Genomic DNA, 56,442 nt, shown 5'->3' on the forward strand with positions numbered 1-56,442 from the left:
GAAACCAGGGGTGAAACGGCCGCCGTCATGGTCGGAGGCAAGGTTTTTCGCGTCATCGATTCCCGAAGCTGGGACGCGGCGCGCCGTATCGACGACATGGCGGAGGACGACGTCAACGTCCAGGTCGTCTCGCCGATGCCGGAGCTGCTGTCGCACTGGTTTCCGCCTTCCGATGCGGATGCGCTGTGCCGCCACGTGAACGAGGGGATCGCGGCGCTATGTGCCGGTCATCCTGAAAAGTTCATCGGAATCGGCATGGTTCCAATGCAGGATGTCGCGCTCGCGGTGCGACGCGTGCAGGAGATCAGATCGCTCGGCCTACGTGGCATCGAGATCGGGACGCATATCAACGGCGTCGCGCTTGGCGAGTCGCGCTTGAACGAGATTTATGCAGCCGTAGAACAAGCCGGATTGATGGTGATGGTGCATCCATTGCATCCGCTCGGACTTGATCGGATTGCCGGCCGCAGCGAGCTCGCGGCGGTGGCCGCATTCCCGTTGGAGACGGCCTTTGCGGCGGTGTCACTGATGACGCACGGTGTGCTTGAGCGTTTTCCGAACCTGCGAATATTGCTCAGCCACGGCGGCGGTGCGCTCTCGTGGATCCTGCCTCGCCTCCAGCACGCCTTTGGACTTGGTGCGCCGCTAAGTGAGCTTTTTGCGAGAGATCCGCAGGAGATCGCTCGCCGGTTCTGCTACGACACGGTTCTCTATGACCCATCTGCGCTGCAATACCTCGTCAGCAAGGTCGGAACGGATCGGCTTGTCGTCGGATCCGACTATCCCTTTACGATCAAGCAGGGCCGGCCTGCGCAATTCGCCGAACGGGCCTTGCCCATCGCGCGCGAGGTTCTCACCGCCAACGCAAGACGGCTCTTTGGTTTCCAATAGGGCAGGAGGAGGGCACGTTGGGAAGCTGCTATTCCTACCGACAGTTCTGTTCGCTCGGGCCCTTGCCGCCGCGAACGCCTGTTAGATCGGACCCTCAGGTGCCAAAGGACTACGGGCTCGGTCGATGCATGCATGGAAAGATCGGCGCGTTCTATTTCTATGCCGAGGGCTCCAGCGATGATCCGGCCTTTGGGTTTTGCGAGATCGAGCTGTCCGTTCAGCAGTTGGCCGGTAACACGGCGCGGCTCGAGCTCTACTGCATCGCCGATGGCTATCAGAGTGCGCGTGGCGTCGGAGCTAGGTACCCGCTCGAGGTCGCCGTGCTTGCTGGGGAGAAAGTGCTGGGACGAGCGAGCTGGCATTTCCCCGATGTTATCTGCGGTCACGCCGATCCCATGCACTTCGCAGTGGATATCGAGATCAGCGACGGCCTCTTTGCGCGCATTGATCGCGTTGAGCTGGCAGCGGCGCGCGGCGAGGCGGTGCCGTGCCGATAGACGAGGCAGGTCCCGGCCGATCACGGTACGAGAGGCCCGGAAAAACAGACACTTAGTCTGTAAACGTTCTCCTAGATAGTAAAGTAGAGTACTATTAGAACGAATGGGGACTGTGGTGCGGTGAGGCGAACCGGCTCGGGTCTTGAGGAGAAATCGATGCGATTTCGTGTTGCAATCGTGCTGTGTGTTGCGGTCGCGTTGGCCGGTGCGATGGGCTGGCGGCAAGCTTCGGCCGAAGCCTATCCGTCGCGGCGCATCAATCTCATCGTGCCGTTTCCGGCGGGCAGTGCGACCGACGCAGTAACGAGGCGTCTGGCCGAGAGCATGCGAGTCGATACAGGCGTAACGGTGCTGGTCGAGAACAAGCCCGGCGCCGACGGCAATCTTGCCGCACTCTCCGTTCTGAAGGCAGAAGCGGACGGTTATACCGTGTTCGTCACGACGAACTCAACGCAGGCGGCCAATGTCAGCCTGTTCAACGAAATGCCCTATGATCCCAAGGCGGATTTCGCGCCTGTGGCGGGGATCATGACCATTCCAATGATGCTTGCGGTGAAGCCCGAGTTCGCGGCCAAGACCGTCGCCGAGTTCATCGCCTTTGCCAAGTCGCGTCCGAAGCCGCTCTCTTTCGGCAGCGGCAACACGTCGAGCCGTGGCGCAGCCGAGCTATTCCGCTACAGGGCCGGAATCGAAATGCAGCACGTTCCATATCGGGGAATGCCGCAGGCCTTGACTGACGTTCTGAGCGGAGAGATCGATTGTGTTTTCGCCGATCCCGCCAGCGCGCAGGGCCTGATCCAGGATGGCCGATTGCGCGTGCTGGCGGTGACGAGTGCCGAGCGGTTGGAGAGCATGCCTGAGGTCCCGACGCTGGCGCAGGCCGGATTGTCCGGGGCCGAGCTCACGGCCTGGGTCGGGGTTTTCGTGCGGACCGGCACTCCTCCGGATATCGTCGCAAAGCTCGGCCAAGTCGTGCTCGGCTTCGTTAAGAGCAAGGACACGGGGGCTTATCTTCAATCCGTCGGGGCCAAGCCGTTTCCAGCCGGTCCGGACGAATTGAAGGCGTTCGAGGAGGCCGACACTCGCCGCTGGGCCGAAATCGTCGACGTCGCGAAGATTGAAAAGAAGTAGCTCAATTCCGCAGAGCCACCATTCCGCGGTCCAGCACGACGACGTCCCGCTCGATCGCTCGCGAGCGGAAGCGGATTTGACCGACCGTGTTGAAGAATTCCGTACGGATCGTCTCGCCGGGAAACACCGGTCGGCTGAAGCGCGCTGACAGCAACTTGAGACGATCAGGCTCCCCGTCTGCAAGGCTTGCAAGGACAGCGCGGGTTGCTATTCCCAATGTGCACAGGCCATGCAGGATCGGGCGCTCGAACCCCGCCCTTGTGGCGGCCGCGGGATCTGCGTGGATCGGATTGTAGTCGCCGCTCAACCGGTAGATCAGGGCGCCTTGCGGCAGCGTGGCGATGTCCTGGATCTCCGAGGGAGGCTGTTCGGAAAGAGGACTGGCTTCGCTCGGGACGATGCCGAAGCTGCCACAGCCGCCGTCGCCACGCAGGAACAGCACGCTCCGGACCGTCGCCAGCTTCTTTCCGCCCGCGTCGTTCAGCGTCTTGACCAGGTGCAGAACGGCACCTTTGCCGGTGCCCTTGTCGGCAACCGCCGAGATCTCGTAGCCGGCATTGACCGTGCCTTCCGGTGGAACAGGACAGTGGATCTCAAAGCTCTGCTCGCCGTGGAGCAGTCTGACCCAATCGATCTCAAGTTCTGGCCGTTTCGCCCAGAAGCCCGGATGGGCGAGCACGCAGCAGATGGAGGGCACGGCGCGAAGATCGGCTTCGTACACGAAATTGAGCTGCGAGGTGTCGAGAGGATCGGAACCGTAACCAAGGCCGAGTGCGTAGAGCATGGTGTCCCGGCGCGTGTAGGTGTGCGAGACCGGTTCAAAGCGGAAGTTTCGGACGGCTTTGAGGTTCAAGATATCCTCCATGCGCTAGAGACTGGATGCGACACCCGACGGTGAGATTGTTCGCTACCGCTGAAAAGCAGTTGCAATGGTGTCATATCATATAGTACACAAGTGTACTAATTAACAATTTGCTGGCGCGGGATGTGCCGGGCAGGGAGTGACGCAGTGATCTGGAGCGCTGGGCGGTCGAACCGTTGGGGCCGCGTCGAGAGACGGTCCAGATGGGCTGTGCCGCGAGAGGGTGGCTGCGGAGCTGCAAGAGCCGTGCTGCTGATCCTGGCCGGCATGCTCGCCAGTCAGGCAATTGCCGGTGAGAAGATATATGGCCCCGGCGTCAGCGACACCGAGATTAGGATTGGCAACACGTCTCCCTATAGCGGTCCCGCGTCAGCCTTCAGCATGGTCGCGAAGACCGAGGAGGCGTACTTCCGCAAGGTCAATGCGGAGGGGGGTATCAACGGGCGCCGCATCGTTTTCCTGTCCTATGATGACGCCTATTCACCACCGAAGACGGTCGAACAGACGAGGCGCCTAGTCGAGAGCGACGAGGTTCTGCTGGTCTTCAATGCGCTCGGCACTGCGGCGAACTCGGCCGTACAAAAATACCTGAATGCCAGGAAGGTGCCTCAGCTCTTTGTGTCGAGCGGCGCCGCCAAGTGGAACGATCCGAAGAACTTCCCATGGACGATGGGTTTCACCCCAAGCTACGAGACGGAAGGCTACATCTACGCGAAATATGTGCTGCAAAAGCAGCCCGCTGCCAAGGTGGCGATCCTCTTCCAGAACGATGACTTCGGGAAGGACTATCTCAAGGGGATAAAGCAGGGCCTTGGCGACAGGGCTGCTTCCATGATCGTCGCGGAAGAGGCTTTCGACGTGTCGGAGCCGACCATCGATTCCCATCTCGTCAAGCTGAGATCGACCGGCGCCGACGTGCTGTTCGACATTGCGACCCCAAAATTTGCGGCGCAGGCGATCAAGAAGGTATCGGAACTCGGCTGGAAGCCGCTGCACCTTCTCAGCTATGTGTCGGCGTCGATCGGCAGCGTGATCAAGCCGGCAGGTTTCGAGAATGCGCAAGGGCTGATCTCGGCGGCGTATTTCAAGGATCCGAATGATCCTGCCTGGAAGGACGACGCCGGCCTCAAGGAGCTCAACGAATTTCTCGATGGCTATTTTCCAGGCGCCGACCGCAGCGATACGTTGATCGTGAATGGCTACAACACGGCGCAGGCGCTCGTTTACCTGCTGAAGCAATGCGGAGACGATCTCACACGCGAGAACGTCATGCGGCTTGCCTCCAATCTGAAGCAGGTCGAACTGGGAATGTTGCTGCCCGGGATCCGCTTGAACACCTCGCCGGTCGATTTTGCGCCGGTCAAGCAATGGCAGTTGATGCGCTTCGAGGGGACGAACTGGCATCTGTTTGGCGACGTCATGAGCGGCGCTGCCGGAAACTAGAGGGAGGCGACGAATGGGACAGCTATGCGCCGGACGGGTTGCGATTGTGACGGGGGGCGGCCGCGGGCTTGGACGCGAATACGCGCTGATGCTGGCGGAGCAGGGCGCCAAAGTGGTCGTCAACGATCTCGGCAGCACCGCGGCGGGCGAGGGTGCCGACCTTTCGCCCGCTCAAGAGGTTGTCGATGAGATCAAGCGCGGTGGCGGCGAGGCAATCGTGAATGGCAATGACGTTAGCGATTGGGCCGGCGCCAAGGCGCTCATCGACGATGCCATCAACACGTTCGGCCGGCTCGACGTTCTCGTCAACAATGCCGGAATCCTGCGCGACCGCATGATGGTCAACATGACCGAGGCGGAATGGGACGCCGTGATCAAGGTGCACCTCAAGGGCACCTTCGCGCCGTGTCACCATGCAGCGCAATACTGGCGACAGGAGACCAAAAAACGCGGCGCACCGGTCAACGCTCGCTTGATCAACACTTCGTCCGCATCCGGACTGTTCGGCAATGTCGGCCAGAGCAACTACGGAGCCGCTAAGGCGGGAATAGCGGCTTTTACCATTGTCAGTGCGATGGAGCTTCGGCAGTACGGCATCACGGTGAACGCGATCGCACCTCGAGCGCAGACCCGCATGACCGAGGGCTTGCGAGAGCGCACCGAGGAGGAGATCAAGCGCCGGAACCCGCGTTGGGTCGCGCCAATCGTGGTCTGGCTCGCGAGCGAGGAGTCCGCTGAGGTGACCGGTCGCGTGTTCGAGGCGGGCGATGGAATTCTCAAAGTCGCTGAAGGCTGGCACGCCGGTCCTGGAATCGATCCGGTCGACGATCCGAACGAACTCGGCCCTCAAGTCATGGAGCTGATGCGGAAAGCGCGCCCCAATGCCGATATCTGGGGACGCGACATCGTCTCATGACTTTCTTGGACTCCTCCCGGAGTGCACCTCAGGTGGGTGGCAGGCCTCAAGCGGCCACCCGCCGCTTTTTGCGGGGTTTCGAGCGCTGCACTTCTTCTTCCTCGTCCTCGACGGTGCCGGTCTGTGTGCCGTCCGACATGGCGAGGAGGTTGTGTTTCATGGCGAGCAGCGCCTCCGAGGCGGCTTCCAGCTGCTTGCGGTCGATTCCGTGGACAATCTGGGCGTTGAACTTGTCGGTTTCCTTCCTGAGCTTCTCCAGAAAGCCGCGCGCCTGTTTGGTCACGTAGACCCGCTTGACCCGCCTGTCGACCGGATCGGCCTGGCGTATCACGAAGCCGGAGGATTCCAGGCGATCGATCAGAGCACCCACGGCGACCTTGCCGACGTCGAGCTCATTCGCCAACTGCGTCTGCGGCAGGCCGTCCTTGCGCGAGATGAATGCGAGCACCCACCACTGGGAGCGGGTGATCCCGAGCGGCGCCAGTGCGCGATCGAACATCATTCTCCGGAGCCGCGACACGTCGTGGATGAGATAGCCTAGCCGTAGATCCCAATCGGTCTGATCAACCATCGATATTTTCCTTGAAGGCCGAGTCGGGGCCAAGGTTAAAGTAATACCATACACCAGCGTATTTTAAAGGGAAGAGCGCCAATACCGTCCTTGTCGGACCTGCCGATCGATTTACAAAACAAGTACGCTAGTGTATTACTTGCTCAGAACTATCCGGTCCGGGGGCGGCTCGCCGCAATTGCAACCGGCCGCAGGGAGGACGTTGCTCATGTTCGATGCCGCAGTGCTCAAAGGAAAGCGCATCCTCATCACCGGCGGGGGGACCGGGCTTGGCAAGGAGATGGCGATCGGTTTCGCCGCCCATGGTGCGCATGTGTACATTTGCGGGCGACGCAAGGAGGTCCTGGATCAGGCCACGCAGGAAATCCAGGCGAGATCGGGAGGGCAGGCGACGGCGCTGCTCGCCAATGTCCGCGATCCCGACAGTGTCGAAGCGTTGGCGGCCAGCATCTGGGAGCACGGACCGCTTACCGGCCTCGTCAACAACGCTGCAGCCAACTTCCTGGCGCCGACCGAAAGCCTGTCGCCGCGTGGCTATGAGGCTGTTCGTTCAACCGTCATGGACGGCTCGTTCTATGCCTCGCTTGCCTGCGGCAAGCGGTGGATCGCCGCGGGTCTGCCGGGCGTGATCATCAGCAATCTCGTGACCTGGGTATGGACCGGGTCGGCCTATGTGGTGCCGTCGGCGATGGCAAAGGCGGCGGTGCATGCGATGACCATGTCGCTCGCGGTGGAGTGGGGACCAAAAGGCATTCGTGTCAATGCGATCGCGCCCGGGCCGTTCCCGACCGAAGGCGCGTGGGACAAGCTCAATCCATTGGCGGAGACTGGCGTCGGCGCCACGCAAGCGGACGAGGTGCCGTTGCGTCGCTTTGGCAAGATGGACGAGTTGCGCAATCTCCTGATCTTCCTGATGTCGGACGGCTGCAGCTACATCACGGGCGACACGATCGCCATCGACGGCGGTCATCATCTGGCGGCGCCTAGCACCTTTGCGGGCCTCTCGAAATTGTCGCCGGCCGATTGGCAGCGCGCCCGGGAAGCCATTCAGGCGTCGGTGCAGAAGGAAAAGCAGGCGCGATCGATTTGATCCGTATAAGCGCAGCTTGCGGTGACGAAGGGAGAGACGCCGATGGGACTGGCCGTATCAACAAAGACCTTCGAATGCACCATCGACGATGGTCTCGCTCACATCGTCCTAGACCAGCCGGAGCGCGGCAACCCGATTGACGGGGAATTCTGTCGCGAGTTCGGCCTGTGCATCGCGGAGTTGAGCGAGCGCGACGATGTGCGGGCGGTGCTGCTCTCGGCGCGCGGACGATTGTTCAGCGTCGGCGGCGACCTGATGTCGCTCGTCAAGCAGGGGGACGCACTGCCAAGGACGATCAAGGCGTGGACGGCCGACTTGCACGCGGCGATCGCGAGAATGGTTCGCATGCGGGCGCCCGTCGTTGCCGCGGTTCACGGCAATGTCGCCGGCGGGAGCGTGTCCCTCGTGGCGGCCGCCGACCTCGTCGTGGTGGCGGAATCGGCGCGGATTTCGGCGGCATTTTCCAAGATCGGATTTAGCCCCGACAGCGGTTCGACCACGACCGTCACGCGCCGGATCGGCGTTGCGCGTGCGAGGCGTTTTTTCCTGCTCGGCGAGACGCTCGACGCAAAAGCTGCGTTGTCGCTGGGCTTGGTCGATTTCGTGGTTTCGGACAGCGCCGTCCAGTCCGAGGCGGCACGAATAGCGAAGGAGCTTGCCAGCGGTCCCACGGAGGCATTTGGTGCGATCAAGCGCCTGTTTTGCCAGACATCCGATCGATCGTTCGAAAGCCAGCTCGAGGAAGAAGCACAGACGCTCGCGGCAATCTCACGAACGGTCGATGCCAGGGAAGGCGTCAAGGCCTTCGTCGAAAAACGAAAGCCGGTATTCGTCGGAAAATGATCAGCGGGGCGACAATCTGGATCATCGCCGATAAATCATACTCTGCAATAAGATACACACATAAACGAAAATGATCCGACGGCGAGGTCGGACGCGAGCACAGCAGTGGAGGGATTCATGACTGTGGCAACCACCAGGCAAGCCAGCTTTCGCGAAGCCGGCTATTGGTTGGACAAGACCGTCGATCTGCTTTTGGCCGAGGCCGCGGCGAAGACGCCCGACAAGGTCGCCATCGTCGCCGACCGGGCGGATCGCGAGCAGGCACCTCGCTTCACTTACAGGCAATTGGAGGATCTTGCCAATCGCGCCGCGAGCTCGTTGCTGCGGCTCGGGGTCGGACCCGGCGACGTCATTACCGTTCAACTTCCCAATTGGTGGGAGTTCGTCGTCACGGCGTTCGCCTGCAGCAAGATCGGCGCGGTGATGAATCCGGTGATGCCGATCCTGAGGGAGCGCGAGCTGCTCTACATCCTGAATTTCTGCCAGGCGAAGGTGTTCATCGTTCCCAAGAGCTACCGCGGGTTCGATTACGCCGCGATGGCGCGGGGCATGCGCGCCGATCTTCCCCACCTCAAGCACGTGATCGTGGTTGACGGCGAGGGCGAGACCAGCTTCGACAGGGTGCTGTTGTCGTCCGAGCCAGACAAGCTTCCGCGCGGTCTTCGCCCAGATGACATGTCCGTACTGATGTTCACCTCAGGCACGACGGGTGAACCCAAGGGGGTCATGCATACCTCGAACTCGCTGATTGCCTGCTGCAAGGCGCTGTCGGGAAGGTTCGGGCTTCATTCAACCGATGTCCTGCTGGTGGCTTCGCCCGTCGGTCACATGACCGGTTACGCGGCGATCGTGCTGCTTTCGGTTTATCTCCAGGGAACAATGATCCTGCAGGATATCTGGGAGGCCAAGCGCGGCGTCGGTTTGATGGCCCGCGAAGACGTGACGTATACGGCAGCATCGACGCCGTTCCTCAGCGATATCTGCGACGCGGTGAAGGCGGGGGCACCGCAGCCGAAGAGCCTTCGTTCTTTCCTGTGCGGCGGCGCGCCAATTCCTTCCGTCCTGATCGAGCGGGCGGCGAGCGAATTGGGTCTCAAAGTCTGCTCGCTCTGGGGCATGACCGAGGTGCTCTCGGGCTCGCTGACCGAGCCAGCGCGTGCCGCGGAAAAGTCAGCAAGCACGGATGGCCGGTCGCTCGAGGGAATGGAAGTCAAGATCGTTGACGACGAGAGCAGGCCGGTGCCTGCGGGGCAATCGGGACGATTGCTGGTTCGCGGTGCGCAGATGTTCAAGGGCTACTACAAGCGTCCGGAACTGCCGACCTTCGATTGCGAAGGATGGTTCGATTCCGGCGATCTCGCCTACATGGATAGGGATGGCTACATCCGGATCTCGGGACGGGTGAAAGACATCCTGATCAGGGGCGGAGAGAACGTTCCGGTCGTTGAGATCGAAAATCTGCTCTACAAGCATCCGGCGGTTGCCGCGGTCGCCATCGTCGGTTTTCCGGATGCGCGGCTCGGCGAACGCGGCTGTGCGTTCATCGTTCCCCGCACAGGAGGCACGATCGATCTGGCGGCGGTGCAGGCCTATCTTGGTGACGCCAAGATGGCGAAGCAGTTCTGGCCCGAACGCGTCGAGATCGTGGCCGAGCTTCCGCGCACCGCCAGCGGGAAGATCCAAAAATTCAAGCTCAGACAGGCCGCCGCCGCATTTGCTGGCGCGAAGTAGGTCATTGATCGGAATAGGTCGGATCCCGTCGCTCGCGAAACGCGGCGACGGCTTCCCTGTGATCATGCGTCTCCAGAAGGATGACTTGCTGGCGATCTTCCATCATGAGGGCCGCGTCGAGGCTTGGGGCGTCGATCAGCATGTTGAGCGCCTGCTTGGTCAACCGTAGTCCCATTGGAGACGTGCGCAACATCTCGGAGGCAAATTCCATTCCCCGTGTGAGCAGGTCGTCGGCTGGAACCACGTCGCTGATGAGACCGATGGTCTTGGCGCGCTCAGCTTTGAGAAAACGACCCGTAAGCAAGAATTCGGAGGCGACCGATAGACCGACCAGCCTCGGAAGCAGGTAACCTGACCCCATGTCGCAACCGCCGACGCCGACGCGAATGTAGGCAGCATTCATGCGTGCGTCGGGTGCCGCGAAGCGGACATCACAAGCGAGCAGGAAGGAAAAGCCGGCCCCGCATGCTGCGCCATGGACAAGGCCGATGATCGGCTGCGGGCATGAGCGCATCAGACGGATGACGCCTGAATAATTCTGCTGCATCTTGAGCTGGCGCTGCGGCCGGCCGTTGCCGGGTGCGGCAAACGCGTCCGATCCGAGTTCGGCGCCGGCAGAGAACGCGGGCCCGTTGCCGCGCAGGATCACGACCCGTGTTGTCGGCCGGTCGTGGAGCCCGGAGAAATACTCCGTCAACTCCGAGATCATATCGGGGGACACCGCGTTGAGCTGGGCGGGGCGGTCTAAGGTCAGGATGTCGATCGCACCTTGGGTCTCGACGGTGATGGTGCTCGGTTGCCGCATGGTTGCTCCTCCCATCGCTCAATGTCTTTTGGTGACAATAGTAATATAGCGTACTATTATTCGACGCAATGCGCATCGCAGCCTCCATCTCGTTGAGATAGGCTGCATCGCCTTGCGACAAGATCTTCAGGGAGCCACGAAATGCCATATCAGTCCGTGTTCAGGCCGGATCTGTTCAGGGGGCAGACGATCATCGTAACCGGAGGTGGCAGCGGCATCGGACGGTGCACCGCACACGAGCTGGCCGCTCTCGGTGCGAACGTCGCAATCCTTGGCAGGACGATGGAGAAGCTGGTCGAGGTGCAGCACGAGATCGAGGAGGATGGCGGGCGGGCAATGAGCCATGCCTGCGACATCCGCGATGAAGCGATGGTGATCGGCGCCGTCGATGCGGTGCTCGCGCGCTACGGCCGAATCGACGGCCTGGTCAACAATGCAGGCGGTCAGTTTCGAGCACCCTTGAAGACGATCTCGACCAAGGGCTTTGAGGCGGTCGTGCGCAACAATCTGACCGGCGGCTTCATCTTCATGCGCGAGGTCTATAACCGCTGTATGGAGGCCAACGGCGGGGCGATCGTGAACATTATCGCCGACATCTGGCATGGCTGGCCCGAATTCGGTCACTCGGCCGCGGCACGGGGCGGCATGTTGACCTTGACGGAGACGGCTGCCTGCGAATGGTCCTCAGCGGGCGTGCGCGTAAATGCGGTGGCGCCTGGCGGCATCGTCTCGAGCGGCTTCGATACCTATTCGCCGGAAATGCAGAAAAAGCTTCACGACTTCACCGAACGTGTGCCGCTCCAGCGTTTCGGGACCGAAGCAGAAATATCGGCTGCCATCACCTATCTGCTGTCACCGGCGGCTGCCTACATCACCGGCTCCTGTATTCGCGTCGACGGCGGAACGCCCAATGCGCGTACCACCTGGAAGCTCGAGCCACATAACCGCAGCGTTCCCTTCGAAGGCTTCCATCGCGCGAAACTGCCTGAGGTGATGAAGGGCAAGGCCGGCGCGTAATGGGGGGCCGCTCAGTCGACCGCGATGATCAGCTTTCCGTGGTTCTCCCCCCGGTAAAGCCGGGCAATCGCGCCGGGCGCGTGCTCCAGGCCCGGTAGGATTTCCTCATCGTGAACGATCTTGCCGGCAAGCGCGAACTCGGCGAGGTGTGCCGCAGCCGTTTCGAACTCGGCAACATGATCGAAGATGATGAAGCCGGACCAGCGTAGCCGTCGCGTCAGGATTTCGCGTTCGGGCCGCGGACCGGTCGGGACGGGGGTCCAGGACGCGTTCGCGGCCGTGCCGCACTGAATGACGCGGCCATGCAGCCGCATCGTGCGGATGGCGGCGTCGGCGATCGGGCCGCCGGTGTTATCGAAGAAGATATCGTTGCCGTCCGGGCAGGCCGCGCGGATTGCCGCGCCGAGGTCGGCGGCCTCACGGTAGTTGATCATGTCCTGATAGCCGTAGCGGCCCTTGGCTTGCGCCATCTTGTCGGCGGAACTGGTGAGCCCGACGGCGCGGCAACCGGCGATCTGCGCCAATTGGCCAACAAAGCTTCCCACGCTGCCGGCGGCCGTCGAGACGAGGACATGCTCGCCGGGTTTGGGATTGCCCAGGCCGTGGAACGCAAGATAGGCGGTGAGACCGTTCATGCCGAGGACACTCAGATTGGCACTGAGGGGGAGTGCGGATGGAACAACGCGACGCATCACGGCATCTGGTGTGGTGACGCAATAGCGCTGCCAGCCAAACCACCCGTAGACGAATTCGCCGGCCCGGAAGTCCGGCGCATTGCTCTCCAGGATTTCGCCGACAGCGAGGGCGCGCATCGGCGTGTTCAGCGGCACCGGCGCACTGTAGTTCCCCTCGTCATTGGCCCATCCGCGCTGCGCGGGATCGACGGAGAGAAAGCGATTTTCGATCAGGATCTCGCCCTTGCCGGGAGTGGCGACCGGCTCCGTCACCAGCAAAAAGTGCTCGGGTTGCGGTATCCCACGCGGCCGCGCCGCGAGCAGGACCTGTCGGTTTTCACGAGCGGCCATGAGCGATCCTCATAATTAGTACACTTGTGTACGATATAACTATACGGTAGAAAATGGGCGGGAGACAAGAACGCGTCAAGGAAGTTTCGGCGACCCAGGCTGCCGGACCCCTGCAACATCCAACAAGAGGCAAGCACATGACGGGGCTCTACTTCGAGCAATTTTCGGTCGGGCAGACGTTTGTCCACGAGATCCGTCGCACCGTGACGGACATGGACAACATCCTGTTCTCGTCGCTGACCTACAATCCGGCAGCAATCCATATCGATCACGACTATGCCAAGAGTACCGAGTTTGGAAAGCCCTTGATGAACTCGATTTTCACATTGGGTCTTATCATCGGCTTGTCGGTCCAGGATACGACGCTCGGGACCACTGTCGGCAATCTGGGCATGGAGGACACAAAGTTTCCGCGTCCGGTGTTCGGCGGCGACACGCTGCGCGCCGAGACCAAGGTCATCGCCGTCCGCGAGAGCAAGTCGCGCCCTACGCAGGGTATCGTGACGTTCGAGCATCGCGGATTCAATCAGCGCGATGAAGAGGTGGTTTACTGCCGCAGGAACGCATTGATGATGAGGAGGCCGGCATGAGATTGCGCTCGCTGCTCTTTGTACCGGCTGACAGCGAACGCAAGTTCGCCAAGGCAAGCAGCGTCGGGGCGGATGCGCTGATCCTTGATCTCGAGGACTCGGTTGCGCCTGGCCGCAAGGCGTTCGCCCGGGATGCGGTCAAGGACATGCTGGGGGGGCGAACCGGAGACTGGTCGTTCCTGGTTCGGATCAATCCGTTCGGCACCAATCTCACCCTGGAGGATCTGGCGGCGGTGGTTCGTCCCGGCCTCGACGGCATTCTGATCCCCAAGGTCAACGGTATCGAAGACGTCGAGCTTGTGTCGCATTATGTCGACGTGCTCGAGGTCGCGGCTGGCGTTGCGCCCGGCCACGTCAAGCTTCTGGTGGTGGCGACCGAAACGCCAGCCGCCATGATCGGCTTCAACGGCTATGCTCGGAAGAACAAGCGTCTGGTCGCGATGACCTGGGGCGGAGAAGATTTGAGCGCGGCGCTCGGCGCTCTCACGCCTCGGGAGACGGATGGCAGCTGGACGTTTCCCTACCAGGTGGCACGTGCGCAGTGCCTGTTCGCTGCCGGCGCCGCGGGGGCGGCGGCGCTCGAAACCCTGTATGTCGACTTCCGAGATCAGAAGGGATTGGCCGAAAACTGCAAGATCGCGCGTCGGGACGGATTCGTCGGTCGGATCGCCATTCATCCGGATCAGGTCGCTACCATCAATGCCTGCTTCACCCCGTCAGAGGACGATCTTGCGCATGCACGGCGGGTCGTCGCCGCGTTCGCTGCGGCGCCTGACGTTGGAACTGTAGGGATCGACGGGAAGATGTACGACATTCCGCATCTGGTCGCGGCACGAAGGACACTGGCATCGGTCGGGGAGGGCAACTCGAATGGATAGATCGTTCGCAAATCAGCTCGACGTGCCCGAGGATCACGCAGCAATCCGTGAAGGCGTGCGCGCCGTCGTCACGCGCTTCGATGACGAATACTGGCTGGCGCGCGACGACGACGGCAAGTTTCCGCATGAGTTCCACCGCGCCATGGCGGAGGCCGGCTGGCTCGGCATCACCATGCCCGAGGAGTATGGCGGCGCCGGCCTTGGCGTCTCCGAAGCTGCGATCATGATGCATGAGGTGGCGAGCCACGGTGGCGGCATGACCTCGGCATCGGCGGTCCACATCAACCTGTTCGGGCCACACCCCATCGTGGTGAAGGGGACCGATGAACAGAAGCGGCGCTGGGTGCCTCGACTGGTGTCGGGCGGGGATCAATGCTGCTTCGGCTTCACTGAGCCGGATGCGGGGCTGAACACCACACGCATCAAGACCTTTGCCGAGAAGGTCCCGGGCGGCTATCGCGTGAACGGACAGAAGGTCTGGACCTCGACCGCGCAGGTCGCGAACAAGATCATGCTGTTGACGCGGACCACGAAGTTCGAGGACTGCAAGCGACCGACCGACGGCATCACCATCTTCTATACCGACCTCGATCGTTCGAAGATCGAGGTGCGCCGAATCCCGAAGATGGGCCGCAAGGCCGTGGATTCCAACGCGATCTTCATCGACGGTCTCTTCATCCCGGAAGAGGATCGGATCGGCGAGGAAGGGAAGGGCTTTTCCTACATCCTGCACAGCCTCAATCCCGAGCGCATCCTGATTGCGGTCGAAGCCATCGGTATTGGACAGGACGCGCTACGCCGCGCGACACAGTACGCCAGGGAGCGCGTGGTGTTCGATCGTCCGATCGGCCAGAACCAGGGAATCCAGCACCCGTTGGCGGAGAAATGGATGTACCTCGAGTCGGCCTGGCTGATGGCCATGCGTGCGGCCTGGCTCTACGATACCGGCAAGCCCTGTGGCGCCGAGGCCAATAGTGCGAAATTCCTTGGCGCGCGCGCCGGTCATGATGCCGCCTGGCAGGCGATCATGACCCACGGCGGCTTCGGCTATGCCAAGGAATATCACGTCGAAAGGTTGTTCCGAGAAGTCTCGATTACGCGGCTTGCGCCGATCACCGAGCAGCTCATGCTGAGCTTCATCGCCGAGAAGGTGCTCGATCTGCCGAAGAGCTACTGACCCGCGCCGAAAGCGCGGGCCACAGCGAGCGTCAGAGATTTCGCGAGATCAGCTCCCGCATGATCTCGGACGTTCCGCCATAAATGCGGAGCACCCGCGCGTCCGCAAACAGTCGGCAAATCTCGTATTCGCGCATGAAGCCATAGCCGCCGAAGAATTGCAGGCACTGATCGACCAGCCGTCCGTGCATCTCCGTGACCCAAAGCTTCGCGGTGGATGCGGCATAGGTGGTCAGCTCACCGCGGACGTGCTGGCTGAGGCATTGATCGACGTAGGCCCAGCCGACGGCAAGATCAGACTTGAGATCGGCCAGCTTGAACCGCGTGTTCTGAAACGTGCCAACCGCCTGTCCAAACGCTTTGCGCTCCTGCACATATGCTTTGGTGATGTCGAAGGCCTTTTGCGCAGATGCGATCGAGTGGAGTGCGATTGTCAGGCGCTCCTGCGGCAGTTCGCTCATCAGCGCTGCCATGGCGCCGCCTTCCGAGCCCAGCAGGTTCGTGACGGGAACGCGGACTTGATCGAAGAACAGCTCCGACGTGTCGGACGAGAGGTGGCCGAGCTTGTCGAGATTGCGGCCGTGCCGGAAGCCGGGGCGGTCGGTCTCGACGAGGATCAGGCTCATGCCGCGCGATCCGCCGTCCGGATTGGTGCGGGCCACCGCGATGACAAGATCGCACATCTGGCCGTTCGAGATGAAAGTCTTCTGGCCCGAGATGACGTATTCGTCGCCTTCGTGGATCGCGCGGGTGCGGATACCCTGGAGGTCGCTGCCGGTTCCGGGCTCGGTCATGGCGATCGCGCACACGGTCTCGCCCGAGACCATGCGCGGCAGCCATTTCTTCTTTTGCTCCTCCGTGCCGTAGCTCAGGAGATAGCCGCAGCAAACATCGTTGTGCACCGAGAAGTCCGTCGCCGGCCCCGCAAAGCCCGAATAGGCGAGCTCTTCGATCACCACGGCGTTGTGGCGGAAGTCGCCGCCGATGCCGCCATATTGCTCCGGTACCTGGGGGCAGAGCAGGCCAGCTTCGCCGGCTGCCGGCCAGAGAGCACGATCGATGATTCCGGCCTTCTCCCATTCCTGGAAGCGCGGTTCGATCTTTGCCGCGCAGAAGCGGCGGACGCTTTCGCGCAAGAGGGCATGCTCTTCGTCGAAGACCGGGCGATTTTGCAGCATATTGGTCAAGCCGTTGGTTGAACCTCAAAAAGCGACTTTATCGCCGCCTTTGAGCTGGAGGATTTCACGTGCCTCATCGGGACTTGCGATTTCGAGTTCGAGGCCTTCGATGATCTTGCGGACCTGGGTCACTTGGGCCGCATTGGTTTCGGCGAGGCGGCCGGAGCCGATCCAAAGGCTGTCTTCGAGCCCCACGCGAACGTTGCCGCCCATCGACGCCGCCATCGCGGCAACCGGCATCTGGGCGCGACCGGCGCCGAGCACGGACCAGCGATAGTTGTCGCCGAACAGCCGATCGGCCGTTCGCTTCATGTGCATGACGTCGTCCGGATGCGAGCCAATGCCACCAAGCAATCCGAAGCAAGTCTGGATGAAGAGCGGGGCCTTCAACAACCCCTCGGTCCAGAAATAGTGCAGATTGTAGAGGTGGCTGGTGTCATAGCATTCGAATTCGTAGCGCGCACCGGAGCTGTTCAACGTCTCCAGCGCGTAGCGGATGTCCTTGAAGGAGTTGCGGAAGACGAGGTCGTGCGAGCCCTCCAGCATCTGCGGCTCCCAGTCGTGCTTGAACGACTTATAGCGCTTCAGCATCGGGAACAGGCCGAAGTTCATCGACCCCATGTTCAGGCTCGCAACCTCTGGCTTCCATGTCGCTGCAGGACGGACGCGCTCCTCCACCGTCATGTAAGGTGATCCGCCGGTTGTCAGGTTCACGACGACGTTGGAGCTTTGCTTGATCACTCGCAGGAAGGGTTCGAAGGCTTCCGGCGATTGATCTGGTCGTCCGTCGACCGGGTTGCGCGCGTGCAGATGCACGATCGCAGCCCCGGCCGCCGCTGCGCCGAGCGCGGACTCGGCGATCTCCGCGGGCGTCACCGGCAAATGCGGTGACATCGAGGGCGTGTGGATCGATCCCGTGACCGCGCAGGAGATGATGATCTTGTTGGACGCCATGGAAGGCTGCTCAGCGCGCGAACTTGTGGAAATCCGGATCGCGTTTCTCGTTGAATGCGGCGACGCCCTCCTTCGACTCCGCGGTGTCGTAGAACAATTTGACGGCGTGGAGCGCGAAGTTGCTGATGCCGCGGATGTTGTCGGAGTCGGCATTGAATGAGCGTTTCGCGAGGGCAAGCGCAGTCGGCGAGCGCTGCGCGAGCTTGTCGGTCCAATCCTTCACAGCGGCATCGAGCTGCGCCATGGGCACAACCTTGTTGACGAGCCCCATTTCGCGGGCCTGTTCGGCCGTGTAGCGCTCATTGAGATACCAGATCTCCCGAGCCTTCTTGTCGCCGACGTGCCGTGCCAGAAAGGCGGTGCCCCAACCGGCATCCACCGACCCGACCTTGGGGCCAACCTGGCCGAACTGAGCGTGATCCGCCGCAATGGTCAGGTCGCACAGCGTGGCAAGCACATTGCCGCCGCCGATCGCAAAGCCGTTGACCCGGGCGATCACCGGCTTTGGCACGTCGCGGATCAGACCCTGGATCTCGTCGATGGGCAACCCGACGACGCCGCGGCCGTCATATTGGCCCTCGTGTGCGGATTGATCACCACCCGTGCAGAACGCCTTCTCTCCAGCGCCCGTGAGCACGATGCTTGCAACGTTGCGGTCATTGCCGGCAAGCTGGAAGGCCTGGATGAGCTCGTCCAGCGTGCGCGCGCGGAACGCGTTGTAGACCTTCGGCCGGTTGATGATGATCCATGCGGCGCGGTCGCGGATTTCATAGATGACGTCAGTGAATTGCTTGGGATCGGTCATGGCATGTCCTCGCGCAAGTTAGATCATGTTCATTCCGCCGGAGACGGAAATGGTCTGTCCGGTGATGAATTTGCCGTCGTCGGAGGCCAGCATCGCGACGATCCCACCGTAGTCTTCGGGCTCACCCATTCGCTTGAGCGGGATGCCTCTGACCATGGCATCCTTCCACTTGACCGCGTGCTCGCCTTCGCCAAGCACCGCCGCCATCATCGGCGTGTTCGTCGGGCCCGGGCAGACGGCGTTGAGGAGAACGTTCTTGCGCGCCAGCTCGCGCGCCAGCGATTTGGTGAAGGAGATCAGTCCGCCCTTGCAGGCAGAGTAGACGGCCTCATCGCTGGTTCCGACGCGCGCCGCATCGGAAGCGATATTGACGATCCGTCCGCCGCCGCGTTCGGCCATCAGCGGCGCAACCGCCTTGTGGGTATTCAGCGGCCCATAGAGGTTGATGCGGATGATCTTGTCCCAGAGCTCCTTCTCGGTCTTCAGGAACGGCATGGGGCGATCCCAACCGGCATTGTTGACCAGAAGCCAGATCGGGCCGAGCTCGGCTTCGACCTTGGCGACCGCATCGTTGACGGAAGCCGCATCTCCCACATCGACGGTGTAGGTCTTGATCACAGCTTGCGGTGCCAGCTTTGCGGTCTCTTCGCCGGCTTGCGGATTGATGTCGAAGATGGCGATCTTGCAGCCTTCTTCAGCCAGCCGCAGCGTCAATCCTCGTCCGATGCCTTGTCCGCCCCCGGTCACAACGGCAACTTTTCCCGATAGACCCTTCAACGCTCATCTCCCTTGTTTGTCGTTCCGATGTTCGGCGGCAGCCTTGCGGTGTCGCCGAAGGAGCACGGTGGCCTATGAGCCCGACCCGTTCTTCTGAATGTCATGCCCGCGCTGCGAGTACATCTGGCGCGCAATGATCGTCTTCATGATCTCGATCGAGCCGCCGGCGATCTTGACGATCCGCGCGTCCGCATAGGCCCGCGCGATTGGGTATTCCCACATGTAGCCCCAGCCGCCGAACAATTGCAGGCATTCGTCGACCGTTTCGCAGTGCAGCTCGGAAGTGAACATCTTGGCCATTGCCGCATCGACGGGATCGAGCTTGCCCTCCATGAATAGCGAGATGCACTTGTCGGTAAAGACACGGGCGACGGCCGCTTTGGTCTTGAGCTCGGCCAGCTTGAACTGGGTGTTCTGGAAATCGGCAAGTTTCTGGCCGAACGCGCTGCGCTCGGACGTATATTGCAACGTCCAGTCGATGACTGTCTCGGTGACCGTCGCCGAGCGGATGGCCTGCGCCAGCCGCTCCTGGGACAACTTGGTCATCATCTGGGCAAAACCTTTGCCCTCCTTGCCCAGCAAATTGCTGGCGGGAATGCGGACATTGTCGAAGAACAGCTCCGAAGTATCCTGCGCCTTCATGCCGAGCTTTTCCAGATTCCGGCCGCGCTTGAAGCCCGGCCGATCGCTTTCGACGATGAACAGGGTCACGCCTTTGGCGCCGGCTTGGCTGTCGGTCTTGGTCGCCAGCACGATGAAGTCGCAGAGCTGGCCGTTGGAGATGAAAACCTTCTGGCCGTTGATGACGAAGTCGTCGCCGTCACGCACGGCGCGCGTCCGGATCGCCTTGAGGTCGCTGCCGGCATGCGGTTCGGTCATGCCGAGCGAGCCGATCGCTTCGCCTGAGACCATCTTTGGCAGCCATCTGCGCTTCTGCGCCTCGGTTCCGAAGGACAGGATATAGGTCGCAACCAGGTCGGTATGGATCAGAAAGCCCGGTCCGCTGGCGCCCGACCGCCAGAGCTCCTCGAAGACAACGACGTCGAACAGATAATCGAGCCCCATGCCGCCATACTCCTCGGGCACGGTACAGCAGAGGAGGCCGGCGGCACCCGCCTTCAGCCACAGGTCTCGCGGGACAATGCCGTCCTCCTCCCATTTGGCGTGAAAGGGCACGATTTCGCGCTCGACGAAGCGACGGACCGTCTGGCGGAAAATCTCATGTTCTTCGCGAAATATCGTGCGCTCGATCATTGTCAAAACGCGTCCTGTCTGATTTAGTTTGCTAGTGTACAGTATTTGGTTTGGGTATACAACCCGAAACGGCGCCAAGGCAAGTACGATCGTACACCAATGAACGGTAACGGGAAGGGAGAGGGAACGATGACAATCGGGCCGGAGCTGAAGCAGTTTCGCATCGAGTTATCGAGAAACGGCGTCCTGCACCTTATCTTCGACATGCCCGGCCGTTCGATGAACGTGTTCTCGAATGCAGCGATCGAGGAGCTGGGTCTCTTCGCGGATTACCTCAGGCAGAGCGACGCAGTAGGCGTTGTCATTCGGTCCGGCAAGTCGTCGGCGTTCTGCGCGGGCGCGGATCTGGCCGAGCTCGAGACGGCCTATGACATGATCATGGCGGCGCCTCCCGGCGAGCGCGATCGCATCGCTTTCGATCACTTTTTTCGGCTGAGCCATGCCCTGCGTAGGCTTGAGACGACTGGCAAGCCGGTTGCAGTGGCGATCGCCGGCCTCGCGCTGGGCGGCGGCTGCGAGTTCGCGCTCGCGGCGCATCACAGGGTCGTTGCCGATCACGCGCAGGCGACGTTCGGCTTGCCGGAGTCACTTGTCGGGCTGCTGCCGGGCGGCGGTGGAACCCAGCGCCTTCCGCGCATGATCGGGATCGAAGCGGCGCTGCCCGTGCTGCTCGAAGGTGCGAGGCTTGGCGGGGCAGCCTCCGTTGCTGCCGGCCTTGCGGATCAGGTGGTGCCGCTCGGCGAGGAAGTGGCCGCCGCGGAGCGCTGGGTGTTGTCGCGTCCTCCGGCCACTCAACCTTGGGACCGGCCGGGCTGGCGCGCCGAGGATGCGCCGCGGCTGTCTGCGATTGTCGGTGAGAGCCGCAGGAAGATCCTCTTCGAGACGCTCGGGCACTATCCGGCGCCACTCGCCATCCTCGACTGTGTCGAGCAGGGCTTCCCGTTGCCCTTTGATGCCGCCATCCGAACCGAGATGGAGATCTTTGCAAAGCTGATCCAGAGGCGGGAGCCCCGTAACATGATCAGGACGCTGTTTCTTGGCAGGCTTGACTATGAGCGGCTGAAAAAGAAGGGCTTGAATCCCAAGATCGCAGACGCCGTCGCCGCGATTTCAAACATACTTGGTGTCCATTCGGAGCGCGGCCAAGAGCTCTCCGAGGCGTTCGCTCGGGCAGGTTTCCGCGTCGATCGGTCTCACAACGCCGAATTCGACGGTCGCATCGCAGGCGCTGTCTACTGGCATGACGATGAGCCGAGGACCTGGGGCAAAGAGTTGTTGCGCGCGCGTCTGACAGATGCCGAGGCCGCGGCGGCAGGCTGGCGCTCTCAGCTTGACGAGTCGGAACGCCGGGCTGCGGACTACGTCCTGGTCACGCAGGCGGGGTTTCCCGCCTATCTCGGCGGTCTGCTGGCGGCCGGCCTGAATTAGTCGGTGAGGAGGGAAGCCGTGTCAAAACCTCTGGATGGTATCAAGGTTCTCGATCTTTCGAAGGTGCTCGCAGGTCCGCTCTGCGCTCAGTATCTAGGCGATCTCGGCGCCGAGGTCATCAAGGTCGAAGCAGTGGGGCAGGGCGATGAGACACGGGGATGGCCACCGTTTCCCGCGCCGGGACTTGGCACGGTCTTTCTGAGCGCCAATCGCAACAAGCGTAGCATTGCGATCAACATGAAGTCCGATCGGGGACGAAAGCTCGTGCACGAGCTCGCGAAATCTGCCGACGTCGCCATTGAGAGTTTTGGAACGGGGGTTGCCGAACGGCTGGGTATCGATGCGACAAGCCTTTGCGCGCTCAATGACCGGCTGGTGCATTGCAGCATCTCGGGTTTTGGTCGGACGGGACCGCTCAAGAACTCGCCGGGCTATGACCTGATCTTGCAGGCGTTCAGCGGCATCATGTCCATGACGGGTGACGAGGGCGGTGGGTATATCCGCAGCCCCATTTCTCCGATCGACCAGATGACGGGAGTGCACGCTTTCAGCGGCATATTGGCCAGCCTGTTTGCACGCGAGAAGACGGGCAGGGGCGCCTCGATCCAGGTGTCGCTGTTCGACACGGCGCTCGGACTTCTCGGCTACAATCTTCAGACGTTCTGGGAGCGGGGGACGCAGCCTGCCAAATGCGGCTCCAGTCACGAATCGCTATGCCCGTACCAGGCTTTCGAGGCGGCGGACGGACCCATCATGATCGGAGTGGCCAACGACAATCTCTGGCGTAAGTTCTGCGGCGTCGCCGGCCTGAATGCGATCGTGGACGCTCCGAAATTCAGGACCAATGCGGATCGGGTCAAGCATCGCGCCGAAACGCTTCAGTACGTGCAATCAGTGATCGCCACCAAGACCGTTGCACATTGGAATGCGGTCCTCAGCGAGGTCGGCATTCCCTGTTCACCAATCAACACGCTCGCTCAGCTCCTGGAACATCCGCACACCAAGGCGGATACGCTCATCATGCAATACGATCATCCGGCAGCGGGCCGTCTGAATTGCGTCGGCCATCCCGTCACCTTCGTCGGAAACGAGCGCAGCCCAGGTCTGCCGCCGCCCATGCTTGGGCAGCATACCGATGAGGTCCTGAAGGAACTGGGCCTCTCCGCTGCGAGCATCGCCGAACTACGCCGCGACGATGTCATCAGTTGATGGTGTTCCCGCCGCCACGGGCTGCAATAGTGTTCCTGCGCGTCAGGTCGTGGTGAAGAACGGCAGCGGTGCGCCGTCGGTGGGCTTGAATACCACCTTCACCTTCTGGCCGATCTTCAGACCCGTCAGATCGCAGTCGACGAAGTTCGTCTGCAGCGACGGCCCCTCCTTCAGTGTGACATAGCCGATCGCGTATGGACCGGTCGGCGATTTCCGCATCAGGCTGTAGGTGTAGATCGTCGCCTCGCCCGAACTTTCCTCCCACTCCGTCTTGTCGGAGAAGCAGAACGGGCAGATCGAGCGCGGGAAGTAATGCGCTTCGCCGCAGGTGGTGCAGCGCTTGATCATGAGCTTGCCGGTCTTGGCGGCTTCCCAGAACGGCACAGTCTCGGGATTGGTCACCGGGGCGGGATGCTTCTTTGCTTCGCTCATCACACGCGCTCCAAAATTGCAGTCGAGGCGGCATGGCGCACGCCCAAAAGTCCGCCGGTGCCGTGGGCGATGGCGAGATCGCAATTCGGCACCTGCACTTTCGGATGCGCCTCGCCGCGCAGCTGCCTGACGGCTTCGATGATCTTGGTCATGCCGCCGCGGTTGACGGGGTGGTTGCTGCACAGGCCGCCGCCGTCGGTGTTGAACGGCAGCTTGCCGACTCCGGAGATCAAATTGCCGTCAGCGACGAACTTGCCGCCATCGCCCTTCTTGCAGAAGCCGAGGTCCTCGAGCTGCATCAGCACCGTGATGGTGAAGCTGTCGTAGATTGAGGCGTATTTGATGTCCTTCGGCGTGACGCCGGCCTCATCAAACGCACGCGGGCCGGACCACACACCGGCCGAATAAGTAAGATCGAGATCCTTGCCGCCGCGCGGGCCTTTCATCGCCTCGCCATGGCCGATGAGGCGCACGAGCGGCTTCTTCAGGCTCTTGGCGATTTCCGGCGTGGTGACTATCAGCGCGCCACCACCGTCAGTAACGACGCAGCAGTCGAGCCTGTGCAGCGGGTCGGAAATCATCGGCGAGCTTACGACGTCCTCGACGGTGACGACATCCTTGAGCATCGCGTGGGGATTGTACTGCGCGTGATGGGAGGCCGCGACCTTGATCCAAGCGAGTTGTTCCGACGTCGTGCCGTAGTCGTGCATATGACGCATGGCGCACATGCCATAGGCGTTGTGCGTCGTCGCGCCATAGGCGGACTCGAAATCGGCCTCGGCGCCAGGCGCTCGCGGCGGCGTCGGGCCCGTGCGTGGCTTGCCGGCCAGAGTGATCAAAGCGATCGAGCATTTGCCTGCGGCGATCGCCTCGGCGGCATGGCCGAGATGGATGATATAGGAGCAGCCGCCGGTATCGGTGCTGTCGATATGACGCACTTTCAGGCCGAGATAGTCGACCATCGGCCAGGCCCCGCCCGGCGCGTCGCCCGAAAGGAAATAGCCGTCAATGTCGGCCATCGTGAGCCCGGCATCCTCGATCGCCCCCTTGGCGACCTCGGCGTGGAGCTGGGCGGTGGATTTGTCCGGCGCGTGCCGGGTCGGGTGTTCGTAAATCCCGGCAATGTAGGCCTTACCCTTGATGGTCAACTCAAGTCTCCGCAGTGGCTCTTGGGGGGAGGGCCTGCAGCGGTCATACGCGACAGGCTCGAAAGGAAGTCCACATCATTCGTCGAGCAGCTTCCAGGAGGTCTTCTCGAACACCGCCATGCGCAAGCTACGGTAGGGGGCGTAGTTGTCCTTGGAGTTGGTGAGCTCGATTCCCGGGAGCAGCATGCCGACGCGCTCTTTGTTGAAGCCCGTCGCCTGGGCAAGCAGGTTCTCGCGCGTCAGGTTGTTGCCACATCGCTGCAAGCCCTTCGCGATGGCTTGCGCATTGATGTAGCCGGACAGCGCGATGAAGTCGTTCGGGCTGTCGTTCGGCGCCCACTTCTTCATGAAGGCGACGTAGTCTTTCACTTCCGCATCTTCCGCCCAGGCCGGATCGCTGGCCTGCTTGGCGAACTGGGTCGTATAGGCGCCCTGGACGTTTTCGAGCCCGGCTGGCGTCAGCACCCCCTGGATCGAATTAACCGGGCTTGCCAGAATTTGCACCGGCTTCCAGTTGAGCTCGTTGGCCTTCTTGATCCCCTGGGCTGCAAATTTGGGCGTGGTGAAATAGATCAACGTATCGGCGCCCGACGCCTTGAGCTTGAGGATCTCAGAGTCGACCGTCGGGTAGCTGAGCTCGTAGGGCGCCTCCGCTACGATCTTTGCTGTAGCGTCGGCCCCCAATCCTGCCTTGAGGCCGGTGAGGTAGTCCTTGCCGTAGTCGTCGTTCTGGTAGAGCACGGCGATCTTGGCACTCGGCATCTTCTTGAGAATGAACGTCCCGAAGGTGGCGCCCTCCATCTCGAATGGCGGAAGGGGACGGTCCAGGGAAAGTTCCGCGGGTCATTGAAGCGACGGCCGCCGGCCGAGATGAAGACCTGGGGCACCTTGTTCTGATTGAGATACTTCTGAACGGCGACATTGGGCACGGTGCCGACCGTCCCGACCTCGGCAAGAACGCCGTCATCGTCGACCAGCTTGCGGGTCTGCTCGATCGCCTTTGGCGGGCTGAATGCGTTGTCGAGCGAGATCAGGTTCACCTTCCTGCCGTTGATTCCGCCTTTTTTGTTCAGCATCTGGAAATAGCCGCTCATGACCCGGCCATAGCTCGAGAAAGCGGACGCCGGCCCGCTGTAGGGGACGGTCTGGCCGATCTTGATTTCGGTGTCCGTGACGCCCGGTCCGTACTGTTTTTCGGCGGCGTCCACCCCGGAAGCGGCGCTGTTGAGGAAAAGCGCAGAAATAGCGATCAGAATCGAGATCCTCATGGCTCCTCCCATGTCGTGTCTTGCAAGTGTTGATGGCAAGATGCGTCATCATGTAGTACACAAGTATACGATATTGTAGAAAACGAAAATAGGCGATTTGCTGTTCCGATCGGTTTGGCCTTTTCTCGCGTTGCGCTGCGGGAAGCTAACCGAAGGCGCGTCCTTGTGATGCTGCTTTGCCTTGACCATCATTCGGATCGTGATAAAGATCGTACGTAAGTGTACGAATTGGCCGCGGCGGTGCGTGTGATCGCCGCAGGCATAGGGAGGGACCATGGCTGCCTCGGGCGCAACAGCACTGGCCGCGCTGAAGATCGGTGGGCGCGTCGCCTTCGAGCGTCTGGTCCGACCGAAGGCGCGGCGGGCGGAGGATGTTCCATGCTCGCCCGACGCCATCACGCCCGAATGGCTGACGGCCGTACTCTGTCAGAAGGTTCCCGATGCCGTTGTGACCGGGGTCGTTGTGAAGCCGGCGAGCGCGGGGACGCACGAGCGCCATCAGCTGATCGTCACGTATAACGAGGCCGGCCGGCGCGCGGGGCTGCCGGCGTCGATCTTTACCAAGTCGCTGCCCAGCGTCGTCACACGGATGATCGGCGGATTCAACGGTACGGCACGGGTCGAGGGTCGCTTCTACACGCAACTTCGGCCGCAGCTCGAGATCGAGGCGCCGATCGGGTATCACGCTGCGTCGGACCGAAAAACGTTTGCCTCGATCCTTCTTCTGGAAGATATGGTCGCAACGAAGTCGGCGACGTTCTGCAACTACCGAACCTACGTTTCCCGCGAGATGGCCGAGGATATGATCGATCTCCTCGCGTCCCTTCATGCCCGCTTTCACGGCGATGCAGAACTTCCGAAGCGCTATCCCTGGGTCGCCAGCTATCCGCGATGGTTTACCATCGGCTCGGAGAAGATGAGCCTGGAACACTATACGCGAAAGGCGTTCGATGCCGCCTCTCACGTCATACCCGCGAGCATGCTGGCACAGCGAGATACGGTCTGGGCTGCGGCCATTCGGGCCCTTGCCGTCCACGACAACGAGCCGCAAGGGCTGATGCACTCCGATGTGCATGTCGGCAATTGGTACCGCACGGGCGCGGGCAAGATGGGCCTGTGCGATTGGCAGTGTCTGGCTCGTGGACATTGGACACGAGATTTCTCCTATGCGGTGACGGCGGCACTCACGCCCGACGACCGCCGCAAATGGGAGAAGGATCTGCTTCAGCGCTATCTCGATCGGTTTGCCGTGCTCACGGGCACCCGGCCGGATTTCGACACCAGCTTTCTGCGTTACCGGCAGCAGATGGTGCATGCGCTCCTGATGTGGACAATTACCTTGTGCCACTCGCCGCTGTTGCCGGACATGCAGTCCGAGGAGACCACCGTGGCCATGATCGAGCGCATCTCGACGGCGATGGCCGATCTGGACGCGCTTCGCTGTTGAGACGCACGGCCATCGGACTTTGCCAGCAAAAAATCGTCAGCGGGCAGCCAGTTGGCATTCTCCGCGATCCAGCACCATGACCTGCCGTTCGATGGCCCATGCCCTGAAGCGGACGGCGTCGCTTTCCTCGAACATCTCGATCCGGATCGTGTCGCCCGGGAAGGCCGGCGCGACAAATCGCACGGCCATCGCCTGCAGGCGCTCGGGATGGCTAGTTGCGTAACATTTGAGGACCGCGCGGCACGCCAGGCCTAGCGTGTTCAGACCGTGCGAGATCGGTCGATCGAAGCCGGCGTCGCGAGCGACCACCGGGTCGGCGTGGATCGGCATGTAGTCGCGGCTGACGAGGCGATACAGCAAGGCCGCCTGATGCGGCGTCCGGTACGTAACGCTGGCGCTGGGTTTTGCGTCGCCATCAATCGGTGTGATCGCGACGGGCGGCAAACCGTAGTTGCCGCAGCCGCCGTCGCCGCGCAGGAATTCCGTCGCGCACAGGGTGGCCAGTCGCTCGCCGCTGGCGGTGTCGAACAGCTCGGTATCGAAGTAGAGCAGGGCGCCGCGCATCGCTCCCTTGTCCTCGACGGCGCTGATGTGATGGTCGGCACGAATGGATCCGCTGACGGGCAGTGGGCGGTGCAGCGTGAGGCGTTGCTCGCCGTGCAGGGCCTTGGTCCAGGCAATTCCGGTTTCAGGCTCGGCGATCCACAGCGGCGGCCAGCCGAGCGTCACGCCCATGCTGGGTACGGCGCGTTGATCGCGGCCCTCGTAGACGTAGGGCAATTCGTCCTCGTCCAGGGGATCGTCGCCCATGCCCAGGCCGAGCGCGTAGAGCGCGCAATCGCGCCAATCGTAGGATTGATGGATCGGCGCGAAGCGCCGCGCGACAACATGATCAAGGTTCATCGGGTCTCCTGGCAATACATGCTGGATGCAGCGGTCACGACACAAACTTAAAAACCGTTGTGCTGCGTACGAATGTTGGCAAACGCTCCTCGAACAAGACGCCGCTCTGCACGAGATGCCGCAGCGCACGGTCCCGATTTGGATTTGCCGTGGATACCAGTATATGATAAGCCAGTGTACTAATCGAGCGTCGAACTCGAGATTGTCCGACAGGACGGGGAAATGCTGAAGGCCGGCACGGAGCGCGATCGAACATCCGCTATGGATGCCGAGCGGTGGCAGGAGGGCCCTTTGCGAGGTCAAGCGCGCAGGCTGGCGGTGCATAGGACGGGCGGGTTCGGCTCGGCGATGCATCGTGACAAGGTAATACCGTCGTGATCGCGCTTCTGGTCGCGAATTCGCTGGCGCTCGCCTCGCTGCTGATCATGCTGTCGAGCGGGCTTGCCCTGATCTACGGCCTGCGCGACGTCATCAATTTCGGCCACGGCGCGATCTACATGCTCGGTGCCTATCTAGGCTACACGATCGCTCTCGTCGGCGGCTTCTGGCTGGCGCTGTTGCTGGTTCCGATCCTGCTGGCGCTGCTCGGGATCGCATTCGAGTATCTGGCACTGCGACCGCTGCAGCGACGCTCGCATATCGAAGTGGCGTTGGTCACGCTGGGCCTCGGCATCATCGTCGGTCAGATCATCATCTACATCTATGGCGGGGAAGCACGCAGCGTCGATGCGCCGAAAGTCCTGTCGGGATCGGTGACCATCCTGAACCTTTCCTATCCGGTCTATCGGCTCTTTCTGATCGTGATGGGCCTCGGCTCCTGTGCGCTGCTGGCGCTATGGCTCCGGTTTACGTCGTCGGGGCTCTACGTGCGCGCCGTCAGCCAGGATCCCTCGGTCGCGCGCATGATGGGCATCAATGCAGACCGTCTGAGTTTGCTCGTGACCAGCCTCAGCACGGCCTTCGCCGGCATCGCCGGCGTGCTGGCCGGACCGTATTTGTCGGTCGATCCCGGAATGGACGTGGTGATGATTGTGAACTGCCTGATCATCGTGGTGATCGGCGGCACGGGCAGCATCGGCGGCGCAATCATTGCGGCTCTGCTGTTCGGCTTCGTTCAGGTCGCGGGATCGGTGTTCCTGCCCAATCTTGCAGCGCTCGTGCCCTACATCCTGCTGATGGTCGTGCTGTTGATCGCGCCCGGCGGCATCGGACGCGGGAGGGTGCTGAGTTGAGCAACGGCACGATGACCGACGACTTGCGTGCACCTGCAACGACAACGTTCGGCGGCCCGCTCCCGCGGCGGTCGCTCGCCATCGTCGTCGGACTGATCGGGCTCGGTGCCGGCGCTGTCGTTCCGACCTGGCTCGCCAGCGATTTCGTGCTCCGCCTCGGCAGCGAAGGCCTGCTGCTGGGCCTGCTCGCACTTAGCGTCGCCTTCCTGATGAACCAGGCCGGACTGGTCGCGCTCGGCGCGGCCAGCATCTATGGCGGCGCCGGATATCTGTTCGCGATCGGCATGAGTGAGTGGGGCCTGACGCCGACGGCAGCGTTAGGCGTCGCGCTCCTGACCCTTCTCGCCTACGCCGCCATGCTCGGTGCGTTGATCGTCCGGACGAATCCGCTCGCCTTCATGATGCTGACGCTCGCCGCCGGCGAGATGATCAGCCACGCCGTGCTGCTCGAGGGATTGCGCGACTATACCGGAGGCGCGGATGGACTGGTCGTGAGGATCAACGGATCGATCTTCGGCATCGACGCCGCTCACTTTGCCGATCCCGCACAATTCTGGTCACTCGCCTGGATCGTGACCGTCCTAGTCGGGCTGGCGTTCTGGGGCATCGCACGTTCCCGCCTCGGTGCCGTGCTCCGCGCCATCAGGGAGAACGAGGAGCGCATGCGCTTCTCGGGTTTCAATACCTTTCTGCCGCGGCTGATCGGATATGTCCTCGTCAATGTCGTGGCGGCGATCGCCGGCTTCCTCCATGTGCTCAATGCCGGCTTCGTGTCGCCGGAGAGCCTGGGATTATCAGTCAGCACCAATACGCTGGTGGCCGCGCTGATCGGTGGCATCTCCGGCTCGCTTGGGCCGATCCTCGGCGGGCTGCTCTTCTCCTTTGCGCAGGACGAGTTCGGTGCGCGCGGGCTCACGCAGCTTCTGACCGGTATCGCCATCGTCGTGTTCATCGTCGTATTCCCGCGGGGTGTTGTCGGCGGGCTGTCTGGCCTGTCGAAGCGGCTCGGCTGGCGAAGGGAGGCGTCCTGACATGCTCGCGATCGAGAAGCTTTCGGTGACTTACGGCTCGGTGCGGGCGCTGACGGACGTCGATCTCGAGGTACGCGGCGATGGCCTGCTCCACGGGATCATCGGCCCGAATGGCGCCGGCAAATCCACATTGCTCGATGCGATCTGCGGCCGGCGGCGTCCGACCTCGGGACGTGTTCGATACTGCGGCGAGGATATCACGCGACGATCGATCAGCTGGCGTCGTCGGCAAGGCATGGCGCGGTCGTTCCAGCGCACCAGCATCTTCCAGGACTTGACCGTGCACGAGCAGCTCAAGCTCGTCGCGCAGCATCTCGGCGATGACCATCTCGGTGACGTCATCGAGGTCATGGATCTCGGCGGTTATCTCGATCAGAAGGCGGGGCGCATCGCCTACGGTGTGCAGCGCCGGGTCGACGTCGCACTGGCCCTGATCGGCCGTCCTCGTCTCCTGCTGATGGATGAGCCGGGAGCCGGTCTGTCGGCCACGGAGACGCTCCGCCTGTTCGAGCATGTGCGCGACCTCGTCCGCGAGCGCAGGATCGCCGCGGTGGTGGTTGAGCACGATGTCGATGCCGTGTTCGCCTGCTGCAACATGGTCACCGTGCTCGATCTCGGACGGCATCTTGCCACGGGGACGCCCGAAGCCATCCGCGCCGACCATCGCGTCATCGCTGCGTATCTGGGGACCGCGGCATGAGCGCGCTACGGATTCAGTCGTTGTTTGCCGGCTATGGCGCCTCGACCGTGCTGCGCGGCATCGACCTGACGGTCGAAGAAGGTGAGTCGGTCGCGCTGGTCGGCCGCAACGGCGCTGGCAAGTCGACGCTGCTGCTCTCCGTGTTCCGCGAGACCAACATCCTGTCGGGCGAAATCTGGGTTCGCGACCGTCGGATCGACGGCCTGCCGGGCTACACGGCTGCCAAGCTCGGTGTGTCGATCGCACCGCAGGGACGACGCATTCTGCCGAACCTCACGGTCAAGGAGAACCTGTTGCTGGGCCGCTCGACCGGCAGGGCAGGGCACTGGACCTTGAAGACCATCAATGAGCTGTTTCCGGTGCTTGAGGAGCGCGCCGATCGGTTGGGCACGATGCTGAGCGGCGGCCAGCAGCAGATGCTGGCGATCGGCCGCGCCTTGATGGCCAATCCAAGCCTCATCCTTCTTGATGAGCCCTCGGAAGGTCTTTCACCGGTGCTGATCGACGGCCTGGTCGACACGCTCAACAAGATCCGCAGCGCCGGAACCGGTGTGCTCGTGGTTGAGCAGCATCTGAACCTCGTCAAGCGCGCCACCGATCGGTTTGTTATTCTGGCAAAGGGCGAAGTTGTTGGCGCAGGCGCGATCGCGGCCATCAGCGCACCGGAAAACCAAGCGCTCATGGCGCTCTAGAAAAAGGCAAACGGAGGAGGGAGGAATGAAGACATCATCCATGGGTCCAGCTTTCGGTGCGCTGCGCGCGGCGACCATCGGTGCGGCGATGGCTCTTGCCGTCAGCACCGCGGCCCTGGCCGAGGATACGGTCAAGATCGGCGTTCTCCTGATCGACAGCGGACCGCTCGCCGGCCTGAAGGATACCCAGGTCAAGGCCGTCAACCTTGCGATCGAGCAGATCAACGCCGCCGGGGGCGCAGGGGGCAAGAAGCTGGAAGCGACCTTCATCTCCTATCCCGGCACGCCCGATACGGCGGTGGACGGCGCCACCCGCGCGGTCCAGAAGGACGGCGCGATGTTCATCACCGGCATGGACACATCAGCGGTGACACCAGCGCTACAGGCCAAGCTGCCGGCGCTGAAGGTCCTGATGCTGGAAGTGATGGCCAATGCCGACGGCCTCACCGGAAAGAACTGCACGCCGAACTATTTCCGGGTCAATGCAAACGACTCCATGATCATGGGGACCTTCAGGGAATTCTTGAAGGATCAAGGCATCAAGAAGTGGGACATCATCGCGGTCGACTATGCTGCGGGGCGTGACTCCGCGGACAAGTTCAAGGCGCTGGTGACCTCGCAGGGCGGAACTATCGGCAAGACCTTGTTCTCGCCGAACGGCACTCCGGATTTCGGCGCCAAGATCTCGGAGCTTGGGGCCGATCCGGCCGACGGCCTGTTCGTCACGATTTTCGGCAGCGACGCGATCAATCTTGCCAAGCAGCAGCAACAGTTCGGCCTGTTCAAGAAGTACAAGATGGTGCTGGGCAATTCCTTCGTGATCCCGCAGACGCTGCCGGCGCAGGGCGAGACCGTGCTCGGTGTCTACCAGAACATCGGCTTCGTGGCCGGCTTCCCCGGTGCGCAGGCCGAAGCCTTCGTGAAGGCCTACAAGGACAAGTATAACGGCGAGCTTCCGCCCTACACCAGCGCCGACCAGTATGCCGCAATCCAGCTGATGGCCGCAGCGCTGCAGAAAGCGAACTCGACCGACATCAACGCGGTGCGCGCGGCGCTGTCCGGCCTCAAGACCGAGACGGTGCTGGGTGATGTGGAGGTCCGCGCGGGCGATCATCAGACGGCACGGCGGATGGCGATCAGCCAGATCGTGATGGGTCCGGAGGGCAAGCCGGCCTACCAGATCAAGAAGATCGAGCCGGGACCGGATATCATTCCGCCGGTCGATCCCGCCTGCAAGATGTGACGCTGACCCAGTCTCGCTCGTAGTTACACCACGAGCGAGACCTTGCCGAACTGTGCCCCGGATGAGAGGCGCGCGAGGGCCGAAGGAGCGTCCGCCATCTTGAAGGAGGAATCGATCACCGGCCTGACCAGGCCGCGATTGAACACATCGAGCAGTTGTCGGAATTCACCGACGCTGCCGCCGGTCGAGCCATAGATCTCGAGCTGGCGGATGAAGACACGTTGCAGATCGGCCGGTGGATTGGAGCCTGTGGTGGCACCACAGGTCACCAGGCGGCCGCCGCGGCGCAGGGAACGCAGCGATTCACCCCAGCTGGCTTCGCCGACGCTGTCGATCACCATGTCGACACCCCCGCCGCTCATCTGCTGGATGGCGGCCGACACCTTGTCGCGCCAATAGTTGATGCCGCCATCCGCGCCCAGCGCAATGGCCTTCGCGATCTTCTGGTCGCTGGAGGAGGTGACGAAGACGCGGGCGCCCGCGAGTTTTGCGAGTTGCAGGCAGGCGACCGCGACGCCACCACCGATGCCGACGATCATGACGCTTTCGCCGGGTTGCAGCGCGCGCTTGCCGAACAGCATCCGCCAGGCGGTGAGATGGCCGGTCATCAGGGCGCCCGCGGCGACCAGATCCGCATCGTCGGGGAGAGGGAAGAAGCACGTGCTGGGCATCGCGATGTAGTCGGCAAAACCGCCATCGCGATGCTCGCCCATGATCTTGACGTTTTCGCAGAGCGGCTGGTCGCCGGCCAGGCAGTAGCGACACCTGCCGCAAAACGCTTCGGAGAACAGCACTGCCTTCATGCCCGGCTTCAGTCCGCTGCCGGGTGCGGCCTCGACAACCTCGCCGGCGGCCTCGACGCCCATCACTTGCGGCAAAGTGTGGGTGATGCCGCTGCCATTGTCGCGCATATAGAGATCGACGCGGTTGACCGACGCTGCCGCGACCTTCAGCACGGATTCGCCGGCGGCCGGCACCGGATCGGGGAAATCGCGCCAGACCACGCCGTCCACGCCGCGTCGTTCCAGGACTGCTGCTTTCATGATTGCCTCCTTGCTTTCCTGCCGCGCCGCAAGGCCGCACAGGAAGTAATGCACTAGATCACGAAACGTCGAATGCGGCGCGTCTCCGATCGCGAATACCGCCCATTTTAGGGTTGCAGTTGATTTTGAATATAATACACTAGCGAACTAATATGCCGTCAAGTGCATCGATCAATCGTCATGGAGGCTACGTCATGAGCGAGCATCGTTTCGATCCCGTGGCGCATGCGCGTGCGATGCGCGCCAGCGGTTTCTGGGTCGACAAGAGTTTCGACGAGTTCCTGCAGCAGACGATCGCTGCCACGCCCGACAAGCTCGCCTTGATGGCCGATCGTGCCGATCGCGATACGCCAAAGCGCTTGAGCTATACGGAACTCGGCGATCTGATCTCGCGCGCTGCCGCATCCCTGCGTCGTCTCAGCGTCGGTCCCGGCGATGTCGTCTCGGTGCAGTTGCCGAACTGGTGGGAATTCGCGGTCATTGCGCTCGCGGCGTTCCGGGTCGGCGCGGTGGTCAATCCCCTGATGCCGATCTTCCGTGAGCATGAGCTGAGCTACATGCTCGGCTTTGCCGAGACCAGGTTGCTGGTGGTGCCCAAACTGTTCCGCGGTTTCGATCACGAGGTCATGGCGCGTTCGCTGCAGCCGAATCTGCCGAAACTCGCCCATGTCATCGTCGTCGACGGCGAGGGGGCAAGCGGCTTCGATCAGGTATTGCTGTCGGGCAGCGAGCGGCTCGGCCCGCCGCCGGCCGGCGAAATCGGCGCGCTGCCGGCGGATCGGATGGCCGTGCTGATGTTCACCTCGGGAACCACCGGTTCGCCGAAGGGCGTCATGCATTGCCTCAACACGCTGATGGGCTGCTGCATCGGACTTGGCGGCCGCTTCCGCCTCGATGCCGCCGACACGATGCTGGTCTGCTCGCCACTCGGCCACATGACCGGCTTTGCCGCGGGCATGCTGCTCGGCCTGAAGATCGGCGCCACCGTGATTTTCCAGGACATCTGGGAGCCCAAGCGCGGCGTCTCGATCATGGCCAAGGAGGGCGTCACCTATTCGGCCGGCGCCGCGACGTTCCTGGCCGATATGTGTGAGGCCGTCGCGGCGGGCGCGGCGAAACCGGCCGAGCTGCGCAAGTTTCTCTGCGCGGGTGCCCCGATCCCGCCGGCATTGATCGATCGCGCCTATCGGGAGCTGGATCTCAAGGTGTGCTCGCTGTGGGGCATGACGGAGTCGCTCGCGAGCACGCTGACCGAGCCCGAGCGCGCACTGGAAAAATCTTCGAAGACCGACGGGCGTCCGGTCGAAGGCGTCGCGGTCAAGGTGTTGCGCATGGATGGCTCTCCGGCTGTGGTCGGAGAGCGCGGGCTGCTCAAGGTCCGCGGTGCGCAGATGTTCCTCGGCTACTACAAGCGGGAGGACATGGAGCCGTTCGACGCCGACGGTTGGTTCGATACCGGCGACATGGCTTACATGGACGACGAGGGCTACATCCGGATCGACGGCCGTATCAAGGATATCATCATTCGCGGCGGGGAAAACGTTCCCGTCTTCGATATCGAAAACCTGATGTTCAAGCTGCCTTCCGTGCTCTCCGTCGCCATTGTCGGCTATCCGGATCCGCGGCTCGGGGAGCGGGCCTGCGCATTCGTGGTGCTGCGTCCGGGCATGACGCTCGATCTCGCTACCGTGCAGGCGCACATGGCCGAGCACAAGGTCGCCAAGCAGTATTGGCCGGAGCGCATTGAAATCGTCGCCGACCTGCCGAAGACGCCGGCCGGCAAGGTGCAGAAGTATCAGCTTCGCGAGATCGCCAAGGCGTTCGCCGTGCCGCCTCACAAGGCCAGCGCATGAACCCGCGTCTAAAGGACCGCGTCTGCGTCGTCACGGGCGCAGCGCGTGGCATCGGCTTCGCCATCGCCGAGCGGTTCGGCCAGGAGGGCGGGCGCCTTGCTTGTGTCGATATCAGCGCGCGCCGCCTGGAGCCTGCGGTCGACCGACTGAAAGACATGGGGTTCGATGCGAGAGGTTACGAAGTTGATATCGGGCACCGCGAGGCCGTTCATGCGCTGTTTGCCTGCGTCGAGCGCGAGTTCGATGCGTCGGTGGCCGTGCTCGTCAACAATGCTGTGTTTGCGCGCTTCGAGCCGCTGACGGAGATCACGGTCGACACCGTGGAGCGGATGTTCGCCGTCGGTGTGCATGGCCTGATTTGGGCGACTCGGGCCGTCGTGCCGCAGATGGAGCGGCGCGGCGGCGGCTCGATCGTCAATCTAAGCTCGGTGTCGGCGTTTCATCCGGCCAAGGATTCCATCGCCTATTCAGCGCTGAAAGCCGGCGTGGTTGGACTGTCGCGTGCCTCGGCCATCGAGCTGGCCGCCAAGAAGATCCGCGTCAACGTGATCGCGCCGGGCATGATCGGGACGCCAGCCTCGATCGCGCAGTTCGACCAGGCGACGATCGCGACGCGTCAGGCCGAGATGCCGGCCGGGCGCTTCGGTGCGCCCGAGGAGATCGCGGCGCTCGCGGCGTTCCTCGCGAGCGACGACGCAAGCTACATCCAGGGCGCGGTCATCACCGCCGATGGTGGTTGGACCGTTCCTGCAAAATAGGAGAAGACGCATGAAGCGGCTCGAAGGCAAGCGCGCGGTCGTTACCGGCGGCGGAAGCGGAATCGGCCGCGCCAGCGCCATTCGCTTTGCGCGCGAAGGCGCCTCCGTCCTAGTGGTCGGCCGCGCCGGCAATGCCGAGGAAGCGGCTGCGGAGATCCGGGCCGAGGGCGGAGTCGCGTCCGCCATGATCACGGACGCCGCGGTCGAGGAGAACGTGGCTGCGGTCGTAGCGCGTTGCGTCGCTGAGTTCGGTGGGCTGGAAGTCTTCTTCGCCAATATCGGCGTCACCGGGACCAATACGCCGCTGCTCGAGCAGACGGTGGAGGAATGGTCCGAGGTCTATCGCATCAACACGATCAGTTGCTTCCTCGCCATTAAATACGCCGGCCGTCACATGACTGCGCAGGGATATGGCTCAATCATCCTGACATCATCCGCTGCGTCGCTCCGCGCCAATGCGGGCGCGATCTCCTACAGCGCAAGCAAAGCCGCGGTGAACAATCTGGCGCAGACGGCGGCCAACGCCTTTGCCGGCACCGGCGTCCGCGTCAACGCGGTGCTGCCCGGGCTCGTCGAGACGCAACTGACGCGCAAGGTGTTCGAGGACGCGCGTGCGCGCGGAGTCGAATCCAAGCTCGGTCACGTCACGCCGCTCAAGCGCCCGGGGCGCTCTGAGGAAATCGCGGCGGCAGCGGCATTCCTGGCGAGCGACGATTCATCCTATGTGGACGGTCAGCTGCTGTCCGTCGATGGCGGTGTCAGCAGCACCCATCCCTATGGCCGGATCGCGCTCTAGCAGGGCGGACGGCTCAACAAGAACAAAGACAGGAGAGGCGCCGTGGATTTCGAACTCCCGCAGGAGATCACCGACAAGCTCGCCGAACTCGACGCCTTCATCGAGGCGGAGATCAAGCCGCTCGAACGCGACAACATCAAGTTTTTCGACCACCGTCGCGAGAACGCCCGCACCGATTGGGACAATGACGGCCGTCCCCGCGATGAATGGCGTGCGCTCATCAGCGAGATGGAGCGCCGCGCCGACAAAGCCGGGCATCTGCGCTATGGCCTGCCGAAATCGTGTGGCGGGCAGGCTGCGTCGAATCTCGCGATTGCCGCGATCCGCGAGCATCTCGCTGCCAAGGGATTGGGGCTGCACAACGACCTGCAGGATGAATCGTCGATTGTTGGCAATTTTCCGATCATCCCGGCGCTGGCCGATTACGGGACCGAGGAGCAGAAGACCTATATCGAAGGCATCATCACGGGGAAGAAGCATCTCTCCTTTGGCCTGACCGAGCCCGGCCATGGCAGCGACGCGACCTGGCTCGAGACCACCGGCGAGCGCAACGGAAATCACTGGGTCATCAACGGCCGCAAGCGCTGGAACAGCCAGGTCGCGCGCGCACACGCCAATCTGGTGTTCGCCCGCACCTCAGGCAAGCCGGGCGAGGCCAAGGGCATTACCGCCTTCATCGTGCCGACCGATACGTCCGGCCACAACGTGCTCTACAATCACTGGACTTTCAACATGCCGAGCGATCACGCGGAGACGGAGCTCGTCAACGTGCGCGTGCCCGACAGCGCGATCCTGCACAGGGAAGGTGAGGGGTTCGTCGTCGCCCAGCGCTTCGTGCATGAGAACCGCATCCGCCAGGCGGCGGCCAGCGCCGGTGCCGCGCGCTACTGCATCCAGGAAGCGGTCAAATACGCGAAATCGCGCGTCGCGTTCGGCGAGCCGCTCGCCAAAAAGCAGGCCGTACAGTTCCCGCTCGTCGAGCTCTGGGCCGACTACCAGATGCTGCGCAACTTCATCTTCCGCACCGCATGGCAGATGGATCGCCAGAACCCGCTGACGATCAGCGACATGGTGTCGATCTGTAACTTCCGCGCCAACCGTTTGTGCTGCGAGGCCGCGGACCGTGCCATGCAGGTGCATGGCGGCATGGGCTATAGCCGCGCCATGCCGTTCGAGCACATCTACCGCCATCACCGCCGCTATCGCATTACGGAGGGAACCGAAGAGGTGCAGATGCGCCGCGTGGCACAATATCTGTTCGGCTTCAGCGGCAAAAGCGCGAGCTGATTGCGATGAACGGACAGGCGGGCGACGCGGCTGTGGATTTCGATCTTCGTCGGCTCGACGCATATCTGAGAGACTGGCTCGGCGGAAGCTCCGAGACGCTCGTAACGCGCACCAGCGGAGGAATGTCGAACCCGACCTATTTCGTGACCTGCGGCGATTGGCAGGCGGTTCTGCGCAAGCAGCCGAACAACGTGCTGATGCCGTCGGCTCACGCGATCGACCGCGAGTATCGAGTCCTCACGGCCTTGCAAAACAGCGCTGTGCCGACGCCGAAACCCTACCGCTACTGCGAGGATCGCGAGGTGCTGGGCACGCCGTTCTATCTCATGGAATGGCTGAAAGGGCGGGTTATCTACGACTACGCGCTACCCGGGCTCGCGCCGGAAGAGCGCGCGGCCTGCTATCGGTCAATGGGTGAAACGTTGGCTGCGCTGCACCGGTTGGACTACAGCGCGGTCGGGCTCGGTGATTTCGGCAAGCCCGGAAACTATTTTGCCCGCCAGCTCAATCGCTGGTCAAAGTTGTGGGGCGAGTACCGCCGCGGTGATGACGACAATCCGGCACTCGACCGGATGGTGCGCTGGCTGTCAGAGCGTGTGCCCGAAAGCGACAGCCTTGCGCTTTGCCATGGTGACTTCCGGATGGCGAATCTTGTGTTTCATCCGACCGAACCGCACGTGATTGGTGTGCTCGATTGGGAGCTGTCGACCCTCGGCCACCCGCTGGTCGATCTCGCGTTCAACACGCAGGCGTGGCGCATGGCACCTGACGAGAACGGAGGCTTGCTCGGTCTGCCGCTCGATCGGATGGGGATACCGAGCGAGCAAGGCTATCTCGTCCGCTACTACGACGACGCGGCAGCGACCGAACGGCTGACGGCGTTTCACCAGGTCTTCGCGATGTTCCGCGGTGCGGTCGGTAGCGCCGGCGTCGCGGCTCGCGGCGAACTCGGCAACAACACGCTACCTGATGCCGCGAATGTGGGGCGCCGGCTCGCGCGTGCCTATGCGACGCGGGGAATGGCCTTGATCGAGGGCGAGCCATGAGCATGCCGGAACGACCGTCGATGAGCGTCGATGAAGCGATCCGCCGGCGTCGATCCGTGCGCGGTTTCCTTCCGTGCGAGGTGCCCGATGCGATCCTTCGCGAGGTCTTCAAGTTGGCACAGTGCGCGCCCTCGAATTGCAATGTACAGCCCTGGATGCCGCATGTGGTGTCGGGGGAGAAGCTCAGGCGCCTTCGCGAGGCGCTTGTCGCGGCAGGGATGCGCGACGAGCCGATCAAGCCGGATTGGCCAGCCGACGGCAAGTTCACCGGAATCTATCGGGAACGGCAGGTCGGTGCGGCGCAGGCTCTCTATGGCGCGATGGGCGTTGCGCGGAGCGATACGGTGGGGCGCAAGTTCGCGTATATCCGCAACCATGCGTTCTTCGACGAGCCTCATGCCGTGTTCATTTTCATGCCGGAGCCGTTCGATACACGCGAGGCGACCGACATCGGCATGTATGCGCAAACCCTCATGCTGGCGCTGACCGCGCGTGGGATCGCCTCCTGCGCGCAGGGCGCGCTCGGTCTGTTTCCTGACATTGTTCGCGAACAGCTCGGCATTTCTCCCAGTTACAGGCTGCTGTTCGGTATCTCGTTTGGCTATGAGGATCATGGCGTCAAGGCCAACTCTGCGCGGGTCGATCGGGCTGCGATCGATGACGTCGTGCGCTTTCACCGCTGAGGCCGAGTGGCCGATACCCGAAGAGGAGAGTTCGTCTTGACTGGACCTTTGGAGGGCTTTCGTGTGATCGAGATGGGCGGTATCGGGCCGGCACCTTTTGCAGGCGCGCTGCTCGGCGACCTCGGAGCGGACGTTGTGCGCATCGATCGGATCGCAAAGCCGGGCGCCGAGCCGGATCTGCCGGCCCAGTTTGACTTCTACAATCGGAACAAGCGCTCGGTCGCACTCGATCTCAAGCAGCCGCTCGCCATCGCGGCGGTTCTGAAACTCGCCGCGCAGGCAGATGCGCTGATCGAGGGGTTCCGTCCGACGGTGATGGAACGGCTGGGGCTCGGACCCGAGGTCTGCCGCGTCGCCAATCCGCGTCTGGTCTATGCACGCATGACGGGGTGGGGGCAGGAGGGCCCGCTCGCGCAGGAAGCGGGGCACGACATCAACTATCTCGCGCTGACCGGGGCGCTGCATTGCCTCGGTGAGGCCGATCGACCGCCTCCGCCTCCGCTCAATCTCGTCGCTGACCTCGGTGGGGGAGCACTCTATCTCGTCGTGGGGTTGCTCTCGGCAGCCATGGAGGCGCGGCGATCGGGGCAGGGGCAGAACGTGGATGTCGCCATGATCGATGGCGTGACGCATCTGATGTCGGCGTTTCAAGCCTTTCGTCAGCAGGGAAGCTGGACCCGGCGGCGGGCGGACAACATCGTCGATGGCGGTGCGCCATTCTACCGCACGTATGCGACCAAGGACGGCAAGTTCGTCGCGGTGGGGGCGATCGAACCGCAGTTCTACGCCAATTTGCTAAAGGTGGTTGGGCTTAACGGGAGCGAGCTCCCGGGTCAGAACGATCGCTCGTCATGGCCGGCGATGCGCGAACGCTTCGCGAAGATATTCACCGAACGAACCCGAGACGAATGGGTTGCCCTCGCCATGGGGCGAGACGCCTGTCTCGCGCCGGTCTTGACGATCGACGAAGCGCCATCGCATCCGCAGATGAAGGCGCGGAACGTCTATGAGGCGTTCGACGGCGTGCGCCATCCGAGCCCGGCGCCGCGCTTTTCCCGCACGCCATCCGACCTCCACCGGGCGCCACCTGCGCCGGGGCGCGATAGTCGGGGCGCACTCGCCGATTGGGGCTTTCCGCCGGACGAGATTGATGCGCTCCAGGCAATGGGTGCGATGGCGAACGCCTGACGGCGGTCGCCATCACCGCTTCGTGCTACTCAGCCGAGATGGGATCGCCGGACAGTGCCCAGCTCGTTCCGTCGAACTTGGCGATGCGGAGGATCTTGAACGGCGTGTAGTCGCCAGGCGCCGTGCTGATCGAGACCCCGGGGAGCATCAGGGGCATCCGCGCGCCCTGGAGCGACGTCGCTTGGCGGACTAAGTTTTCCCGGGTCAGCTCGTCTCCACATTTCCTCAGCACTGCGGTGAGGGCGTTGACGTTCATGTAGGCGACCAGCACGGAGTAGTCGTCGGGATTGGCTGAAGAGGCATACTTCTTCAGAAATCCTTTGTAGGTCTTCATCTCCTCGTCGTCCGCCCAGGCGGGATCGCCCGGCTGCTTGAGGAATTGCGTGGTGACCAATCCCTTTGATGCATCAAGGCCGGCCGGCTTCAGGACGGTCTCGACCGACGCCGTTGAGCCGCCGATGACGTGGAGCGGGTTCCAGTTGAGCTCATGCACCTTGCGGATGGATTGAGCCGCAGCCTTGGCCGAGGACTGTTCGATCAGCGTGTCGATGCCGGCCGCCTTGAGCTGGACGATCTGGGAATCGATCGTTGGATCCGCCAGTTCATAAGAAGCTTCGATGACGATCTGCGACGCTTTCGGCCCGAGGCCGGCGCGCAGCCCTTTGACATAGTCCCGCCCGAAGTCGTCATTCTGGAACAGGACACCGATCTTTGCGTCCGGCTTGGCATTGAGAATGTACTTTGCGATGACGCGGCCTTCGGTCTCGAAGTCCGGATAGAGCGGCACGGTCCACGGGAATGCCTTCGGATCGTTGAAGCGACGTCCGCCGGCGGTGATGAAGAGCTGCGGCACCTGCTTCGAGTTCAGATATTTCTGGATGGCGACATTCGGAACCGTGCCGATGGTGCCGACCTCGGCGAGAACGCCGACGTCCTCGATGAGCTTGCGCGACTGCTCGACCGCCTTTGGCGCGCTGTAGGCATTGTCCAGCTGGGTGAAGTTGATCTTGCGCCCGTTGATGCCGCCCTGTTCGTTGATCATCTCGAAATAGCCGACGACCGCGCGTCCTGCGCCGGCGCCGAAAGCCGACGCCGGACCGCTGAGCGGGGTCGACTGCCCGAGCTTGATTTCGGTATCGCTGGCTCCGGGTCCATAGGCCTTCTGCGCATGGACGGGCGCAGAAGCAAGGGCCGCTGCTGCAGCAATTATGCATAGAATTCGGTCGGTGCTACCGTTCAAAACGTTCCTCCAATGTTACTTGTTGTCGTTGCTATCGCAGAAGCTCGCGGGCAATGACCATCCTCTGGATCTGGTTGGTGCCCTCGAAGATCTGCGTCAGCTTGGCGTCGCGCATCATGCGTTCGACCGGATAGTCCATCGTGTAGCCATAGCCGCCAAAGATCTGCACGGCGTCGGTCGTGACCTTCATGGCCATGTCGCTGCCGATGCACTTGGCCATGCTGGCAAGGACGTTTAGGCGCTTCCAGTCGCCGGCGTCACCGGCGCGCGCGCATTCATAGACGAGTGCACGTGCGGCCTCGATCTGCATCGCCATGTCGGCCAGCATGAACTGCACGCCCTGAAACTCGGAGATCGACTTCTTGAACTGCTTGCGTTCCTTCGCGTAAGCAACGCATACGTCGAGCGCACCTTGAGCCAGTCCGACCGACTGAGCACCTATGGTGGGACGGTTGAGGTCGAGGGCGCGCATCGACGCGCGAAAACCCTTGCCTTCCTCACCGACGAGATTTTCGAGCGGCACCCGGACGTTGTCGAAGAAGATCGGCGTGTTCGGTGCACCGCGAAAGCCCATCTTGCGCTCGTGCCGGCCGAAGGTGATTCCCTCCATGTTCTTCGGTTCGACGATGAAGGCGCTGATGCCGTCCGCACCGGGACTGTCGCTCGTTCGCGCCATCACGACGATGTAGTCGGCTGCCACTCCGTAGCTGCACCATTGCTTCCGGCCGTTCAGGACATAGCAATCGCCGTCCTTCCTCGCGCGCGTGTTGATCGCCGTCACGTCGGAGCCGGCTTGCGGCTCGGAAATCGCGATCGCGGTCACGATGCCGCCTTTCGCAATGATGGGCAGGTATTTCTTCCGCTGCTCTTCGGAGCCGAAGTGGAGCAACGGCATGATGAACATCGTGTTCAGCGCCGCGATAGACGCGCAAGCGGGGGAGAATCTCGATATTTCCTCCCGCGCAATGCAAGCCATGGTCAGATTGCCGTTCGGTCCGCCATATTGTTCGGGGACCCAGAGCTGCATCAGCCCCATCTCGCCGAAGAGCTTTACGAGCTCCAGCGGAAAGCGATCGGTCTCGTCGATCTCGGCTGCGATCGGCGCCACATGCTTGGTGGCCATTTTTCGAATGTTGTCGCGAAAGGCGATCTGCTCCTCAGTGAAGCTCATGGACGTCTCCGATATTTTTTCATTGGGAAGCCAAAAAGGTCTTCCATTTAATGGGTGATCCATTTAATAATTCACTGCATGTCACCCAAGTCAAGCCCCCATGCGCCCGTCAGCCCCCGTCGCCCTTCGCTCAAGCGGCGGGAGCGGACGTCCGATCTCCGTGCCGCCGGCGCGTCCGCGCCATTGATGTTTCGGCCCATTCACACCCGTCGTGCATTTGAGGAGATCTGCGAGCGCATTCGCGAGCAGCTGGCGCTAGGCGTGCTCAAGCCCGGCGACAAGCTGCCGCCCGAGCGGGATCTCGCGCAGCAGCTCGGGGTCAGCCGCAACGTCCTCCGGGAGGCCTTGCGCAGCCTGGAGATGGCGGGCGTGCTTCGGCTCCAGAAGGGCGTCAAGGGAGGTGCTTTCGTTCAGGCCGGCGACACCAGCCGCATGAACGTCGTGATGCAGGACATGCTGAGCCTCGGCACGATCTCGGTGCGTGAATTGTCGGAAGCGCGTATCCACGTTCTGGATCTCGTCGTGCGGCTTGCATGCGCGAACGCGCGACAGGCCGATTTCGCGGCGCTTGAAGCCAACATTGACCGCACCGATATCGCGACCCGGGAGGGTCGCTTGCTGGACCGTGTCGAATGTTCGCGCGAGTTTTACAAAATCCTTGCTGCGGCGACGGGGAACAGGGTGATCTCTATGATCGTGGATTCCGTCACGGAAATTCATATGCGTTTCGTCTACGCAAAGGTCGCATCGAGCGGCGTTGCAATGGCGCGGCTTTCCGAGCGGCGCCGGCAATTTCTCGCGGCGCTGCGCGAGCGGAATGTTGCGTCCGCGATCAGGGTGATGCGCAGCCATCTGGAAGCGGTGCAACGGATGCTGGAGCAGGATCCGGGAGCGATGTCGCTTCAGGTGGCGCTGGCGGAGATGCAGCCAGGTATGAGGCGGTAGCCGATCTGGTGTGTCGCTGGTCACGCGGGGGCACTGCCAAAGCAAGAAAATGAATGGAGGAAAACATGTCCCGATACGCCAGGTATGAGTGCTTGACCGTCGATGTCGCCGACAAGGTCGCGACTGTAACCCTGAACCGGCCCCAGGCGCGCAACGCGATCAATCAGAAACTGATCCGTGAGCTTCGCACGATCTGGGACGATCTCGCCGACGATCATGCCGTCAACGTCGTCGTGCTGACCGGCGCCGGCGAGTTCTTCAGCGTCGGCGGCGACGTCAAGGCGATGTCCGAGCGGCCGGGCGGCGATGTGCTGGAGGAGGGCGAGGTCCACGACCCCATGATCAGCCGCCGCGGGGTGACGCGCCAGCTCGAGCTCGACAAGCCAATCATCGCGGCCATCAACGGCGATGCCATCGGCCTTGCCGCGACGCATGCACTGCTCTGCGATATCACCGTCATGGCGGAAGATGCGCGCATCGGCGACACGCATGTCTCGCGGGTCGGCCTGGTGGCTGGAGACGGTGGCACTGTTATCTGGCCGTTGCTTGTCGGCATCAACAAGGCCAAGGAATTCCTCATTCGCGGGACCCTGTTGAGGGGCAAGGAAGCGGAGCGGATCGGCCTCGTCAATCATGTCGCACCCCGGGCAGAGGTTCTGGCGAAGGCCCGGGAAATCGCGATCGAGCTCGCAAACGGTCCCACCTGGGCCATTCGCTGGACCAAGCTGTCGATCAATCAGATCGTCAAGGACCGGGTGAATATGCTGCTCGAGGCCTCGATGGCGCTCGAGCAGGTGACATTCGAAACCTCCGACCACAAGGAGGCGACGATGTCGTTCAAGGAGAAGCGCAAGCCCAGGTTTGGCCAAGAGTCCGGCCACGGCTAGTCCGTCATGGACGCGGCCGAGCTCCCGAACGAAGAGATCAGGCAGATGCTCCGGGATTCCCTTCGCGGGTTTCTCGGCGAGCAGTGGAATGCCGACTGCGTCAGGCATGGCCCTTCGCCGCAGGACGTTGCGGCGATATGGACCAGACTGGTCGGGCAGGGCGTCGGCAGTCTCGGCTCTGACCCACAGGAAGGGGGCCTGCGCGAGGTTGCGGTGGTGCTCGCCGAACTCGGGCGCGCGGCGTGCCCGGCTCCGATGTGGTCGGCTGCGCTCGCCAATTTCGCGCTCTCAACCGCGAAGTCCGAGGTAGCAATTGATTGTCTGAGCAGACTGCACGCGGGTTCGGCCCGGCTCGCCGTTTCGTTCGGGGTGCTCGATCCAGACCCGGGCGCGGGCGCGATGCGGGTTCGGGATGGCCGTGCGGACGGATTACTTCGTCTCGTGGAGGCCGCGGAAAGCTGCACGCATCTGCTTGTCGCCATCGACCGGTCGGTTCTTGGCCTTGTGGCGGTGGATGCTGCGGGCGTGGCCGTCGTCCCGACGCGTGCCATGGGCGCCTGGGGTTTTTGTGAAGTCCGCCTCAGTTCGGCGCCAGTCACCCTCATCGCACTGGAGGGTGGCGTTCTCGACGATCTCCTGCTCAGGGGAAAGCTGGCGCTGATGGCGCGGGCGCTTGGTGCCGCCCGGCGCGCGTTTGAGTTGGCGACGGACTACGCCAAGGAGCGGCATCAGTTTGGCCAGCCGATCGGAAGGTTCCAGGCCATCCAGCATAAGCTCGCCAATGGCTTCATCGCCCTCGAAGGGGTGCGGCTGATCGTCGACCATGCGGCAAGGCTCCACGATATCGACGACCGCGATTGGCGCTACTTCGCCAACTCTGCCGTCGCCTTCGCAAGCGATGCCTTGCGGCGGGTCTCGCTCGAGACGCATCACGCATTCGGAGCGATCGGTTATGCCGACGAGCACGAGGCGCCGTTGCACTTCAAACGGGTGCATCTCGACACGATCATGCTGGGTGGAGCGTCGCCTGCGAAGCGGTCGCTGGCGTCCTCCTTGCTGGATCCCGGCAGTTCGGGCCTGCCTGAATACGATCTCGGCGCCGCCGGCAACGCGCTGCGCGAGCAGGTGAGGGGATGGCTTGGTCGGCATTGGTCGGGGGACCGGAAAGCGGAATTCGATCGCAAGCCTTTCGCCAAACGGGAGTTCGACGCCGACTTCGCGCGCCATATCGGCAAGACGGGCTGGATCGGTCTCGGCTGGCCCCGGGAGTTCGGCGGCCAGGCACGCTCGCCGCTCGAGCAGATCGCTCTCATGGAGACGATGGAGCGGGGCGAAGCGCCGCGCATCGGTGCTGCGATCCAGGCCAATGCCCTGATGATGTTCGGGACGCCCGAACAGCAGCGGCGATATCTGCCCGAAATTCTTCGCGGCGAAGCCATGCACGGGATGGGGTACAGCGAACCGCAAGCGGGCTCGGACCTCGCGGCGCTGCGCACCAGCGCGGTGCGCGACGGCGATTACTGGGTGATCAACGGTCAGAAGATCTGGACCACGACGTGGTGGGGCAAGTACATGTTCCTCGCCGCCCGCACGGACAAGGACGCCAAGACGCCGCACGCCGGCATCAGCATGTTCATCGTGCCCATGAACGCCGAGGGAGTGACGATCCGGCCGGCGATCACGATGTATGACGGCTCCTTCGCCAATATCTTCTACGATAACGTCCGCATTCCCCTGGAGAACATTGTCGGCGAGGTCAATGGCGGCTGGAAAGTCCTGACCGGCGCGCTCGCGTTCGAGCGCGGTCTGGTCGGCGGAGGCATCGTCCTGAAAGTTGCTCATGCGTTCGAGCAGTTGCGCCGGCACGTCATGGAGAGGGACGGTGCGGGATCAGCGCTGTGCGACGATCCCATTGTCCGCGACAGGATGGCGACACTTGCGGCCGAGATCGAGATCGGGCGTCAACTGATGATGCACTGCGCCGAGCTTGCGGCAGACGGCGTGACGCCGCCGGAATACGGCGCGATCAGCAAGGTATTTTCGGGAGAATTGATGGAGCGCTTCGGCGAAGCGGCGCTCGACATTCTCGGCATGCGCGCGGCCCTGTCGGAGCAGATGCCCGGTGCGATCGATAGCGGCCGCTTCGAGCAGAACCTGCGTCACTCGCTGATGTGGGTCATCAGTATCGGCACCAACGAAATCCAGCGCAGTCTCATTGCGCAACGGGCACTCGGGCTGCCCAGATAGGAGTGACCGCATGCACGGGCAGAACACGGCGAGCCTGCCACTCGAGGGCGTGCGCGTGCTTGACTTTTCGATCATGCTGGCGGGACCCTATTGCGCGCGGCTGCTCGCCGATGTCGGTGCGGAGGTCATCAAGATCGAGCCGCCCGAAGGCGACGACATGCGTCTGCGGACGCCGCTGCGCGAAGGCCACAGCGCCTATTTTGGCCAGCTCAATGCGGGAAAGCGCAGCCTTGCCCTCGATCTGAAGAGCGTCGAGGCGATCAAGCTGGTGCACCAAATGGTCAAGGAAACCGACATTCTCGTCGAGAATTTCCGGCCGGGTGTGATGGACCGTCTTGGCCTCGGCTACGAGGCGCTGCGTGCGATCAATCCGCGCCTGATCTACTGTTCGATATCCGGCTACGGACAGTCGGGTCCCGCGGCGGAGCGTGCGGCCTATGCCATGATCGTCCATGCCGAGAGCGGCTTCGACAGGTCCTTGATGCGATATGCCGGCGATCGGGACCGGCCGGCGGCCGGCGCCATTTTCGTCGCGGATGTTCTCGGCGGCATCTTCGGCTATTCGGCGATTCAGACGGCGCTGGTCCAGCGGGCACGGACCGGAGCCGGGCAGCGGATCGACGTCGCCTTGATGGACTGCATGCTCAATCTGCTCGTCTACGAATTGCAGGAGGCGCAGTTCCCGATCACCTCGTCGCGCGCCACCTATGGTCCGGTGCGCGCCCTTGATGGCGACATCCTCATTGCGCCGATCACGCCGCGAAATTTCGCGGCGCTTTGCGAGGTGACGGGGCAGAGCGAGCTTGCCAGTGACCCGCGTTTCAGGACTGTGCCGGGACGCGGCGCGAACTGGACTGCGATGATGCAGGTCATCGAGAAGTGGACCGAGCGTCACACGGTGCGCGAATGCATGGCGGCGCTCGACAAGGCGGGCGTTCCAAGCGCCGAATATCGCGATCCCGGCGCGACCTTGACCGATCCGCATCTCCTGGAGCGCGGTGCGTTCGCCAAGATCGCGGACGGGGCCGGCGAATTCATGGGCGTCAACGCGCCCTGGAAAATGTCGGGCGCACCAATCTCGATGCAGCGCGACATTCCCGCGATCGGCGCGCATCGCGATGATGTGCTGGCGCGGGTTCTGGGTCTGTCCGGCGAGACGATCTCGCGCCTTGCGGAGGCGGGCGTGTTCGGAAACCAGGCCGGGAAAGGTGATTGACCCGCCATGCCCGGGCCAGAAACCATTCGCACTACCAATGTCGTGGCCGCCATCGCAAATGGCCCGAAAGATCCATTTGAGATCGCGACCTGTACGCTCAGGGCTCCGCAGGCCGGCGAGGTTCGGGTCCGGGTGCATGCTTGCGGAATCTGCCACACCGATCTGGCGGTGAAGATTCAGCATATTCCGATTCCGATGCCGAAGGTCTTGGGGCACGAAGGGGCGGGCGTCGTCGAAGAGATCGGCCCCGGGGTAACGCACATTCGGCCGGGAGACCATGTGCTGATGAGCTTCGGCTCCTGCGGAGAATGTGGAAACTGCCGTGACGGAGCGCTCGGCTATTGCGACCATTTCCGTGCCATTAACCTCTTCGGAGACAGAGCCGGTGGATCGGCATTGGCGCGTGACGGAAAGGAGCTTGGCGGGCACTTCTTCGCCCAATCCGCCTTCGCAACCCATGCCGTCGCGACCGCCAGGAACATCGTCAAGGTCGATCACGGCCTGCCGCTGGAACTGCTCGCCCCGCTGGGATGCGGAATCCAGACCGGCATGGGTTCGGTGATGAATGTGCTGCGGCCGCAGGCCGGCACATCGATCGCCGTATTCGGCGTCGGAGCTGTCGGCCTCTCCGCGATCATCGCCGCAAAGATCGTCGGCTGCTCGACCATCATTGCGGTCGATGTCGTCCCGGAGCGGTTGCGTGTCGCGCAGGAGCTGGGGGCGACGCACGTAGTGTCCGGCCGCGCCGAGAATCCGGTCGTGGAAATTGTCGATCTGACGCGAGGCGGTGCGCATTTCTCGCTGGACACGACAGGATCGCCGGCGGCCGTGGCAAATTCGATCAATTGCCTTCGAGCTCGCGGTGTCAGCGCGCAGGTGGCGGCGCCGCCTCGCGGGACTCTTTACTCGGCCGAAGCCAGCGTCGTGGTCGGTCGCGGAATTACCATTCGCGGGATCGTCGAGGGAGACGCCAACCCTCAGCTGTTCATCCCGCGAATGGTCGAGTTCTTCCGCCAAGGTCGGTTGCCGCTCGACAAATTCGTCAAGACCTATCCCCTCGAGAAGATCAACGAAGCCGTTGACGATCTCGAGCACGGCCGTGTGGTCAAGCCCGTGCTGACCATGCGGGAGATTGGGAGTGTTGCCTAAGACATAATAATCCGGGAGGAGCGAGATGCTCGATATCGCGTTGGACAATGCGCTTGCCGATCACAAGACATATGGGAATATCGACCTTCAGCACCGTCTCTTCGCCCAATTGCGGCGTGATGATCCCGTCCATTGGACGCAGCCTGACGGCTACCGCCCGTTCTGGATCATCTCCAAATACGCCGACATTATCGAGATCGAGCGTCAAGCCGATCGTTTCATCAATGCACCCAGAACAAAGCTCCTGAGCATCGAGTTCGAGAGCAAGGTCAGGGAAGCGATGAACGGCAGACCCATGCTGGTCCGGGCTCTGCCGCAAATGGATAATCCGGACCATGCCAAGTACCAGAAGCTGACCCACGCATGGTTTCAGCCGCGCCACATCCGAACGCTTTCGGAGCGTATGACCGCCTTGGCAAAGGAGAGCGTCGATCGGCTTTTTGCCATGGGTGACCGATGCGACTTTTATGGCGAGATCGCGATCTACTATCCGTTGCGGGTCCTGATGACAATTCTCGGATTGCCGCAGGAAGACGAAGCGCGCCTCTTGAAGATCACGCAGGCCTATTTCGGTGGAGGCGACCCTGACATGCAGAAGGGCTCGGATCTGATCGATGCCACCATCGCCTATGTCGATTACTTCAAGGACGTCGCGAAGGAGAGGCGGCAACATCCGAAGGACGATGTGGCAACGGTCATCGCGACGTCCGAGATCGACGGGCGGCCAATCGAGGATTTTGAAGCTTATTCATACTATGTTGCTCTTGCGAGCGCCGGCCACGATACGACGAGCGCCACAATCGCCGGCGGCGTGCTCGCCTTGATCGAGAATCCAGATGCCATGGCCCGTCTGCGGCGCGAGCCCAACCTGCTGACGGACGCCGCAGAGGAAATGGTGCGCTTTGTGTCTCCCGTCAAACATTTCTTCCGCACCGCAGCCGTCGATTACGAGATGCGCGGCAAGACAATTAGGGCAGGGGACAGCATCCTCCTCAGCTATCCCTCGGGAAACCGCGACGAAGAGGCCTTCGATCGCCCCTTCGCGTTCATTCCGGATCGTTCGCCCAACCGGCATCTCGGCTATGGTTTTGGTATTCACGCCTGTATCGGCCGGCACCTTGCCAAGGCGGAGATCGTTGCCTTTTTCCGCGAGCTCCTCAGTCGGGTCGATCGGATCGAACTTGCGGGCAAGCCGGCCTGGACCGAGACGTCCTTCCTGGGCGGATTGAAGCGCCTGCCTGTGAGCTATTCGGGACGATAGGACGCGCCTTAGCGCGAATGTACGGGGGCGTACGTCAGCCGTCTGAGGGTGCGACGTCCGCGGACGCGGCCTTCGCGATCGCCAGCATGCACTTGAGAAAGTGCGCGCGATCTTCCTTGCTCAGGGGCGCGAGCAAGGCGTTCTGAAGTTCGGCCGCGGCTGGCACGACGCCCAGAAGCGCCTCTTCGCCCTTGGCGGCGATCTGAACCTGGATCGACCGGCGGTCTTTCGAGTTGTTCCGTTTGGAGATCAGCTTGCGCGCCGTCATTCTCTTGAGCATCTCGCTCAATGTATTCCGATCGCTGCTGATGCGATCGGCGAGTGCGGACGGGGTGAGCGGGCCGTCCTGGTAGAGCGCGATCAGCACGCCGAATTGCCGCGGCGTGATGTCGCTCTGACCGGTGAGGTCCTGGTAGAGCACATCGTAGCGGGCTTCGAGCAAGCGGAGGAGAAACCCGATACCTCCTTCCAGTCGCCAGTTGCGCGCCATTTCCGCGGCGCTCGCCTTCGTTCCCTTGTGGGCTGCCATGCCGCGCTTGACCTTAAAATCGTTGCTTCGAGACACCTCGTAGCCGTTAGCAGCTTGATCAGGGGCTCTCAACCCCGTGCCGGATCGTCGGCTCAGCCGTCCCTTCGAATTTTGCAGAGCCGGTCCCTTGGTTTGGACCATTGCAAGACGCGCAGCAATATAATACGTATACGTATTAAGAACTGGCGTCAGGGAAATGATGCCACAGGGAGGGTTGCTTGGATCTGCGCGACTTCTTGTCGATTCCCTACCTTCTTGAAGCCGAGGCGGTCGAGACCGAGCCCGGCAAATGGCTTGTGCGGCTTGCTTACCCCGAACTGCCGGGTTGCAGCGCGGAAGGAGCCGTCGTCGAGGATACCCTGAAGGAGCTGGAGCGGCGCAGGATCGAAATGATCGTGGATCTCGTGGAGGCGGGCACAGCGCCTCCCGTGCCGCGCAAGCCGCTCGCTGCGGCTGATCCACTCTGGACCGCACGTGATTTGGGATTGTCGGGTCGTGTTGCCGCGCTCCTGGCCGGGGCGCCGAGATAGGCGTTTGCCTGCACGCAATGTAATGGAGGAAAGCTCATGCTCTCGCACGAAGACAACGAACGGCTGGTGAGGGTTGGAAAGGGCACACCGCTCGGAGCGCTGTTCCGCCTCTACTGGATTCCCTTCCTGCCGTCGGCGGATCTGACCACGAATGGCCAACCGAAACGCATCCGGCTGTTGGGCGAGGATCTCGTTGCCTTCAGGGATTCGGAAGGCCGCGTCGGGCTGGTCGATCAGGCCTGTCCGCATCGCGGCGCGCCGCTGATCTTCGGACGCAACGAGGATTGCGGACTGCGCTGCGTCTACCATGGCTGGAAATTCGACGTGACAGGCGCTGTGACGGATATGCCGGCGGAGCCCGTTCGCAGCCGCCTGAAAGAGCGCGTGCGGATCATGGCGTATCCCTGCAAGGAGCGGAACGGGATGATCTGGACCTATATGGGACCGGACCAGGCCGAGCTTCCGCCGCTCCCCAATGTCGAATGGAATCTGGTCCCTCAGGACCAGGTGCATATCTCCGTGCGCGTGCAGGAGTGCAATTGGCTTCAGGCCGTCGAAGGCGAGATCGATTCCGCCCACGCGCCGCTGCTTCACGGCCGACTGGATTCGCAGGGTACGACGAGTGCGTGGATCCAGAAGCGCGACCTGCGCCCGACCTTCGAATGCGTCAAGCAGGACTTCGGCATGAGCATCGCCGCGCGACGCAACTACGATGCCAATACATTGTACTGGCGCGTCAACCAGTTCATGCTGCCGTTCTACACTCTCGTTCCGCCGCTGTCGCCGTTCCCGGATCTGAGCGGACATGCCTGGGTGCCAATCGACGACGAGAACACGCTGTGCATCATGTTCTCCTATCATCCGTCGGAGCCGCTGCTGCCGAAGACGCGGCAGATCTTCGCGGAGGGGCACAATGGCCGCGAGAGCGGACATGCCAGCCGCAATGCGCTCGTCCAGCATCCGGTGACGGTCCCGTATGCCGGCTATTGGACCAAATACAATCCGCAGAGCGGCTTCCAATTCGACTATCGGGCGCAGGAGACGACCTGGTTCTCCGGCCTGCCGGGACTGTGGGTGCAGGACGGTGCCTGCCAGAGCGGAGTGTCCCCGATCTTCGATCGGACAAAAGAAAATCTCTGCTCGAGCGATACCGGCATCGCGATGACGCGGCGCTTCATCCTGGAGGCAGTGGGCGCCTACCGCGATCACGGAACGAAGCCGAAAGGCGTGGCGGATCCCGACGTGTTCATGGTGCGGGCGGTGTCGCTGCGGCTGCCGCCGGAAGAATCCTGGGTCGATGCCGGAGCGCCCTTCATGCAGGCCAGACTGGGCGCCGATTTCGGATACGAGCTGTGAGCATGTGGTGCGGTCAACGACGTGCCGATCGTGATCCATGGCGGGAGGCGCGCCATGGCTGACAGCACCGTCGCGCTCCGCGTCAAGCGGATCTGCTTTGAGGCCGAGCGCATCAATTCCTACGAACTGGTGTCTCTGACAGGCGGCGATCTCGCACCCTTTACGGCGGGCGGTCATGTCGACCTGCATCTGCCGAACGGCACGATCCGTTGCTATTCGCTGGTCAATGACCAGCGTGAGCGGCATCGCTACGTTATCGCGGTCAACAAGGACCCGGCCGGCCGCGGCGGCTCGAGCTTCGTTCATGATAACCTCAAGGCCGGTGACATCGTCACGGTGTCTTTGCCGCGAAACAACTTCGCGCTTTGTGAAGAGGCTGGCCACTCGGTCCTGATCGCCGGCGGGATCGGGATTACGCCGCTGCTATCGATGATCCGCCGTCTTCAAGCGCTCGGGCGTCCCGCGGAGCTGTTCTATGCGGCGCGAACACGGCCTGCCGCAGCCTTCCTCGACGAGCTTGATGCACTCCGATCGAACGGAGGCCTCACTGTGCATCTCGATTTTGACGACGAGCGATCCGGTCGTCTGTGTGACCTTCCGGCCATCGTCGGTCGAGCTCCGGCGCAGGCGCACCTCTATTGCTGCGGCCCGGTGCCGATGCTTCAGGCGTTCGAGGCGGCGACCGCCGATCGTCCGGCTGACCACGTGCACGTGGAATATTTCCAGGCGGCGGAGGCGCCGGCAACCGATGGCGGTTTCGAGGTCAGGCTGGCAAGGAGCAACCGCACCATCGCGGTCGCGCCCGGCAAGACCATTCTGGACGCGCTACTGGATGCGGGAATAGCCGCGAACTACGCCTGCACCGAGGGTGTGTGCGGCACCTGTGAAACGCGCGTCATCGAGGGGACTCCCGACCATCGCGACCAGTTCTTGAGCCGGGAAGAGCAGTCCGCGAACAAGTCCATCATGATCTGCTGCTCGGGTTCGAAATCCCGCACACTGGTCCTGGACATCTGAACAAACAAAAGCATCATCGCCAATGGGTGGAAAACATGAAACCTCTACAATCGGTTCTTGGAGCCTCTTTTCTCGCCATCATCGTCTGCTCGACTGCGTTGGCAGATCCGCCACGCACGATGAAGATCGGCGTTCTCAACGACGCCTCAGGCCCGTATTCGGACAATGCCGATGAGGGTTCGGTCACCGCGGCCAGGATGGCGGCGGAAGACTTCACGCAGCTGCATCCCGATTTCAAGGTCGAGATCGTTTCGGCTGATCATCAGAACAAGGCGGATGTCGGGGCGGCCATCGCGCGCCGCTGGGTCGACCAGGAGAAGGTCGATGCAGTCGCGGACGTGCCGAATTCGGCGGTCGGCCTTGCCGTCAACGAGGTCGTGCGCGGCAGCAAGGCGGCGCTAATCGCCTCCAGCGCAGCGTCGTCCGATCTGACCGGAAAATACTGTTCGCCGAACACGATCCAGTGGACCTTCGACACCTGGGCGGCTTCGCACACGATCGGCAGCTACCTCGTCCATCACGGCGGCAAGAAGTGGTATTTCATCGCGACCGACAATGCGCTCGGAAAGTCCATGGTTCGCGACGGAACGTCGGTGATCGGCGCGGGTGGCGGGGCTGCCCTCGGCTCGGTCAACGTGCCGATCAATAATGCCGACTACGCGTCGTTTATCCTGCAGGCCAATGCTTCCGGCGCCGACGTGATCGCGTTTGCGACAGCCGGCGGCGATACCGTCAATCTGATCAAGCAGTCCTCCGAATTCGGGCTGAAGCAGAGTGGCAAGACCTTCGCCGCACTTCTGACCACGACCAATGATGTCGAGGCAAGCGGATTGGCCGTCGCGCAGGGCCTCATCATCACCCAGCCGTTCTACTGGGACTTGAACGACGCGAGCAGGGCCTGGTCGGCGAAGTTCAGTGCGCGTCAACATGGACAGTCGCCAACGGCCTTCCACGCCGGGGTCTATTCGTCGGTTCTGGCTTATTTGAACGCGGCATTGGCCGCGGGGACCAACGATGCCCAGGCCGTGATCCGGAAGCTGAAGGAGAAACCGATCGATGATGCGCTGTTCGGA

General features: G+C 62.5%; 54 protein-coding genes and 1 pseudogene (2 of these 55 running past the window's edge). 37 read left to right on the forward strand and 18 right to left on the reverse strand.

What is annotated here, in order from left to right:
• From NLN62_RS35360 to NLN62_RS35370, 3 genes are all read left to right on the forward strand, one after another.
• Positions 1-891, forward strand: partial view of an amidohydrolase family protein gene (locus tag NLN62_RS35360; protein ID WP_254111850.1) — the 3' portion only. Its footprint begins 87 nt before the window's first position; 891 of the gene's 978 nt are visible here — the last part of the coding sequence; the start codon falls outside the window, past its left edge; it ends in the stop codon at positions 889-891.
• Positions 892-989: 98 nt separating this feature from the next.
• Positions 990-1,388 carry a hypothetical protein gene (locus NLN62_RS35365; protein ID WP_254111851.1) on the forward strand — a complete coding sequence of 133 codons (399 nt, stop codon included), beginning with the start codon at positions 990-992 and terminating at the stop codon, positions 1,386-1,388.
• A 156-nt stretch (positions 1,389-1,544) separates the two neighbouring features.
• Positions 1,545-2,519, forward strand: a complete 975-nt coding sequence (locus NLN62_RS35370) for a tripartite tricarboxylate transporter substrate binding protein (RefSeq protein WP_254111852.1) — start codon at positions 1,545-1,547, stop codon at positions 2,517-2,519.
• 1 nt (position 2,520) lies between these two features.
• Here the strand turns inward: NLN62_RS35370 and NLN62_RS35375 are convergent, their stop codons facing one another.
• Positions 2,521-3,372 carry a MaoC/PaaZ C-terminal domain-containing protein gene (locus NLN62_RS35375; protein WP_254111853.1) on the reverse strand — a complete coding sequence of 284 codons (852 nt, stop codon included), beginning with the start codon at positions 3,370-3,372 and terminating at the stop codon, positions 2,521-2,523.
• A gap of 219 nt (positions 3,373-3,591) precedes the next feature.
• Here NLN62_RS35375 and NLN62_RS35380 point away from each other — a divergent pair, with 219 nt between their 5' ends.
• Positions 3,592-4,824 (forward strand): ABC transporter substrate-binding protein, encoded by a 1,233-nt coding sequence (locus NLN62_RS35380; RefSeq protein ID WP_371933059.1) that lies wholly within the window; start codon positions 3,592-3,594, stop codon positions 4,822-4,824.
• Positions 4,825-4,837: 13 nt separating this feature from the next.
• Positions 4,838-5,740, forward strand: a complete 903-nt coding sequence (locus NLN62_RS35385) for an SDR family oxidoreductase (protein WP_254111854.1) — start codon at positions 4,838-4,840, stop codon at positions 5,738-5,740.
• A gap of 46 nt (positions 5,741-5,786) precedes the next feature.
• Here NLN62_RS35385 and NLN62_RS35390 read toward each other — a convergent pair whose 3' ends face one another.
• Positions 5,787-6,239: a MarR family winged helix-turn-helix transcriptional regulator gene (locus NLN62_RS35390; protein WP_254111855.1), complete on the reverse strand. Its 453-nt coding sequence runs from the start codon at positions 6,237-6,239 to the stop codon at positions 5,787-5,789.
• A gap of 280 nt (positions 6,240-6,519) precedes the next feature.
• Here NLN62_RS35390 and NLN62_RS35395 point away from each other — a divergent pair, with 280 nt between their 5' ends.
• The 3 genes from NLN62_RS35395 (at position 6,520) to NLN62_RS35405 (ending at position 9,975) form a co-directional block, all read left to right on the forward strand.
• Positions 6,520-7,401: an SDR family oxidoreductase gene (locus NLN62_RS35395; protein ID WP_254111856.1), complete on the forward strand. Its 882-nt coding sequence runs from the start codon at positions 6,520-6,522 to the stop codon at positions 7,399-7,401.
• Between the two features lie 42 nt (positions 7,402-7,443).
• Entirely contained in the window at positions 7,444-8,244 is an 801-nt protein-coding gene (locus tag NLN62_RS35400) for an enoyl-CoA hydratase/isomerase family protein (RefSeq protein WP_254111857.1), read from the forward strand.
• A gap of 117 nt (positions 8,245-8,361) precedes the next feature.
• Positions 8,362-9,975, forward strand: a complete 1,614-nt coding sequence (locus NLN62_RS35405; RefSeq protein ID WP_254111858.1) for an AMP-binding protein — start codon at positions 8,362-8,364, stop codon at positions 9,973-9,975.
• Between the two features lies 1 nt (position 9,976).
• Here NLN62_RS35405 and NLN62_RS35410 read toward each other — a convergent pair whose 3' ends face one another.
• The gene (locus NLN62_RS35410) at positions 9,977-10,780 is read right to left on the reverse strand and encodes an enoyl-CoA hydratase/isomerase family protein (protein ID WP_254111859.1); all 804 of its coding nucleotides are present in this window, start codon (positions 10,778-10,780) and stop codon (positions 9,977-9,979) included.
• 141 nt (positions 10,781-10,921) lie between these two features.
• Here NLN62_RS35410 and NLN62_RS35415 point away from each other — a divergent pair, with 141 nt between their 5' ends.
• Positions 10,922-11,797: an SDR family oxidoreductase gene (locus NLN62_RS35415; protein WP_254111860.1), complete on the forward strand. Its 876-nt coding sequence runs from the start codon at positions 10,922-10,924 to the stop codon at positions 11,795-11,797.
• An 11-nt stretch (positions 11,798-11,808) separates the two neighbouring features.
• On the opposite strand, the gene NLN62_RS35420 is transcribed toward NLN62_RS35415, so the two are convergent.
• A complete protein-coding gene (locus tag NLN62_RS35420) occupies positions 11,809-12,822 on the reverse strand; it encodes an NADP-dependent oxidoreductase (protein WP_254111861.1) in 1,014 nt (337 codons plus the stop codon).
• Positions 12,823-12,959: 137 nt separating this feature from the next.
• Between NLN62_RS35420 and NLN62_RS35425 the strand changes: the two genes are divergently transcribed.
• Genes NLN62_RS35425 through NLN62_RS35435 form a run of 3 tightly spaced genes read left to right on the forward strand, consistent with a single transcriptional unit; the run spans position 12,960 to position 15,467 of the window.
• Positions 12,960-13,412 carry a MaoC family dehydratase gene (locus NLN62_RS35425; RefSeq protein ID WP_254111862.1) on the forward strand — a complete coding sequence of 151 codons (453 nt, stop codon included), beginning with the start codon at positions 12,960-12,962 and terminating at the stop codon, positions 13,410-13,412.
• Entirely contained in the window at positions 13,409-14,290 is an 882-nt protein-coding gene (locus NLN62_RS35430) for a CoA ester lyase (RefSeq protein WP_254111863.1), read from the forward strand. The genes NLN62_RS35425 and NLN62_RS35430 overlap by 4 nt, the downstream gene beginning before the upstream one ends.
• A complete protein-coding gene (locus NLN62_RS35435; RefSeq protein ID WP_254111864.1) occupies positions 14,283-15,467 on the forward strand; it encodes an acyl-CoA dehydrogenase family protein in 1,185 nt (394 codons plus the stop codon). The genes NLN62_RS35430 and NLN62_RS35435 overlap by 8 nt, the downstream gene beginning before the upstream one ends.
• Before the next feature lie 31 nt (positions 15,468-15,498).
• Here the strand turns inward: NLN62_RS35435 and NLN62_RS35440 are convergent, their stop codons facing one another.
• The 5 genes from NLN62_RS35440 to NLN62_RS35460 form a co-directional block, all read right to left on the reverse strand.
• Positions 15,499-16,644 (reverse strand): acyl-CoA dehydrogenase family protein, encoded by a 1,146-nt coding sequence (locus tag NLN62_RS35440; RefSeq protein WP_254111865.1) that lies wholly within the window; start codon positions 16,642-16,644, stop codon positions 15,499-15,501.
• A gap of 24 nt (positions 16,645-16,668) precedes the next feature.
• Entirely contained in the window at positions 16,669-17,598 is a 930-nt protein-coding gene (locus NLN62_RS35445) for a 3-keto-5-aminohexanoate cleavage protein (RefSeq protein ID WP_254111866.1), read from the reverse strand.
• 10 nt (positions 17,599-17,608) lie between these two features.
• A complete protein-coding gene (locus NLN62_RS35450) occupies positions 17,609-18,403 on the reverse strand; it encodes an enoyl-CoA hydratase-related protein (protein WP_128933754.1) in 795 nt (264 codons plus the stop codon).
• A gap of 18 nt (positions 18,404-18,421) precedes the next feature.
• On the reverse strand, positions 18,422-19,180 hold the full coding sequence (locus NLN62_RS35455) for an SDR family oxidoreductase (protein ID WP_254111867.1): 759 nt from the start codon (positions 19,178-19,180) through the stop codon (positions 18,422-18,424).
• Between the two features lie 72 nt (positions 19,181-19,252).
• The gene (locus tag NLN62_RS35460) at positions 19,253-20,434 is read right to left on the reverse strand and encodes an acyl-CoA dehydrogenase family protein (protein ID WP_254111868.1); all 1,182 of its coding nucleotides are present in this window, start codon (positions 20,432-20,434) and stop codon (positions 19,253-19,255) included.
• A 129-nt stretch (positions 20,435-20,563) separates the two neighbouring features.
• Between NLN62_RS35460 and NLN62_RS35465 the strand changes: the two genes are divergently transcribed.
• Positions 20,564-21,862, forward strand: coding sequence for an enoyl-CoA hydratase-related protein (locus NLN62_RS35465; protein WP_254111869.1), 1,299 nt, complete (start codon positions 20,564-20,566; stop codon positions 21,860-21,862).
• A gap of 18 nt (positions 21,863-21,880) precedes the next feature.
• Positions 21,881-23,071, forward strand: a complete 1,191-nt coding sequence (locus NLN62_RS35470; protein ID WP_254111870.1) for a CaiB/BaiF CoA-transferase family protein — start codon at positions 21,881-21,883, stop codon at positions 23,069-23,071.
• A 42-nt stretch (positions 23,072-23,113) separates the two neighbouring features.
• On the opposite strand, the gene NLN62_RS35475 is transcribed toward NLN62_RS35470, so the two are convergent.
• From NLN62_RS35475 to NLN62_RS35490, 4 genes and pseudogenes are all read right to left on the reverse strand, one after another.
• Complete coding sequence (locus NLN62_RS35475) at positions 23,114-23,503, reverse strand: Zn-ribbon domain-containing OB-fold protein (protein ID WP_254111871.1); 390 nt, start codon at positions 23,501-23,503, stop codon at positions 23,114-23,116.
• Entirely contained in the window at positions 23,503-24,651 is a 1,149-nt protein-coding gene (locus NLN62_RS35480) for a thiolase domain-containing protein (protein ID WP_254111872.1), read from the reverse strand. The genes NLN62_RS35475 and NLN62_RS35480 overlap by 1 nt, the downstream gene beginning before the upstream one ends.
• A gap of 75 nt (positions 24,652-24,726) precedes the next feature.
• Positions 24,727-25,452: an ABC transporter substrate-binding protein gene (locus NLN62_RS35485; protein WP_254111873.1), complete on the reverse strand. Its 726-nt coding sequence runs from the start codon at positions 25,450-25,452 to the stop codon at positions 24,727-24,729.
• Between the two features lie 77 nt (positions 25,453-25,529).
• Positions 25,530-25,931 (reverse strand): annotated as a pseudogene (locus tag NLN62_RS35490) (ABC transporter substrate-binding protein); the annotation flags it as partial.
• Positions 25,932-26,193: 262 nt separating this feature from the next.
• On the opposite strand from NLN62_RS35490, the gene NLN62_RS35495 reads away from it, so the two are divergent.
• Positions 26,194-27,366: a phosphotransferase gene (locus NLN62_RS35495; RefSeq protein WP_254111874.1), complete on the forward strand. Its 1,173-nt coding sequence runs from the start codon at positions 26,194-26,196 to the stop codon at positions 27,364-27,366.
• 36 nt (positions 27,367-27,402) lie between these two features.
• On the opposite strand, the gene NLN62_RS35500 is transcribed toward NLN62_RS35495, so the two are convergent.
• On the reverse strand, positions 27,403-28,269 hold the full coding sequence (locus tag NLN62_RS35500; RefSeq protein ID WP_254111875.1) for a MaoC/PaaZ C-terminal domain-containing protein: 867 nt from the start codon (positions 28,267-28,269) through the stop codon (positions 27,403-27,405).
• Between the two features lie 374 nt (positions 28,270-28,643).
• On the opposite strand from NLN62_RS35500, the gene NLN62_RS35505 reads away from it, so the two are divergent.
• From NLN62_RS35505 to NLN62_RS35525, 5 genes are read left to right on the forward strand one after another with little or no spacing between them, the layout of a single operon-like run.
• Positions 28,644-29,501, forward strand: a complete 858-nt coding sequence (locus tag NLN62_RS35505) for a branched-chain amino acid ABC transporter permease (protein WP_254111876.1) — start codon at positions 28,644-28,646, stop codon at positions 29,499-29,501.
• Positions 29,498-30,532, forward strand: a complete 1,035-nt coding sequence (locus NLN62_RS35510; RefSeq protein ID WP_254111877.1) for a branched-chain amino acid ABC transporter permease — start codon at positions 29,498-29,500, stop codon at positions 30,530-30,532. The genes NLN62_RS35505 and NLN62_RS35510 overlap by 4 nt, the downstream gene beginning before the upstream one ends.
• A gap of 1 nt (position 30,533) precedes the next feature.
• Complete coding sequence (locus tag NLN62_RS35515; RefSeq protein ID WP_254111878.1) at positions 30,534-31,232, forward strand: ABC transporter ATP-binding protein; 699 nt, start codon at positions 30,534-30,536, stop codon at positions 31,230-31,232.
• On the forward strand, positions 31,229-31,924 hold the full coding sequence (locus NLN62_RS35520; RefSeq protein WP_254111879.1) for an ABC transporter ATP-binding protein: 696 nt from the start codon (positions 31,229-31,231) through the stop codon (positions 31,922-31,924). The genes NLN62_RS35515 and NLN62_RS35520 overlap by 4 nt, the downstream gene beginning before the upstream one ends.
• A 25-nt stretch (positions 31,925-31,949) precedes the next feature.
• The gene (locus NLN62_RS35525; protein WP_254111880.1) at positions 31,950-33,167 is read left to right on the forward strand and encodes an ABC transporter substrate-binding protein; all 1,218 of its coding nucleotides are present in this window, start codon (positions 31,950-31,952) and stop codon (positions 33,165-33,167) included.
• Between the two features lie 23 nt (positions 33,168-33,190).
• On the opposite strand, the gene NLN62_RS35530 is transcribed toward NLN62_RS35525, so the two are convergent.
• Positions 33,191-34,210: a zinc-binding dehydrogenase gene (locus NLN62_RS35530; RefSeq protein WP_254111881.1), complete on the reverse strand. Its 1,020-nt coding sequence runs from the start codon at positions 34,208-34,210 to the stop codon at positions 33,191-33,193.
• 194 nt (positions 34,211-34,404) lie between these two features.
• Here NLN62_RS35530 and NLN62_RS35535 point away from each other — a divergent pair, with 194 nt between their 5' ends.
• Genes NLN62_RS35535 through NLN62_RS35565 form a run of 7 tightly spaced genes read left to right on the forward strand, consistent with a single transcriptional unit; the run spans position 34,405 to position 41,821 of the window.
• The gene (locus NLN62_RS35535; protein WP_254111882.1) at positions 34,405-36,063 is read left to right on the forward strand and encodes an AMP-binding protein; all 1,659 of its coding nucleotides are present in this window, start codon (positions 34,405-34,407) and stop codon (positions 36,061-36,063) included.
• Positions 36,060-36,821 (forward strand): SDR family NAD(P)-dependent oxidoreductase, encoded by a 762-nt coding sequence (locus NLN62_RS35540; RefSeq protein WP_254111883.1) that lies wholly within the window; start codon positions 36,060-36,062, stop codon positions 36,819-36,821. The genes NLN62_RS35535 and NLN62_RS35540 overlap by 4 nt, the downstream gene beginning before the upstream one ends.
• A 10-nt stretch (positions 36,822-36,831) precedes the next feature.
• Positions 36,832-37,617, forward strand: coding sequence for an SDR family NAD(P)-dependent oxidoreductase (locus NLN62_RS35545; protein WP_254111884.1), 786 nt, complete (start codon positions 36,832-36,834; stop codon positions 37,615-37,617).
• A gap of 42 nt (positions 37,618-37,659) precedes the next feature.
• Entirely contained in the window at positions 37,660-38,904 is a 1,245-nt protein-coding gene (locus tag NLN62_RS35550) for an acyl-CoA dehydrogenase family protein (RefSeq protein WP_254111885.1), read from the forward strand.
• Positions 38,905-38,909: 5 nt separating this feature from the next.
• The gene (locus NLN62_RS35555; protein ID WP_254111886.1) at positions 38,910-39,950 is read left to right on the forward strand and encodes a phosphotransferase family protein; all 1,041 of its coding nucleotides are present in this window, start codon (positions 38,910-38,912) and stop codon (positions 39,948-39,950) included.
• Complete coding sequence (locus tag NLN62_RS35560) at positions 39,947-40,633, forward strand: nitroreductase (RefSeq protein ID WP_254111887.1); 687 nt, start codon at positions 39,947-39,949, stop codon at positions 40,631-40,633. The genes NLN62_RS35555 and NLN62_RS35560 overlap by 4 nt, the downstream gene beginning before the upstream one ends.
• A gap of 36 nt (positions 40,634-40,669) precedes the next feature.
• Positions 40,670-41,821, forward strand: coding sequence for a CaiB/BaiF CoA-transferase family protein (locus tag NLN62_RS35565; protein WP_254111888.1), 1,152 nt, complete (start codon positions 40,670-40,672; stop codon positions 41,819-41,821).
• 25 nt (positions 41,822-41,846) lie between these two features.
• Here the strand turns inward: NLN62_RS35565 and NLN62_RS35570 are convergent, their stop codons facing one another.
• Positions 41,847-43,061, reverse strand: coding sequence for an ABC transporter substrate-binding protein (locus NLN62_RS35570; protein ID WP_371933060.1), 1,215 nt, complete (start codon positions 43,059-43,061; stop codon positions 41,847-41,849).
• A 31-nt stretch (positions 43,062-43,092) separates the two neighbouring features.
• Complete coding sequence (locus NLN62_RS35575) at positions 43,093-44,232, reverse strand: acyl-CoA dehydrogenase family protein (RefSeq protein WP_254111889.1); 1,140 nt, start codon at positions 44,230-44,232, stop codon at positions 43,093-43,095.
• Between the two features lie 186 nt (positions 44,233-44,418).
• On the opposite strand from NLN62_RS35575, the gene NLN62_RS35580 reads away from it, so the two are divergent.
• From NLN62_RS35580 to NLN62_RS35605, 6 genes are all read left to right on the forward strand, one after another.
• Positions 44,419-45,177: a FadR/GntR family transcriptional regulator gene (locus NLN62_RS35580; RefSeq protein ID WP_254111890.1), complete on the forward strand. Its 759-nt coding sequence runs from the start codon at positions 44,419-44,421 to the stop codon at positions 45,175-45,177.
• A 65-nt stretch (positions 45,178-45,242) separates the two neighbouring features.
• Positions 45,243-46,064, forward strand: a complete 822-nt coding sequence (locus NLN62_RS35585) for an enoyl-CoA hydratase/isomerase family protein (protein ID WP_254111891.1) — start codon at positions 45,243-45,245, stop codon at positions 46,062-46,064.
• Between the two features lie 45 nt (positions 46,065-46,109).
• A complete protein-coding gene (locus NLN62_RS35590) occupies positions 46,110-48,311 on the forward strand; it encodes an acyl-CoA dehydrogenase (RefSeq protein ID WP_254111892.1) in 2,202 nt (733 codons plus the stop codon).
• 10 nt (positions 48,312-48,321) lie between these two features.
• Positions 48,322-49,527: a CaiB/BaiF CoA-transferase family protein gene (locus NLN62_RS35595; protein ID WP_254111893.1), complete on the forward strand. Its 1,206-nt coding sequence runs from the start codon at positions 48,322-48,324 to the stop codon at positions 49,525-49,527.
• 6 nt (positions 49,528-49,533) lie between these two features.
• Positions 49,534-50,676: an NAD(P)-dependent alcohol dehydrogenase gene (locus NLN62_RS35600; RefSeq protein WP_254111894.1), complete on the forward strand. Its 1,143-nt coding sequence runs from the start codon at positions 49,534-49,536 to the stop codon at positions 50,674-50,676.
• Positions 50,677-50,701: 25 nt separating this feature from the next.
• A complete protein-coding gene (locus NLN62_RS35605) occupies positions 50,702-51,937 on the forward strand; it encodes a cytochrome P450 (protein ID WP_254111895.1) in 1,236 nt (411 codons plus the stop codon).
• A gap of 34 nt (positions 51,938-51,971) precedes the next feature.
• Here NLN62_RS35605 and NLN62_RS35610 read toward each other — a convergent pair whose 3' ends face one another.
• A complete protein-coding gene (locus NLN62_RS35610) occupies positions 51,972-52,466 on the reverse strand; it encodes a MarR family winged helix-turn-helix transcriptional regulator (RefSeq protein WP_254111896.1) in 495 nt (164 codons plus the stop codon).
• A 218-nt stretch (positions 52,467-52,684) separates the two neighbouring features.
• On the opposite strand from NLN62_RS35610, the gene NLN62_RS35615 reads away from it, so the two are divergent.
• The 4 genes in view from NLN62_RS35615 to NLN62_RS35630 are tightly spaced (at most 54 nt apart) and all read left to right on the forward strand, a layout consistent with a single transcriptional unit that may run on beyond the window.
• A complete protein-coding gene (locus NLN62_RS35615) occupies positions 52,685-52,996 on the forward strand; it encodes a hypothetical protein (protein ID WP_254111897.1) in 312 nt (103 codons plus the stop codon).
• 36 nt (positions 52,997-53,032) lie between these two features.
• A complete protein-coding gene (locus NLN62_RS35620; RefSeq protein ID WP_254111898.1) occupies positions 53,033-54,352 on the forward strand; it encodes a Rieske 2Fe-2S domain-containing protein in 1,320 nt (439 codons plus the stop codon).
• A 54-nt stretch (positions 54,353-54,406) separates the two neighbouring features.
• Positions 54,407-55,369 (forward strand): PDR/VanB family oxidoreductase, encoded by a 963-nt coding sequence (locus tag NLN62_RS35625; RefSeq protein ID WP_254111899.1) that lies wholly within the window; start codon positions 54,407-54,409, stop codon positions 55,367-55,369.
• Between the two features lie 35 nt (positions 55,370-55,404).
• On the forward strand, positions 55,405-56,442 hold the 5' portion of the coding sequence (locus NLN62_RS35630) for an ABC transporter substrate-binding protein (protein WP_254111900.1). The gene runs 186 nt beyond the window's last position; 1,038 of the gene's 1,224 nt are visible here — the first part of the coding sequence; the start codon lies at positions 55,405-55,407; the stop codon falls past the right edge of the window.

It is taken from the genome of Bradyrhizobium sp. CCGUVB23, from assembly GCF_024199885.1.
Classification (GTDB): Bacteria; Pseudomonadota; Alphaproteobacteria; order Rhizobiales; family Xanthobacteraceae; genus Bradyrhizobium.

Bases quoted from the DNA above. Each gene is read 5' to 3' on its own strand.
- NLN62_RS35535 (WP_254111882.1), top strand. From the start codon at position 34,405: ATGAGCGAGCATCGTTTCGATCCCGTGGCGCATGCGCGTGCGATGCGC.
- NLN62_RS35390 (WP_254111855.1), bottom strand. From the start codon at position 6,239: ATGTTCGATCGCGCACTGGCGCCGCTCGGGATCACCCGCTCCCAGTGG.
- NLN62_RS35625 (WP_254111899.1), top strand. From the start codon at position 54,407: ATGGCTGACAGCACCGTCGCGCTCCGCGTCAAGCGGATCTGCTTTGAG.
- NLN62_RS35530 (WP_254111881.1), bottom strand. From the start codon at position 34,210: ATGAAAGCAGCAGTCCTGGAACGACGCGGCGTGGACGGCGTGGTCTGG.
- NLN62_RS35525 (WP_254111880.1), top strand. From the start codon at position 31,950: ATGAAGACATCATCCATGGGTCCAGCTTTCGGTGCGCTGCGCGCGGCG.
- NLN62_RS35410 (WP_254111859.1), bottom strand. From the start codon at position 10,780: ATGCGGCAACCGAGCACCATCACCGTCGAGACCCAAGGTGCGATCGAC.
- NLN62_RS35545 (WP_254111884.1), top strand. From the start codon at position 36,832: ATGAAGCGGCTCGAAGGCAAGCGCGCGGTCGTTACCGGCGGCGGAAGC.
- NLN62_RS35430 (WP_254111863.1), top strand. From the start codon at position 13,409: ATGAGATTGCGCTCGCTGCTCTTTGTACCGGCTGACAGCGAACGCAAG.
- NLN62_RS35420 (WP_254111861.1), bottom strand. From the start codon at position 12,822: ATGGCCGCTCGTGAAAACCGACAGGTCCTGCTCGCGGCGCGGCCGCGT.
- NLN62_RS35575 (WP_254111889.1), bottom strand. From the start codon at position 44,232: ATGAGCTTCACTGAGGAGCAGATCGCCTTTCGCGACAACATTCGAAAA.
- NLN62_RS35555 (WP_254111886.1), top strand. From the start codon at position 38,910: ATGAACGGACAGGCGGGCGACGCGGCTGTGGATTTCGATCTTCGTCGG.
- NLN62_RS35395 (WP_254111856.1), top strand. From the start codon at position 6,520: ATGTTCGATGCCGCAGTGCTCAAAGGAAAGCGCATCCTCATCACCGGC.
- NLN62_RS35445 (WP_254111866.1), bottom strand. From the start codon at position 17,598: ATGGCGTCCAACAAGATCATCATCTCCTGCGCGGTCACGGGATCGATC.
- NLN62_RS35595 (WP_254111893.1), top strand. From the start codon at position 48,322: ATGCACGGGCAGAACACGGCGAGCCTGCCACTCGAGGGCGTGCGCGTG.
- NLN62_RS35620 (WP_254111898.1), top strand. From the start codon at position 53,033: ATGCTCTCGCACGAAGACAACGAACGGCTGGTGAGGGTTGGAAAGGGC.
- NLN62_RS35520 (WP_254111879.1), top strand. From the start codon at position 31,229: ATGAGCGCGCTACGGATTCAGTCGTTGTTTGCCGGCTATGGCGCCTCG.
- NLN62_RS35465 (WP_254111869.1), top strand. From the start codon at position 20,564: ATGACAATCGGGCCGGAGCTGAAGCAGTTTCGCATCGAGTTATCGAGA.
- NLN62_RS35450 (WP_128933754.1), bottom strand. From the start codon at position 18,403: ATGACCGATCCCAAGCAATTCACTGACGTCATCTATGAAATCCGCGAC.
- NLN62_RS35405 (WP_254111858.1), top strand. From the start codon at position 8,362: ATGACTGTGGCAACCACCAGGCAAGCCAGCTTTCGCGAAGCCGGCTAT.
- NLN62_RS35560 (WP_254111887.1), top strand. From the start codon at position 39,947: ATGAGCATGCCGGAACGACCGTCGATGAGCGTCGATGAAGCGATCCGC.
- NLN62_RS35500 (WP_254111875.1), bottom strand. From the start codon at position 28,269: ATGAACCTTGATCATGTTGTCGCGCGGCGCTTCGCGCCGATCCATCAA.
- NLN62_RS35475 (WP_254111871.1), bottom strand. From the start codon at position 23,503: ATGAGCGAAGCAAAGAAGCATCCCGCCCCGGTGACCAATCCCGAGACT.
- NLN62_RS35515 (WP_254111878.1), top strand. From the start codon at position 30,534: ATGCTCGCGATCGAGAAGCTTTCGGTGACTTACGGCTCGGTGCGGGCG.
- NLN62_RS35600 (WP_254111894.1), top strand. From the start codon at position 49,534: ATGCCCGGGCCAGAAACCATTCGCACTACCAATGTCGTGGCCGCCATC.
- NLN62_RS35370 (WP_254111852.1), top strand. From the start codon at position 1,545: ATGCGATTTCGTGTTGCAATCGTGCTGTGTGTTGCGGTCGCGTTGGCC.
- NLN62_RS35590 (WP_254111892.1), top strand. From the start codon at position 46,110: ATGCTCCGGGATTCCCTTCGCGGGTTTCTCGGCGAGCAGTGGAATGCC.
- NLN62_RS35415 (WP_254111860.1), top strand. From the start codon at position 10,922: ATGCCATATCAGTCCGTGTTCAGGCCGGATCTGTTCAGGGGGCAGACG.
- NLN62_RS35610 (WP_254111896.1), bottom strand. From the start codon at position 52,466: ATGGCAGCCCACAAGGGAACGAAGGCGAGCGCCGCGGAAATGGCGCGC.
- NLN62_RS35580 (WP_254111890.1), top strand. From the start codon at position 44,419: ATGTTTCGGCCCATTCACACCCGTCGTGCATTTGAGGAGATCTGCGAG.
- NLN62_RS35585 (WP_254111891.1), top strand. From the start codon at position 45,243: ATGTCCCGATACGCCAGGTATGAGTGCTTGACCGTCGATGTCGCCGAC.
- NLN62_RS35485 (WP_254111873.1), bottom strand. From the start codon at position 25,452: ATGGAGGGCGCCACCTTCGGGACGTTCATTCTCAAGAAGATGCCGAGT.
- NLN62_RS35400 (WP_254111857.1), top strand. From the start codon at position 7,444: ATGGGACTGGCCGTATCAACAAAGACCTTCGAATGCACCATCGACGAT.
- NLN62_RS35385 (WP_254111854.1), top strand. From the start codon at position 4,838: ATGGGACAGCTATGCGCCGGACGGGTTGCGATTGTGACGGGGGGCGGC.
- NLN62_RS35540 (WP_254111883.1), top strand. From the start codon at position 36,060: ATGAACCCGCGTCTAAAGGACCGCGTCTGCGTCGTCACGGGCGCAGCG.
- NLN62_RS35495 (WP_254111874.1), top strand. From the start codon at position 26,194: ATGGCTGCCTCGGGCGCAACAGCACTGGCCGCGCTGAAGATCGGTGGG.
- NLN62_RS35440 (WP_254111865.1), bottom strand. From the start codon at position 16,644: ATGCTGCAAAATCGCCCGGTCTTCGACGAAGAGCATGCCCTCTTGCGC.
- NLN62_RS35435 (WP_254111864.1), top strand. From the start codon at position 14,283: ATGGATAGATCGTTCGCAAATCAGCTCGACGTGCCCGAGGATCACGCA.
- NLN62_RS35460 (WP_254111868.1), bottom strand. From the start codon at position 20,434: ATGATCGAGCGCACGATATTTCGCGAAGAACATGAGATTTTCCGCCAG.
- NLN62_RS35605 (WP_254111895.1), top strand. From the start codon at position 50,702: ATGCTCGATATCGCGTTGGACAATGCGCTTGCCGATCACAAGACATAT.
- NLN62_RS35425 (WP_254111862.1), top strand. From the start codon at position 12,960: ATGACGGGGCTCTACTTCGAGCAATTTTCGGTCGGGCAGACGTTTGTC.